The organism is Streptomyces sp. NPDC015125, assembly GCF_043080045.1.
In the GTDB taxonomy this organism is placed as follows: domain Bacteria; phylum Actinomycetota; class Actinomycetes; order Streptomycetales; family Streptomycetaceae; genus Streptomyces.
The window spans coordinates 1-57,671 of record NZ_JBIBVF010000033.1 but is presented as its reverse complement, the minus strand read 5'-3'; the positions used below and the strand labels follow the sequence as shown (position 1 = coordinate 57,671).

At 69.7% G+C, this 57,671-nt stretch carries 47 protein-coding genes and 4 pseudogenes (1 of these 51 running past the window's edge); 30 read left to right on the top strand and 21 right to left on the bottom strand.

Annotated elements, in window-relative coordinates; translation table 11 throughout:
* The 4 genes from ACF088_RS39580 to ACF088_RS39565 form a co-directional block, all read left to right on the top strand.
* Positions 1 to 2,022, top strand: the 3' portion of a protein-coding gene (locus ACF088_RS39580) for an MMPL family transporter (RefSeq protein ID WP_392380833.1). It extends 255 nt beyond the left edge of the window; the window shows 2,022 of its 2,277 coding nt (coding positions 256–2,277); its start codon lies off the left edge, out of view; its stop codon occupies positions 2,020 to 2,022.
* Positions 2,023 to 2,182: 160 nt separating this feature from the next.
* Positions 2,183 to 3,154, top strand: coding sequence for a non-homologous end-joining DNA ligase (gene ligD / locus ACF088_RS39575; protein ID WP_392380832.1), 972 nt, complete (start codon positions 2,183 to 2,185; stop codon positions 3,152 to 3,154).
* Positions 3,155 to 3,230: 76 nt separating this feature from the next.
* Positions 3,231 to 4,412, top strand: a complete 1,182-nt coding sequence (locus ACF088_RS39570) for a glutathione S-transferase family protein (protein WP_392380831.1) — start codon at positions 3,231 to 3,233, stop codon at positions 4,410 to 4,412.
* 258 nt (positions 4,413 to 4,670) lie between these two features.
* On the top strand, positions 4,671 to 4,970 hold the full coding sequence (locus tag ACF088_RS39565; RefSeq protein WP_392380830.1) for a hypothetical protein: 300 nt from the start codon (positions 4,671 to 4,673) through the stop codon (positions 4,968 to 4,970).
* 31 nt (positions 4,971 to 5,001) lie between these two features.
* Here ACF088_RS39565 and ACF088_RS39560 read toward each other — a convergent pair whose 3' ends face one another.
* Positions 5,002 to 6,330, bottom strand: coding sequence for a PLP-dependent aminotransferase family protein (locus ACF088_RS39560; RefSeq protein WP_392380829.1), 1,329 nt, complete (start codon positions 6,328 to 6,330; stop codon positions 5,002 to 5,004).
* Between the two features lie 103 nt (positions 6,331 to 6,433).
* Between ACF088_RS39560 and ACF088_RS39555 the strand changes: the two genes are divergently transcribed.
* From ACF088_RS39555 to ACF088_RS39545, 3 genes are all read left to right on the top strand, one after another.
* Positions 6,434 to 7,261 carry an alpha/beta fold hydrolase gene (locus ACF088_RS39555; RefSeq protein ID WP_392380828.1) on the top strand — a complete coding sequence of 276 codons (828 nt, stop codon included), beginning with the start codon at positions 6,434 to 6,436 and terminating at the stop codon, positions 7,259 to 7,261.
* 294 nt (positions 7,262 to 7,555) lie between these two features.
* Positions 7,556 to 9,157: an alpha/beta fold hydrolase gene (locus ACF088_RS39550; RefSeq protein ID WP_392380827.1), complete on the top strand. Its 1,602-nt coding sequence runs from the start codon at positions 7,556 to 7,558 to the stop codon at positions 9,155 to 9,157.
* A 97-nt stretch (positions 9,158 to 9,254) separates the two neighbouring features.
* Positions 9,255 to 9,725, top strand: a complete 471-nt coding sequence (locus ACF088_RS39545; protein ID WP_392380826.1) for a hypothetical protein — start codon at positions 9,255 to 9,257, stop codon at positions 9,723 to 9,725.
* Between the two features lie 46 nt (positions 9,726 to 9,771).
* On the opposite strand, the gene ACF088_RS39540 is transcribed toward ACF088_RS39545, so the two are convergent.
* From ACF088_RS39540 to ACF088_RS39520, 5 genes are all read right to left on the bottom strand, one after another.
* The gene (locus ACF088_RS39540) at positions 9,772 to 10,635 is read right to left on the bottom strand and encodes an amino acid ABC transporter permease (protein WP_392380825.1); all 864 of its coding nucleotides are present in this window, start codon (positions 10,633 to 10,635) and stop codon (positions 9,772 to 9,774) included.
* The gene (locus ACF088_RS39535; RefSeq protein WP_392380824.1) at positions 10,632 to 11,276 is read right to left on the bottom strand and encodes an amino acid ABC transporter permease; all 645 of its coding nucleotides are present in this window, start codon (positions 11,274 to 11,276) and stop codon (positions 10,632 to 10,634) included. The genes ACF088_RS39540 and ACF088_RS39535 overlap by 4 nt, the downstream gene beginning before the upstream one ends.
* An 18-nt stretch (positions 11,277 to 11,294) precedes the next feature.
* Positions 11,295 to 12,224, bottom strand: a complete 930-nt coding sequence (locus ACF088_RS39530) for a glutamate ABC transporter substrate-binding protein (RefSeq protein WP_392380823.1) — start codon at positions 12,222 to 12,224, stop codon at positions 11,295 to 11,297.
* Between the two features lie 14 nt (positions 12,225 to 12,238).
* The gene (locus ACF088_RS39525) at positions 12,239 to 12,982 is read right to left on the bottom strand and encodes an amino acid ABC transporter ATP-binding protein (RefSeq protein ID WP_392380822.1); all 744 of its coding nucleotides are present in this window, start codon (positions 12,980 to 12,982) and stop codon (positions 12,239 to 12,241) included.
* Positions 12,983 to 13,156: 174 nt separating this feature from the next.
* On the bottom strand, positions 13,157 to 13,597 hold the full coding sequence (locus tag ACF088_RS39520; protein ID WP_392380821.1) for a DUF6278 family protein: 441 nt from the start codon (positions 13,595 to 13,597) through the stop codon (positions 13,157 to 13,159).
* Between the two features lie 215 nt (positions 13,598 to 13,812).
* Here ACF088_RS39520 and ACF088_RS39515 point away from each other — a divergent pair, with 215 nt between their 5' ends.
* A complete protein-coding gene (locus tag ACF088_RS39515) occupies positions 13,813 to 15,624 on the top strand; it encodes an SGNH/GDSL hydrolase family protein (protein WP_392380820.1) in 1,812 nt (603 codons plus the stop codon).
* Positions 15,625 to 15,764: 140 nt separating this feature from the next.
* Here ACF088_RS39515 and ACF088_RS39510 read toward each other — a convergent pair whose 3' ends face one another.
* The 5 genes from ACF088_RS39510 to ACF088_RS39490 form a co-directional block, all read right to left on the bottom strand.
* On the bottom strand, positions 15,765 to 16,547 hold the full coding sequence (locus ACF088_RS39510; RefSeq protein WP_392380819.1) for an exodeoxyribonuclease III: 783 nt from the start codon (positions 16,545 to 16,547) through the stop codon (positions 15,765 to 15,767).
* A 38-nt stretch (positions 16,548 to 16,585) separates the two neighbouring features.
* Entirely contained in the window at positions 16,586 to 17,230 is a 645-nt protein-coding gene (locus ACF088_RS39505) for an MBL fold metallo-hydrolase (protein ID WP_392380818.1), read from the bottom strand.
* A gap of 142 nt (positions 17,231 to 17,372) precedes the next feature.
* A complete protein-coding gene (gene pcaC, locus ACF088_RS39500; RefSeq protein WP_392380817.1) occupies positions 17,373 to 18,656 on the bottom strand; it encodes a 4-carboxymuconolactone decarboxylase in 1,284 nt (427 codons plus the stop codon).
* A 285-nt stretch (positions 18,657 to 18,941) separates the two neighbouring features.
* Entirely contained in the window at positions 18,942 to 19,724 is a 783-nt protein-coding gene (locus ACF088_RS39495) for a site-specific integrase (protein WP_392380816.1), read from the bottom strand.
* 45 nt (positions 19,725 to 19,769) lie between these two features.
* On the bottom strand, positions 19,770 to 20,084 hold the full coding sequence (locus ACF088_RS39490; RefSeq protein ID WP_392380815.1) for an Arm DNA-binding domain-containing protein: 315 nt from the start codon (positions 20,082 to 20,084) through the stop codon (positions 19,770 to 19,772).
* A 148-nt stretch (positions 20,085 to 20,232) separates the two neighbouring features.
* Here ACF088_RS39490 and ACF088_RS39485 point away from each other — a divergent pair.
* Both ACF088_RS39485 and ACF088_RS39480 read left to right on the top strand, forming a co-directional pair.
* Positions 20,233 to 20,408 (top strand): annotated as a pseudogene (locus tag ACF088_RS39485) (IS5/IS1182 family transposase); the annotation flags it as partial.
* Positions 20,405 to 21,058: pseudogene (locus ACF088_RS39480) on the top strand (SDR family NAD(P)-dependent oxidoreductase); the annotation flags it as partial. The pseudogenes ACF088_RS39485 and ACF088_RS39480, both read left to right, overlap by 4 nt.
* Positions 21,059 to 21,062: 4 nt before the next feature.
* Here the strand turns inward: ACF088_RS39480 and ACF088_RS39475 are convergent.
* From ACF088_RS39475 to ACF088_RS39465, 3 genes and pseudogenes are all read right to left on the bottom strand, one after another.
* Positions 21,063 to 21,221 (bottom strand): annotated as a pseudogene (locus ACF088_RS39475) (IS5/IS1182 family transposase); the annotation flags it as partial.
* A gap of 11 nt (positions 21,222 to 21,232) precedes the next feature.
* Positions 21,233 to 21,313: pseudogene (locus ACF088_RS39470) on the bottom strand (IS5/IS1182 family transposase); the annotation flags it as partial.
* 297 nt (positions 21,314 to 21,610) lie between these two features.
* Entirely contained in the window at positions 21,611 to 24,391 is a 2,781-nt protein-coding gene (locus tag ACF088_RS39465) for an AAA family ATPase (protein WP_392380814.1), read from the bottom strand.
* 293 nt (positions 24,392 to 24,684) lie between these two features.
* On the opposite strand from ACF088_RS39465, the gene ACF088_RS39460 reads away from it, so the two are divergent.
* Complete coding sequence (locus ACF088_RS39460; protein ID WP_392380813.1) at positions 24,685 to 25,767, top strand: DJ-1/PfpI family protein; 1,083 nt, start codon at positions 24,685 to 24,687, stop codon at positions 25,765 to 25,767.
* Between the two features lie 63 nt (positions 25,768 to 25,830).
* On the top strand, positions 25,831 to 28,746 hold the full coding sequence (locus ACF088_RS39455) for a BTAD domain-containing putative transcriptional regulator (RefSeq protein ID WP_392380812.1): 2,916 nt from the start codon (positions 25,831 to 25,833) through the stop codon (positions 28,744 to 28,746).
* A gap of 22 nt (positions 28,747 to 28,768) precedes the next feature.
* Here the strand turns inward: ACF088_RS39455 and ACF088_RS39450 are convergent, their stop codons facing one another.
* Entirely contained in the window at positions 28,769 to 28,915 is a 147-nt protein-coding gene (locus tag ACF088_RS39450; RefSeq protein ID WP_392380811.1) for a hypothetical protein, read from the bottom strand.
* 420 nt (positions 28,916 to 29,335) lie between these two features.
* Between ACF088_RS39450 and ACF088_RS39445 the strand changes: the two genes are divergently transcribed.
* The 18 genes from ACF088_RS39445 (at position 29,336) to ACF088_RS39360 (ending at position 49,414) form a co-directional block, all read left to right on the top strand.
* Complete coding sequence (locus tag ACF088_RS39445; protein WP_392380810.1) at positions 29,336 to 30,118, top strand: class I SAM-dependent methyltransferase; 783 nt, start codon at positions 29,336 to 29,338, stop codon at positions 30,116 to 30,118.
* A gap of 13 nt (positions 30,119 to 30,131) precedes the next feature.
* Positions 30,132 to 30,845 (top strand): 7-carboxy-7-deazaguanine synthase QueE, encoded by a 714-nt coding sequence (locus ACF088_RS39440; RefSeq protein WP_392380809.1) that lies wholly within the window; start codon positions 30,132 to 30,134, stop codon positions 30,843 to 30,845.
* A gap of 37 nt (positions 30,846 to 30,882) precedes the next feature.
* Entirely contained in the window at positions 30,883 to 31,245 is a 363-nt protein-coding gene (locus ACF088_RS39435) for a 6-pyruvoyl tetrahydropterin synthase family protein (protein ID WP_392380808.1), read from the top strand.
* A 37-nt stretch (positions 31,246 to 31,282) separates the two neighbouring features.
* A complete protein-coding gene (gene folE / locus ACF088_RS39430) occupies positions 31,283 to 31,873 on the top strand; it encodes a GTP cyclohydrolase I (protein ID WP_392380807.1) in 591 nt (196 codons plus the stop codon).
* 421 nt (positions 31,874 to 32,294) lie between these two features.
* Positions 32,295 to 33,275: an aspartyl/asparaginyl beta-hydroxylase domain-containing protein gene (locus tag ACF088_RS39425; RefSeq protein ID WP_392380806.1), complete on the top strand. Its 981-nt coding sequence runs from the start codon at positions 32,295 to 32,297 to the stop codon at positions 33,273 to 33,275.
* 102 nt (positions 33,276 to 33,377) lie between these two features.
* The gene (queC, locus tag ACF088_RS39420; RefSeq protein ID WP_392380805.1) at positions 33,378 to 34,067 is read left to right on the top strand and encodes a 7-cyano-7-deazaguanine synthase QueC; all 690 of its coding nucleotides are present in this window, start codon (positions 33,378 to 33,380) and stop codon (positions 34,065 to 34,067) included.
* Positions 34,064 to 35,089, top strand: coding sequence for an isopenicillin N synthase family dioxygenase (locus ACF088_RS39415; protein WP_392380804.1), 1,026 nt, complete (start codon positions 34,064 to 34,066; stop codon positions 35,087 to 35,089). Before queC ends, ACF088_RS39415 begins: the two co-directional genes overlap by 4 nt.
* A 111-nt stretch (positions 35,090 to 35,200) precedes the next feature.
* Positions 35,201 to 37,042, top strand: a complete 1,842-nt coding sequence (locus ACF088_RS39410) for a BTAD domain-containing putative transcriptional regulator (protein ID WP_392380803.1) — start codon at positions 35,201 to 35,203, stop codon at positions 37,040 to 37,042.
* A gap of 375 nt (positions 37,043 to 37,417) precedes the next feature.
* Positions 37,418 to 38,689, top strand: coding sequence for an ATP-grasp domain-containing protein (locus ACF088_RS39405; RefSeq protein ID WP_392380802.1), 1,272 nt, complete (start codon positions 37,418 to 37,420; stop codon positions 38,687 to 38,689).
* Between the two features lie 335 nt (positions 38,690 to 39,024).
* Positions 39,025 to 39,258 (top strand): hypothetical protein, encoded by a 234-nt coding sequence (locus tag ACF088_RS39400; protein ID WP_392380801.1) that lies wholly within the window; start codon positions 39,025 to 39,027, stop codon positions 39,256 to 39,258.
* A 42-nt stretch (positions 39,259 to 39,300) separates the two neighbouring features.
* Positions 39,301 to 40,095 carry a transposase domain-containing protein gene (locus ACF088_RS39395; RefSeq protein ID WP_392380800.1) on the top strand — a complete coding sequence of 265 codons (795 nt, stop codon included), beginning with the start codon at positions 39,301 to 39,303 and terminating at the stop codon, positions 40,093 to 40,095.
* 21 nt (positions 40,096 to 40,116) lie between these two features.
* Positions 40,117 to 40,773, top strand: a complete 657-nt coding sequence (locus ACF088_RS39390) for a transposase (RefSeq protein WP_392380799.1) — start codon at positions 40,117 to 40,119, stop codon at positions 40,771 to 40,773.
* Positions 40,774 to 40,804: 31 nt separating this feature from the next.
* Positions 40,805 to 41,185, top strand: a complete 381-nt coding sequence (locus ACF088_RS39385; RefSeq protein WP_392380798.1) for a helix-turn-helix domain-containing protein — start codon at positions 40,805 to 40,807, stop codon at positions 41,183 to 41,185.
* Between the two features lie 326 nt (positions 41,186 to 41,511).
* Positions 41,512 to 42,465 carry a 2,3-diaminopropionate biosynthesis protein SbnA gene (sbnA, locus tag ACF088_RS39380; protein ID WP_392380797.1) on the top strand — a complete coding sequence of 318 codons (954 nt, stop codon included), beginning with the start codon at positions 41,512 to 41,514 and terminating at the stop codon, positions 42,463 to 42,465.
* Positions 42,466 to 42,503: 38 nt separating this feature from the next.
* Positions 42,504 to 43,499, top strand: a complete 996-nt coding sequence (gene sbnB / locus ACF088_RS39375; protein WP_392380876.1) for a 2,3-diaminopropionate biosynthesis protein SbnB — start codon at positions 42,504 to 42,506, stop codon at positions 43,497 to 43,499.
* Between the two features lies 1 nt (position 43,500).
* The gene (locus ACF088_RS39370; protein ID WP_392380796.1) at positions 43,501 to 43,710 is read left to right on the top strand and encodes an MbtH family protein; all 210 of its coding nucleotides are present in this window, start codon (positions 43,501 to 43,503) and stop codon (positions 43,708 to 43,710) included.
* A complete protein-coding gene (locus ACF088_RS39365) occupies positions 43,668 to 44,444 on the top strand; it encodes a thioesterase II family protein (RefSeq protein ID WP_392380795.1) in 777 nt (258 codons plus the stop codon). The genes ACF088_RS39370 and ACF088_RS39365 overlap by 43 nt, the downstream gene beginning before the upstream one ends.
* Positions 44,445 to 44,458: 14 nt before the next feature.
* Positions 44,459 to 49,414: an amino acid adenylation domain-containing protein gene (locus ACF088_RS39360; protein ID WP_392380794.1), complete on the top strand. Its 4,956-nt coding sequence runs from the start codon at positions 44,459 to 44,461 to the stop codon at positions 49,412 to 49,414.
* A gap of 276 nt (positions 49,415 to 49,690) precedes the next feature.
* On the opposite strand, the gene ACF088_RS39355 is transcribed toward ACF088_RS39360, so the two are convergent.
* From ACF088_RS39355 to ACF088_RS39330, 6 genes are all read right to left on the bottom strand, one after another.
* Positions 49,691 to 50,098, bottom strand: a complete 408-nt coding sequence (locus ACF088_RS39355; RefSeq protein ID WP_392380793.1) for a transposase — start codon at positions 50,096 to 50,098, stop codon at positions 49,691 to 49,693.
* A gap of 198 nt (positions 50,099 to 50,296) precedes the next feature.
* Entirely contained in the window at positions 50,297 to 51,412 is a 1,116-nt protein-coding gene (locus tag ACF088_RS39350; protein ID WP_392380792.1) for an alpha-hydroxy acid oxidase, read from the bottom strand.
* A 115-nt stretch (positions 51,413 to 51,527) separates the two neighbouring features.
* Entirely contained in the window at positions 51,528 to 52,604 is a 1,077-nt protein-coding gene (hppD, locus tag ACF088_RS39345; RefSeq protein ID WP_392380791.1) for a 4-hydroxyphenylpyruvate dioxygenase, read from the bottom strand.
* 158 nt (positions 52,605 to 52,762) lie between these two features.
* Entirely contained in the window at positions 52,763 to 54,067 is a 1,305-nt protein-coding gene (locus ACF088_RS39340) for a PLP-dependent aminotransferase family protein (RefSeq protein ID WP_392380790.1), read from the bottom strand.
* A gap of 233 nt (positions 54,068 to 54,300) precedes the next feature.
* Positions 54,301 to 56,772 (bottom strand): ATP-binding protein, encoded by a 2,472-nt coding sequence (locus tag ACF088_RS39335; RefSeq protein ID WP_392380789.1) that lies wholly within the window; start codon positions 56,770 to 56,772, stop codon positions 54,301 to 54,303.
* 67 nt (positions 56,773 to 56,839) lie between these two features.
* Positions 56,840 to 57,671, bottom strand: an 832-nt coding sequence (locus ACF088_RS39330; RefSeq protein ID WP_392380788.1) for an MFS transporter, incomplete at its 5' end; no start/stop codon positions are given.

Below are 57,671 nucleotides of genomic sequence, written 5' to 3'. Positions count from 1 at the left end.
TACAGCAGCCAGGTCGTCCTGCACGACACGGCCCAGCCGCTCACCACGTTCCGCAGCCGGATCGACAACGCCGTCACCGCGCTGGGCAAGCTGCCGGAGGTGCTCTCCGTGCAGAACCCGCTGCCCCCGCCCGGCGCACCACCCGCCGGACCGCCGCCCGGCACGCCGAACGTCGGCCCGCTGTCCACCGACGGGCACACCGCTTACGTCACGGTGCGGTTCGGCGTGCAGCCGTCCACCCTCGCCCCGGACTATCTGAACGGTGTCGACGCGGCGGTGCGGCCGCTGCGCTCCGCGGGCGTGGCGGTGGAGTACGGCGGGCCGCTGGGCGAGCTGGCCCGGCCCGCGCCCCATGACCTGGTCAGCGAGGTGATCGGCTTCGCCGTGGCGATCCTGGTGCTGCTGATCGGCTTCGGCAGCGTGCTGGCGGCCGGGGTGCCGCTGCTGACCGCGCTGGTCGGCGCCCTCTGCGGACTGGCCTGCCTGGGGCTGCTCGCCGCCGTCTTCGTCTTCGCCACCGTCTCCCCCACCCTGGCCACCATGATCGGCCTCGGCGTCGGCATCGACTACGCACTGTTCCTGATCACCCGGCACCGGCAGAACCTCATGGACGGTGCGGACCCGGTCACCGGTGCGGGCAAGGCCGTGGCCACCAGCGGCCGGGCGGTCCTGGTGTCCGGCTGCACGGTCATCATCGCGCTGATGGGGCTCTGGGTCTCGGGCCTGTCCTTCATCGGCAAACTGGGGGTGGCGGCCGCCATCACCGTGGTCTCCGCGGTGCTCGGCGCGCTCACCCTCGTACCGGCGCTGCTCGGGCTGATCGGCCGCCGCATCGACCGGCTCCGCGTCCGCAGACCGGTCGCGGAGACGGACTCCGCACCGGGCGAGGAGGCACGCGGCACCTGGCACCGGTACGCGCAGCGGGTGGCGCGGCGCCCGTGGTGGTACCTGGCGGGCGGGGTGCTCATCGTCGTCGTGCTGGCCCTGCCGGTCTTCTCGATCCAGCCGGGCCATATCGGCGACGGCGCCGACCCGAAGTCCTTCACCGACCGGCGCGCCTACGACCTGATGTCCTCGGCGTTCGGACCGGGCTCCAACGGCCCGCTGACCCTGGTCATCGACGAGTCCGCCGTTCCGCAGGCGGACCGCCCGAGGCTGGCGGCGCAGGCACGGAAGGTGCTCACGAAGGTGCCGGGCGCCTCCTTCGTCACCCCGCTGAAGGCCACCCCGGACGGCGCGGTGCTGACCGGTACCGCGTACTCCGCCCAGGCCCCGCAGAACGCGGGCACCACGGACCTGGTCCACCGCATCGCGCACGACCTCCTGCCGCAGGCCGTGCGGGGAACCGATGCGCACGGCTACGTGACCGGCACGACCGCCGGCCAGGCGGACTTCCTGGACCTCGTCGCCAGCCGGCTCCCGCTGATCATCGCCGTGGTCGTCGCCCTCGCCTTCGTCATCATCCTGATCGTCTTCCGCGGTGTGCTGGTCGCCGTGAAGGCGGCGGTGCTCAACGTCCTGTCGATCGCCGCCTCGTACGGGGTGGTGGTGGCGGTCTTCCAGTGGGGCTGGGGCGGCCCGGCGCTCGGGGTCTCGGGCACGGTGCCGATCGAAAGCTATGTGCCGATGATGATGTTCGCGATCGTCTTCGGGCTGAGCATGGATTACGAGATCTTCCTGCTGTCGCGGGTGCACGAGACATGGCTGCGCACCTCGGATGCGAAGGCGAGCGTGGCGCACGCGCTGGAGATCACCGCCCGGGTGATCACCTGTGCCGCACTGATCATGGTGAGCGTGTTCGCCGCATTCATCGTCAGCGACAACGTCGTGGTGAAGATGCTGGGCCTCGGCCTGGCCGTGAGCGTGCTGATCGATGCCACCGTGGTCCGGCTGCTGCTGGTCCCCGCCGTGATGACGCTGCTGGGCCGGGCGGCCTGGTGGACACCACGGTGGCTGGACCGGATCCTGCCGCATGTGCGGACGGAGGGCGAGGAACAGCTCCCGACGGCCGGACCGGCCTGACCGACCGGGCTGACGGACCGACCGGGCTCACCGGACCGACCGGGCTGACCGGGCTCACCGGGCTCACCGGGCCGCATCCGACCATCGGCGACCGTCCGCATCAGATCTGCGAACGCCCATCCGATCTGCGAGCGCCCCCGGATCCGACGATCATCGACATATGGCCCCGTCCGCCGAGCCCGGCTCGGCTCCGTACCCCGTGATCCGGCCGATGCTGGCCACGGTCGGCCCGTTGCCCGCCGAGCACGAGGAGGCGGCCTGGGCGTTCGAGGCCAAATGGGACGGTGCGCGTTGCATCGTCAACACTCCCGGCGACGGAACGATCCGGCTGATCACCCGGGCGGGCAACGACGCGACCTCGACCTACCCGGAACTGGGGCCGCTGGGCGAACAACTGCGGGGCCGCTCCGCGGTGCTCGACGGTGAGGTGGTGGTACTGGACGCGCGCGGCCGGCCCGATTTCGGGCTGTTGCAGCGCCGGATGGGCGTGGTGAACCCACGCCGCACGGCCCGGCTCGCCATGGAGTACCCCGTGCAGCTCGTCCTCTTCGACCTCATGTACCTGGACGGATCGCTGCTCGGTTCGCCGTACTACGAGCGTCGCCGGCTGCTGTCCGGGCTGCGGCTGCGCGGCCCGAACTGGTCGGCGCCCGAGTATGTGGAGGGCCATGGGCGGCAAGCCTGGGAGGCCTCGCTGCAAGGCGGCCTCGAAGGTGTGGTGGCGAAGCGGCTGACCTCCGCGTATCTGCCGGGCGTCCGGTCACCCGAGTGGCGCAAGACAAAGCACCTGCTGACCCTCGATGTGATCATCGGGGGCTGGACCGAAGGCCATGGCGGGCTGGCCGGCCTGCCCGGCTCCGTCCTGGCGGGCATCGCCGAACCCGCGGGGCTGCGGTACGTCGGTTCCGTCGGCTCGGGGCTGTCCGGCCGGGAGCGCCAGGAGCTGGCGCAATACCTGGGAGTGATCCCGCTCGACCGCTCCCCGTTCATCAACCCCGTGGACACACCGGGCGCTCACTGGGCCGAGCCCCGGCTCGTCGCCGAGATCACGCTGAGCGGCTGGACCTCGGCCGGCCGGCTGCGCCATCCGATCTGGCACCGGCTGCGACCCGATCTCACCCACCTCGGCTGAGTGCGGGGACACCGGCGCCGCGCCGGGAAGGCTCGCCCCGAGGACTCCGCGCAACGGCAGACGGAAGGAGCCCGTGATGAACCGCCCCACCGGCAGCACCACCAACCGCACCACCAACCGCACCACAGGCAGCACCGCAGGCAGCGCCGCAGGCAGCGCCTCGGACGACACCTCGCCCGCCACCACCGAGGGCAACACGGCCTACGGCAGGAAACCCTTCAAGCGCTCCAAGAGCCACTTCGCGGACCGCATCACGGCGGATGGCCGCGACGGCTGGCCGGTCGAGGCCGGCCGCTACCGCCTGGTGGTCAGCCGCGCCTGCCCCTGGGCAAGCCGCGCCGTCATCTCCCGACGGCTGCTCGGCCTGGAAAACGCGATCTCGCTCGCCCTCACCGACCCGGTCCAGGACGACCGCAGCTGGCGCTTCACCCTGGAGCCGGACGGCCGCGACCCCGTCCTCGGCATCCGCTTCCTCAGCGAGGCCTACAACGCCCGCGAGAAGGACTACCCGGGCGGCGTCAGCGTTCCCGCCGTCGTGGACGTACCCAGTGGGCAGCTCGTCACCAACGACTACCAGCAGATCACCCTGGACTTCGCGACGGAGTGGCAGGCGCTGCACCGGCCCGGCGCACCCGATCTCTACCCCGAGCCGCTGCGCGAGGAGATGGATGTGGTCATGGCGGGCGTCTACCGGGACGTCAACAACGGTGTGTACCGGGCCGGTTTCGCCACCGGGCAGAGCGGTTACGAGGCCGCCTTCCACGATCTGTTCCGGCGCCTTGACCTGCTGTCCGAGCGGCTGTCCGACCGGCGCTACCTCGTGGGCGACACCCTCACGGAGGCCGACATCCGGCTGTTCACCACGCTGGTCCGCTTCGACGCCGTCTACCACGGACACTTCAAATGCAACCGGTTCAAGCTGGCCGAGGACCCGGTGCTGTGGGCCTACGCCAAGGACCTCTACCAGACCCCCGGCTTCGGCGACACCGTCGACTTCCACCACATCAAGCAGCACTACTACCGGGTGCACACGGGCATCAACCCGACCGGCATCGTCCCGCTCGGACCGGACCTCTCCGGCTGGCTGACCCCGCACCACCGCGAGGAGTTGGGCGGACGGCCGTTCGGCGACGGCACCCCGCCCGGCCCGGTGCCGCCGGCCGAGGAGGTCCCGCCCAGCGGACGCCCCGATACTGCGCCGTCCGGCTTCCGAGACGGTCCCGACCAGCTTCTGAAACGGTCCCGACCGCCTCACTGACTGCCGGCTGCCGGACCGGGCCCCGGCTCCCGGAGCATGAGACCCTGAGAACAGACACAGACAGGGATAAGGGATAGCTGAGGACGGATGCGGCGAATGGTTCGCACGCCCCCCTGCCGAGTGCGCGAACTCCCGGTACCCGCAGCACCTCGCCGCACCTCGCCGCACTCCCCGCCACTCTCCACCGCCCACGCGATCCACCCACCCCTCCCCCCTCCCCACCCCACGATCCACACACTCCAGCGAGGAGTGAGCCCGATGAGGATGGTCCTGACGGCCCGGATACCTACCCGAACAGGCAATGAACTGATCCAGAGCGGCCAGCTGTCGAAGATCATGGATTCGGCCTTCGCCGCTCTGCAGCCGGAGGCGGCCTACTTCACCCTCGACGACGGTGAACGCACCGCCTTCTTCTACTTCGACATGAGGGAGTCCTCGCAGATGCCGACTCTCCTCGAATCCTTCTTCATGGACCTGAACGCGCAGGTCTCGCTGCGGCCGGTGATGAACGCCGACGAATGGCGGACCGGACTCTCGGAGCTGATGAGCGGCACCTGAACCGCACCGCGGTGCACCGCACTTCCCTCGGTCACTCCGGCACGGTGTCCTCCGGCATCCCCTGCGCCAGTCCGGCCAGGACATCGAGCGCCCCGGCCAGGACGTCGACGGGCGGCGAGGCGAGGGCCAGGCGTACGGCGGATGGCGCATGGCCCGGACCGACGGCGAACGCCCCGGACGGGGTGACCGCGATGCCGCGGCGGGCAGCGGCGGCGACGAAGGTATCGGCCCGCCAGGGGTCCGGCAGTTCCCACCAGCAGTGATACGCCTGCGGATCGGCCCGGACCCGGAAACCGGCGAGCCTTTCGGCAACGATGCGCTGGCGCGCGGCGGCATCGCTGCGCTTCTCCTCCTCGACGGCCGCCGCAGTGCCGTCGGCCATCCAGCGGGTGGCGGCGTCGAGCGCGAAGCGCGAGGCCGCCCAGGTCCCCGACCTGAGGGCCGTCGCGAACTCCTGGGTGGCACCCGTGGGCACCGTGAGGAACCCCAGCGACAGGCCGGGCGCGAGCCGCTTGGACAGACTGTCGACGACCACGGTGCGCTCCGGCGCGAGAGCCGCGAGGGGCGGCAGGTCGTTGCGGAGGAATCCGTAGATGGCGTCCTCGATGACATGGATGCCCAACTCCCGTAGGGCGTCGGCCAGTTCCGTGCGGCGGGGGCCGGGCATGGTGGTGCCGAGCGGGTTGTGCAGGGCCGGCTGGACGTAGACGGCGCGCAGCGGAGCGGCGGCCCGCAGCGCATCGGGGGTCAGGCCGTGCTCGTCCATGGCGAGAGGGACGAGCGTGACACCGAGGCGGGCCGCGATGCCCTTGACGACGGGATAGGTGAGCGCTTCGACGCCGAGCCGCTCACCGGCCGGGACCAGTGCGGCGATCGCCGCGGCCACCGCCTGCCGGCCGTTGCCGGCGAAGAGCAGCTGCCCGGGGTCCGGCGCCCAGTCGGCGCGGGCGAGGTGGGCGGCCGCGGTCCGGCGCGCCACGTCCGTGCCGGCGGCGCCCACCGGACGGAGCGCGGCGGCCAGGGCGTCGGGACGCACCAGCTGCTCCAGGCTCCTGGCCAGGAGCGCGGGGTGGCCCGGCAGAACGGGGAAGTTCATCTCCAGATCGACCCTGGCCTCGCCCGGCTCGGCCAGGGCGGGCTCGGCAGCTGGTGCGGCGGTGCGGACGAAGGTACCGCGGCCGACCTCCCCCACCGTCAGACCACGTCGGCTCAATTCCCGGTACACCCGGGCCGCCGTGGAACTGGCGATGTGCCGGTTCCTGGCGAACCTGCGGAGCGGCAACAGCCGGTCCCCGGCGCGGATCCGGCCGGCAGCGATGTCGGCTGCGAGCTCATCGGCAATCACGCGATAGTCGTCCATCGGCCACCTTCCGACATTGCACCGAGTGCAATATTAACATTGTGCCGAGAGATTGCCCTCTATAGCATCGAGGAGTCAAGCCACAGCAGAGGAGACACCTTCCATGGGATCGGTCTTTCGCCGAGAGATCACTGTCGGGTACGAGGACGAGGGCAGTGGCGCGCCACTGATGCTCGTGCACGGGCACCCCTTCAACCGTTCGATGTGGCGCCCGCAGACCGAGTACTTCAGCCGGACCGGCCGTCGGGTGATCGCCCCGGACCTCCGGGGCTACGGGGACAGCACGGTGGTCCCCGGTACGACGCCCCTGGCGACGTTCGCCCGGGACCTCGTCGACCTGCTCGACCACCTCGGGATCGAGCGCTGCGCCCTCGGCGGCCTCTCCATGGGGGGTCAGATCGTGATGGAGTGCTACCGGCTCTTCCCGGAACGGATCAGCGCCCTGATGTTCGCCGACACCTTCGCCGCGGCGGAGACCACGGACGGCAGGACCGCGCGATACGACATGGCGGAGCGGCTGCTCCGCGAGGGAATGGACGGCTATGCACACGAGGTGCTGGCCAAGATGGTCTCCCCGGACACCATCGCCGCCCGGCCGGACGTCGCCGCGCACGTCCTGGGGATGATGGCCACCACGCCGCCCGAAGGTGCGGCCGCCGCACTCCGCGGCCGCGCCGAGCGCCCCGACTACACCGAGCTGCTGTCGCGCATCACGGTGCCCACCCTGGTGGTGGTCGGCACGGAGGACACGTACACCCCGGTGAGCGACGCCCGCGACCTCCACGAGCGCATCCCGGATTCCCGGCTGACCATCATTGAGCAGGCGGCCCATATGCCGAACCTGGAGCAACCGAACACCTTCAATGCGGCACTGCACGAGTTCCTCAACTCGCTGCCGAACACCACGACGACGACCGCACCACAAGACTGAGCGCCACCGCACCCCCGGCCTCAACCGGCGACGGCACCCTGCCCCCTCCCCGCCCCGCACTCAGCACTCAGCACTCAGCACTCAGCACTCAGCACTCAGCACTCAGCACCACCCTCGCCGGCCCCCGCCCCGACTTCCCCTGAACACAAGGACGTTACCCACCCGTAACCTACCGATGGGTTACCTCAGGTAAGGAGTGGACCTTACTCTCCAGTCAAAATCGGGTCACCGTACGCCCCACCTGTCCCCCTCGGACAGCGTGCGGCCGGCCCGCATCGAGATCTGGAGCAGAAGATGAGGCCCTCCCGTACGACACTGCGCGCCGCGATCAGCACCGTCTCCGCGGCGGTGCTGGCCACCACGGTTCTCGCCGGCGCGCCGGCCACCGCCGAGGCGGCAACGCCGCAATCCGCTCCCACGGCAGCGGAGTCGGGCGCCTCCTCCGTGAGGTTCGTCGACATCCAGGGCGACGGCGGTACCACCCTCAAGGCGAATGTCTTCACTCCGGCCGGTGCCGACGGCACCCGGCGCTACCCCGTCATCGTGCTGCCCACCAGCTGGTCGATGCCGCAGATCGAGTACATGGCGCAGGCCAAGAAGCTGGCCGACGCGGGCTATGTCGTCGTCGGATACAACTCGCGCGGCTTCTGGCAGTCCGGCGGAGAGATCGATACGGCCGGTCCGAAGGACGTCGCCGATGCGTCGAAGGTCATCGACTGGACGCTGGCCCACACACCGGCCGATCCGCAGAAGGTCGGGATGGGCGGGGTCTCCTACGGTGCCGGGATCAGCCTGCTGGCCTCCGCGTTCGACAAGCGGATCAAGGCGGTTGCAGCGCTCAGCGGCTGGGGCGATCTCGTCGGCTCGATCTACAGCGGCCGCACCGAGCACCGGCAGGCCGCGGAGTTCCTGGGCGCCACGGGCGCGCTGACCGGACGCCCCAGCCCCGAATTCCGCACGATCATGAAGGACTTCCTGGCCTCGAACCTGGACAAGGAGAAGGACCTGATCGCGTGGGGGCGCAAGCGCTCCCCCGCCACCTACCTCGACAAGATCAACGCCAATGGCGCCGCCATCATGCTCGGCAACGCCTGGGGCGATTCCATCTTCCCGCCCAACCAGACCGCCGACTTCTACGAGAAGCTGACCGGCCCCAAGCGACTGGAATTCCGCCCCGGTGATCACGCCACAGCCGAAGGGCTCGGGCTGTTCGGGCTGCCCAACGACACCTGGACCGACACCCAGCGGTGGTTCGACCACTACCTCAAGGGCGCGGACAACGGCATCGACCGGGAGTCGCCGGTGCTGCTCAAGTCCCGTTCCACCGGCGCGTACGAGGGCTACAAGAGCTGGCAGGACGTCCCGTCCGCACAGCGCCGGATCGAGCTCGGCGACAGCAAGCAGATCAACACCAACTGGGACTCCGGCGCCGACGGCGGGCTGGTCATCCTCTCCAGCATGCTGGACCAGTTTCTCCGGCTGCCGCCGATGGCCTCGATCCCCCTGCTGCCGCGCTCCCTGGCCGCCGTCTGGCAGTCCGAGCGCTACGACACCGGACAGCGGGTCAGGGGGACCACTCGGCTGCACACCACCCTGACCAGCACCGCGGAGAGCGGCACCGCCGTCGCCTACCTCTACGACGTGGGCCCGCTCGGCATCGGCAAGCTGGTCACCCATGCGCCGTACACCTTCCATGACAAGACGCCGAACCAGCCCTTCGGCGTCGACCTGGATTTGTTCTCCACGGCCTACGACGTCCCGGCCGGCCACCGTCTCGCGGTGGTCGTGGACACCGTCGACCCGCTGTACAACGAGCACAACCCGAGCGGCGCCCGGCTGACGTTCTCCTCGCCGGCGAACGATCCGTCGTATGTGTCGGTGCCGGTGCGCGACTAGCGCGTCGAAGCAACCGGGTGCCGTGCGGGCGGCCGGCTTCCGCCGGGCGAACCTCCCCCCTGCGTACGGCGCGTGCCCCTACGGAATGATCACAGGGATGAGGAACGACCCCCCGCACCCGCACCCGCACCTGCCCACCACCGAGTCCGCCGTCACCGCCCTCCGTGCGATCGCGGCCGAGTACCACCTCGACCTGACCGTCACGGACGACATCGGCGCGGACCGGACCTCCCGCCGTACCTCGGCCGGGCTGTTCACCGTCCTGGACGCGGACGGCTCGCTGCCGCACGAGGCCTTTGTGGAACTGGGCGGATCGCCCGCGGTCACGGTCCAGATCTTCCCCGAGGACGATGCGAGGATCACCGTGGACGGGGTGGAGTTCGCCGATGTCCCACGGGACGCGGTGCCGGCGTTCCTGCGGTCGGTGTACGGCGGTCTTGCCTACGTCAAGACGCGGTTCTTTCCGCCGGGCCAGTGGCTGGTCGTGCCGCTGCCCGGCGATGAGACCTACCGGGAGCCGATCGTCCACGGCGGGCTCAGCCCCTGGCTCGCGCGCAGCGTCCGCTGAGCCGGAGGCGGTGCCCGGTTGTCACCCCGCGGCTCACCCCGGCGGCTCACCCCGGCGGTTGATGGCTCCCCGGCAGCAAGGTGCCCGGTTCCGGGGCGGCCACCTCGACGGCCTCCACCTTGGGATTGCGCCGCTGACGCCGGGAGACCCAGTTGGCCAGCCAGGACAGCAGCATGCACATCCCGATGTAGATCGGCGAGATGATCATGACGACGGGGATGAACGGCAGGTCGTAGTCGAGGTTGGAGGCGATCAGCTTGCCCGCGTGCAGGAACTCCTCGTAGGTGATGAGGTAGCCGAGCGAGGTGTCCTTCAGGGCGACCACCAGCTGGCTGATGATCGCGGGGAGCATCGCCCGGACCGCCTGCGGCACCAGGACATGCGTCATGACCTGCGTCTTGTGCATGCCCAGTGCGTAAGCGGCCTCCCGCTGGCCGCGATCGACGGAGTGGACGCCGGTACGGAAGACCTCGGCGAGCACCGAGCCGTTGTAGAGCGTCAGTCCGGCGACCAGGGCGATCAGCGGCTCCGCCTTCAGCGCCACATAGATGAAGAAGATCATGACCAGTACGGGCATGGCGCGGAAGAACTCCACCAGCAGCGTGCACACCCAGCGCACGATCCGGTGCTCGGAGAGCCGCCCGGTCGCCAGCACCCCGCCCAGCGCCAGCGACAGCACCGCCGCGAGGGCGAAGGCCTTCAGGGTGTTGCCCAGGCCCCGCAGCAGGAGCTCCTGAATTCCCTTGTAGGTGAAGGGAGTCCACTTCGCCGCGGTGAACTGGCCGGTGGTGAAGAGGAGGTAGATGATCCAGCCGATGAGGGCGAGGATCGCCACCGTGGAGAGCAGGCCGTAGAGCCGGTGCCGCTGCCTGGTCCGCGGGCCCGGGACGTCGTAGAGGACGGTGGTCATCGGGCGACTCCGAAGCGCTTCTCCAGCACGTTGAAGAGCGCGCTGATGGTCAAGGTCACGAGCAGATAGCCGACGGCGATCCAGACGAAGGTCCAGATGATGCCGTAACCCATCTCGCTGAGCGGCTTGTAGACCCCCAGCAGTTCGGTGACGCTGAAGGCGCCGGCGATCGCGGAGTTCTTGGCGAGCGCGATCAGGGTGGAGCCGATGGGCGGGATGACGGACCGGAAGGCCTGCGGGAGGACGATCCCGCCCAGCGTCTGCGGGAAGGTCATGCCCAGGCTGCGGGCCGCCTCGCCCTGCCCGGCCGGCACGGTGTTGATGCCCGAGCGCACCGCCTCGCAGATGAAGGCGGAGGTGTAGCAGCCCAGCGCGAGGATGGCGAAGAGGTTGAAGGGCAGCACGAGGCCGAAGCGTGGCAGGCCCAGCACCACCGCGAAGAACAGCAGCGTCAGCGGCGTATTGCGCAGCACCGTCACCCATGCCGTGCCGAAGGCCCGCAGCGAGCCGACCGGCGCCACCCGGAACGCGGCCATCAGGAAACCGAGGACGAGTGCGAGCAGCGAGGCGAAGACGGTGAGTTCGACGGTGCCCAGCAGGCCCTTCCCGTAGAGGGAGAGGTTGTCGAGGAGAACGTTCATCGGTCAGTCCTTGGCGGCTCAGGTCGCCGGGTAGCGGTCGATCGGGGGCGGCTTGGGGGCGGGCACTCCGGACAGGCCGAGGGTCGCGTCGTACGCCTTCTTCCAGTTGCCGTTCTTCTCGTTCGCGGCGAGGGCGTCGTCGAGTGCGAACCGCAGCGCGTTGTCACCGCGGGGCACGCCGATGCCGTACGGCTCCTCGGAGAACGGCTTGCCGACCACCTTCAGCTCGTCGGGCGCCTTGGCGGCGTAGCCCAGCAGGATCGCATCGTCGGTGGTGACCGCGGCGACCTGGTAGGTGAGCAGGTTGTCGACGCACACCGAGTAGGTGTCGTAGGCGACCAGTACGGCCCTGGGGTACTCGGTCTGGATGCGCTGGTACGGGGTCGAGCCGGCCGCCGAGCAGACCCGTTTGCCGGCCAGGTCCTGCGGCCCCTTGATGTCGTTCTCGTCGGTGCGCACCAGCAGCGACTGGCCGGCCATGTAGTACGGGCCGGCGAAGCCCACCAGCTTCTTGCGCTTGTCGTTGATGGTGTAGGTGCCGACGTAGAGGTCGATCTGGCCGTTCTGCAGAGCCGTCTCGCGGTTGGCGGAGGCGATCGTCTTGAACTCGATGGTGTGCGGCGGGAAGCCGAGGGCGGCGGACATCATCTTGGCGATCTCGATGTCGAAGCCGGTGTACTGGCCGGTGGCCGGGTCCTTCTCGCCGAGGTAGGGCTGGTCCTCCTTGACGCCGATGACGAGGTGGCCACGGCGCTTGGCCCGCACCCAGGTCGGGGAGCCGGGCAGCGAGAAGTTCTTGGCGACCGGGTACCGGGGCAGTTCGCTGCCCTTGGGGCCCTTGACCGGCGGGCTCCCTTCCCGGCCGCAGCCGGCGAGGGCCAGCGCGAGCACGGCGAGCACGACGGCCACGAGGGCGCGGCGCAGGGGCGAGGAGTGGCAGTGCGGCATCACGGCGCCCCCGTTCAGTGCTTGAGAATCTTGGAGAGGAAGTCCTTCGCCCGTTCGCTGCGCGGCGCGGTGAAGAAGTCCTCGGGGGTGCGGTCCTCGACGATGCGGCCTTCGTCCATGAACACCACACGGTTGGCGGCGGAGCGGGCGAAGCCCATCTCATGGGTGACCACGACCATCGTCATTCCGTCCCGGGCGAGCTGTCGCATGACCTCCAGCACCTCGTTGATCATCTCCGGGTCGAGGGCCGAGGTCGGTTCGTCGAAGAGCAGCGCCTTGGGGTCCATGGCGAGTGCGCGGGCGATGGCGACGCGCTGCTGCTGGCCGCCGGAGAGCTGCGCCGGATACTTTTCGGCCTGGGAGGCGAGCCCCACCCGGTCCAGGAGTTCACGGGCGCGCCGCGCGGCCTCGTCCTTCTTTTTCTTCCGGACCTTTATCGGCGCCAGCATCACATTGTCCAGCACGGTCTTGTGGGCGAAGAGGTTGAAGGACTGGAAGACCATGCCGACTTCGGCGCGCAACTGGGCCAGTGCGCGGCCCTCTTCGGGCAGCGGTCGGCCGTCCAGCGTGATGGTGCCGGACTCCACGGTTTCCAGACGGTTGATGGCCCGGCACAGGGTGGACTTCCCGGACCCGGAGGGCCCGATGACCACGACCACCTCCCCGCGGCCGACGGTGAGGTCGATGTCCCGCAGGACATGCAGTTTTCCGTAGTGCTTGTTGACCCCGCGCAGCTCAATCAGCGCATCACCGGCCATATGCAGACCTGCCCACTCTCATCCGTACAGCGGAGAGCCCGCAACCTACCGGGGGGAATAGGGCGCTTCTTCACTGACACGCACGTATGCACGGAGATGGGCGGATAAATCAGGGTTACGGATGAACCTTGCGCGGGCCGGTGCGGGCCGTTGCCACGGCTTCGAGGCCGGCGGTCAGCTCTCCGAGACCTCGGCGTAGACCTGCGACAACTCCGGCGCGCCGATATCGGCCCACTCATGTCCCATGGCCACCACGTCGATCTCCCGTCCGGACTCCAGCCGGACCACCGGCTGCCCGTCCGGCCAGACGTGCCACACGGCGCCGGGTACCGTGCGGACCACTACCGTGCCGAGGTAGAGACCGGCGTCGTTGCCGAGCCAGGGCAGCACCTCGGGGTCGTCCCGCCAGACGGGCTGCAGCTGGTCCAGCGCCTCCAACGACCTTGCGGAGTCGTCCAGTTCCACACCCTCCGTGGCGGCCTGGGCCCGCAGCAGCTCGCACTCGGACAGCAGCTCGACGACGCTGCCGGGATCGGCCCGCACCGACTCCGCGAGCGGCACGGACCGGTGTGCATGCTGCCGCTTGCGCCACCTGTCCAGGAAAGACATGTTCATGGTCTGCAGGGTCCCACCCGCCCTGTGGTCGCGGCCACAGGCGCGCGGCACACACGTACCCCGTTCGTCACCTTGACGCTTCGCCTGCACCTCCCTACCTTCATGGCGCTCGGATCGGATCCGACCGGCCCCCGGGAGTCCCCCGCCCCTCGCGGGGCCGGCCTGGAACGCAGCTCATACCTGCTCGCCCGCGCCCACCGGAGGGATACGGACCGATGCGTGTACGACGATGGGGCACCGCCCTGATCCTGCTGCTCACCGCGACCGCAGTGCCGGCCACCGGCACCGGCACCGCGACGGCCGTCGCGGCGCACGGGCCGCCCGGCCCGCTGCCCCTGGCCAGGCTCTTCGACAATCGGGCGGTCAGTGACAACTCCCGGCCCGCCGCGGCCGATTTCGACGGGGCGGGCCGTTCGCTGTCCGCTCAGGACCTGGCGGCGGCCGGCTGGTCGCCCGGGAGCGTCCTGACGCTCGACGGGGCCCGGCTCACGCTGCCGCGCACCGCGCCCGGGATGCCGGACAACGTCATCGCCAACGGCCGGCCGGTGGCGGTACGCGGCCGGGGCGAGGCGCTGACGTTCCTGGTGGCCGGGACGGGCGGGACGGCCGTGGGCACCGGGACCGTGCGCTACCGGGACGGGTCGCACAGCACCTATGAACTCACCGCGCCCGACTGGCGGTCGGGGCCGCCGGCCGGCAAGGCGGTGACGCTGCCGCACCTCAATGCTCCGGGTGGGCAGCTGCCCGGGGCGGTGCGGCTGTATGCGGTGACCGTGGCGCTGCGAGCGGGGCGGGAGGTGAGCTCGGTGGTGCTGCCGAAGGCAGCCGGGCCGTCCGGTGCGCTGCATGTGTTCGCGATGTCCGTACGGGACACCGGGCGTGACAGGACCGGGAGTTGGGCGGCGAGCACGGCGGGCTACCGGGCGGTCGGGCCCTGGACCGACCGTACGCTGCGGCTGGTGGTGCACGGTGGCGCGGGCGGGCCGCGGGCGCGCATACGCATCGCCAACACCTTCGCCGCCGCGCCGGTGGACATCGGGGCGGCCAGCATCGCCGTGCGGGGCGCGGGGGCGGCGGCGGAGCGCCCGCCGGTGCCGCTGGCCTTCGGCAAGGGGCACACCCGCGTCCGCATACCGGCCGGGGCCGAGGCGTTCAGCGATCCCGTCGACTTCACCGTCCCGGCCGGCACCGATCTGCTGGTGAGCCTCCATCTGCCGGGGACGGTGACGGCGGCGCCGGTACACCAGGAGGCGGCCCAGTTGTCGTATCTGAGCGCCGCGGGCAGCGGGGACCGCACCGCGGACACCGGGGGTGCGGCCTACCCCGGGACGATGGCCTTCTGGCCGTTCCTGACGGGCGTCGATGTCGCGGGCGGGCCCGGCTCGGTCGTGGCCCTGGGCGATTCGATCACCGACGGGGTGAAGTCGACGAGCGGCACCAACCGGCGCTGGCCCGATGTGCTGGCCCGCCGTTTCCAGGCGCAGCACGCGCTGCCCCGTTACGGCGTGCTCAACCAGGGCATCTCGGCGAACCGCATCGTCACCGACCGCTATCCGGGCGAGGGGGTCAGCACGGACACCGGCGGGGTGAGCGCCCGGCACCGGCTGGAGCGCGATGTGCTGGCGCAGCCCTCGGCGCGGACGGTGGTGGTGTTCGAGGGCATCAACGATCTGCGCTGGGGGACCTCGGCCGACGAGGTCATCGCCGGTCTGCGGGCCCTCGCGGAGCGGGCGCACGAGCGGGGGCTGCGGGTGGTGGTGGCGACCATCGCGCCCTGTGAGGGCTACCCCGACTGCACCCCTGGGGTGGAGGCCCGCCGCCAGGCCGTCAACGCCTTCGTACGCGACCACGGCGGCACCGCCTTCGAGGCGACGCTGGACTTCGACGCCGTACTCCGCGATCCGCAGCGGCCCGCACGGCTGCTGCCCGCCTACGACAGCGGCGACCACCTCCACCCCGGCGACGCGGGCCTTGCGGCGCTCGGCGACGCGGTGGACCTCCGGGCACTGGTGCCGGGGCGGAGCTGATGCCGTACCGGGCCGGTCCCGCGGGCCCGTTCCCCCGGGCCGGCGGGCGGCGGGCGGCAGTCGGCAGTCGGAGGGCGGCGGGCGGCGGGCGGCAGTCGGAGGGCGGCAGGCCCCACGGATTCGCCCTGGTGGGTCTTGTCTTACTGGACGTCGAGGTCCACCACGACCGGGGCGTGGTCCGAGGCGCCCTTGCCCTTGCGCTCCTCGCGGTCCACATAGGCGTCCGAGACGGCCTCGGCGAACGGCCCGTTGCCGTAGACGAGGTCGATGCGCATCCCGCGGTTCTTGGGGAAGGCGAGCTGGCGGTAGTCCCAGTAGGTGTAGGGCCGGTCGTACTTGAGGGGACGCGGCACGACGTCCGACAGGCCCGTCTCGCGCAGGGCGGTCAGGGCGGCGCGCTCGGCGGGCGTGACATGGGTGGCGCCCTCGAAGACGGCCGGGTCCCAGACGTCCTCGTCGGTCGGTGCGACGTTGTAGTCGCCGAGGACCGCGAACGGGCGGAAGCCCGCCGCGTCCTCGGCGACCGCCGTCTTCAGCGCCTCGAACCAGCCGAGCTTGTAGGTGTAGTGCGCATGACCGACCTCGCGGCCGTTGGGGACGTACACCGACCACACCCGGGCCGGGCCGCAGGTCGCCGAGACGGCCCGCGGCTCCTGCACCCCGTCGTACTCCGGGCCGCCGGGCAGGCCCTTGACCACGTCGTCGAGCCCCACCTTGGACAGCAGGGCCACGCCGTTCCACCTGCCGTCGGCGTTGACCGCGGCCTCATAGCCGAGCTCGCGCAGCGCGTCGTACGGGAACTGTTCGGCGGTGCACTTGGTCTCCTGGATGCACAGCACGTCCGTGCCGGTGCTCTCCAGCCAGGCCAGCAGCCTCGGGAGGCGGGCGGTGATCGAATTGACGTTCCAGGTCGCGATGCGCATGCCGGTAAACCTACCGCGCGGCACTGACAGTCAGGCCCTCAGCCGAGAGCGGTCCGGTGGCCCGGGGCGAGACGGCCGTGATCGGTCCCGCCGCCCAGCTTGTCGATCAGGGAGTCGTAGATCGGGCGGGCGTGGTCCTGGAGCAGGCTGTCGTGGATGTCGATGGCGCGTTGCGGCGCGACCTCGCGTACATAGTCGATGATCTCGGCGACCTTGTTCCAGGGGGCGTGGACGGGCAGCAGCAGGGTGTCGACCGTACGGCCCTCCGGAACGGTCAGGGCATCGCCCGGGTGGAAGACCGTGCCGCCGTCGATGAGGTAGCCGACGTTGGTGACGCGCGGGATGTCGGGGTGGATGACGGCGTGCAACTGGCCGTGCACCTCCACCTCGAAGCCGGCGGCGCTGAAGGTGTCCCCGTCGCCGACCGTGTGCACCCGGCCGGGGAACGCTCCGGCGAGCTGGTCGGCGACGCTGGCCAGCGTCCAGATCTCGGCCGCCGGGTTGTCCTCCATGCCCGCCCGCAGCCGGTCCTCGTGGAAGTGGTCCATGTGCTCATGGGTGACCAGGATCGCGTCCGCGCCGACGGCCGCGTCCTCCTCGCTGAAGACACCGGGGTCGATGACGAGCGTCCGCCCGTCCTTCTCCAGCCGGACACAGGCGTGGGTCTTCTTGGTGAGTTCCATGGGGCCATTTTGCCGTGGCGGGCCGCGGTGCGTGCGCTCCCGCCCCTCGGCTATGGGCACATCCCTCGCGAGCGCGTCACTCTCGGGCACGTCCGTCCCGGGCACGCCCCACCCGGGCACCTCCCACCCGGCCTGTGGGCCCTCAGCCCTCCGGCGTCGTCTCCTCCCGGATCACCCGCTGGGCGACCGCGAAGGCGGAGTTGGCTGCCGGGACACCGCAGTAGACGGCGGTGTGCAGCAGCACTTCCTTGATCTCCGTGGGGGTGAGGCCGTTGCGCAGGGCCGCGCGGGTGTGCAGCGCCAGCTCGTCGTGGTGGCCGCGGGCGACCAGCGCGGTGAGCGTGATGACACTGCGGGTACAGCGGTCCAGGCCCGGCCGGGTCCAGGTCTCGCCCCAGGCGTAGCGGGTGATGAAGTCGTGGAAGTCGCCGGTGAAATCGTCGGCGGCGGCCTCGACCCGGTCGACATGGGCGTCGCCGAGGACCTCACGGCGGACCTTGATGCCTGCTTCGTATGTGGCACCGCGGGCCTGTTCCGGCTGGGCGAGGCCGGACTCTATGGCGGCGGGCGGCGCCATCGGGGGCGGCGGGGGCGCGATCTGCGGCTTGGGGGCCGCGGCGCCGATGGCGGTCTGGCCGCCGGGGCCGGGCTTGTCGTGCCAGGCCGTGGAGAAGTGCCGGATGAGGAGTTCGGTGACGGCCGAGGGCTGCTCGACGGGCGCGAGGTGAGAGGTGCCGGGCACCAGCGCCAGACTCGCGTCGGGTATTCCGGCGACGAGGGTGCGGGCGTCGGTGGTCGGGGTGACCTGGTCCTCGGAGCCGACGACGGCGAGGGTGGGGACACCGATCCGGCCGAGGGAGGACCGAACGTCGAAGGACGCCAGCGCCTCGCAGGCGGCGATGTAGCAACCGGGGTCGGTGGTCCGCACCATCTGGACGGCCCATTCGACGATCGCGGGCTGGGCGCCGGCGAAGTCCTGGGTGAACCAGTGCTCGGGCGCGGTGCGGGCGATCGGTTCCAGCCCGTTCGTGCGGATGACCACGCCGCGCTGGCGCCAGGCGTCGGCGGTGCCGTACCGCGGCGAGGTGGACACCAGGGCGAGCGAGGTGACCTGATGCGGGCGGGTGAGCGCCAGCTGGATGCCGATGGCGCCGCCGATGTTGCAGCCGGCATAGCCGAAGCGGTCCACGCCCAGGGCATCGAGGGTGGCGACCAGCCGGTCGGCCAGCTCGGCGATGGAGGCCGCCGCGTGGGCGGGCGAGCCGCCGTGTCCGGGCAGGTCGAAACGGATGACGCGCCAGTGACGGGTCAGCTCGGGGATTTGCCGATCCCACATGTGCCATGTGGTACCCAGCGCCGCGCCCAGTACGAGTACGGGGGCGTCGTCGGGACCATCAATCCGGTGCTGCAGGGTCTTCTCACTCACCCGGCCACGCTACCGACTCTCTGACAAGATCCTGACACCTGGGTCAGGAAGAGCCGCCGGATTGCGACCGCCGGGCGCGCCCGAGGCAGGGTTTGCGCAGGTCAGGGCCTCGCTGTGGAGATGGTGTGGACGACCGGGTAGCCCGGCTCGTCGTAGCTCACCATGATCCGCCGGTACGGACGCGGGTGCCTTGCTCGTGACCAGGACCGGGGCGTCTACCGGCCCATCAAAGCGGCCTTGCAGGGTGTGTCGATATCTCACTCACCCACTTCACGCTCTCAGATCTCACAATTTCTCACGTGCCGGGTTCGGAACCCCGTGCAAGCCATCCCATGCTGTGGCGGCTTCGCGAAGATCTTCCACGTCCGGCTTGACGTACCACCGCTTGGTGGTCTTCGCGTTCGTGTGTCCAGCCCACCGCGCAAGGATGTGGTCCGGCACGCCCTTGTTCGCCAGGTACGTGAAGCACGACGCACGAGCGTCGTATACCCGAACGCGACGGAGACCAAGGAGATCCATGAGCCGGTACGCGCGTCGACGGAGCTGCTTGATCGTGAACGCCACGCCCGTCTCGTGCACCAGGACGTAGCCGGAGGCTACGTAAGCCTCCCCCAGAGCCAGCTTCTCCTTGGCCTGGAGAGCCTTGAACGACGTGAGGGCAGCCAGCACCGGGGCGGGCAACGGGAGTGCCCGTTCGCCGGCCATCGATTTGGTGTCCTTCTCCACCACGTACCGATTTCCCATCATCGTGCGCGTGTTGGCGATGGTGATACTGGCGGCGTCCAGGTCGACATCTGTCCACCGAAGTCCGCAGACCTCAGCCGGGCGTAGGCCCATGAGAGACGTTAGAAGCGGAGCGTAGAGCCGCTCTTCCAAGATCCCATGAACGAACGTCTGCACCTCCTGAACGTTCCAGGGCATCACCTCCTGCTTGTTCTTACGCTCTTCCTTGCGTGCCTTACGCGGAATGCTCACGTGCTCGGCCGCGTTCACGGACACCAGCCGACGCGTCACTGCCCGACCAAGAGCCTCCTTCAGCCGGGCGAGGCTCATGTCCACGCTGGTCACGCCGAGCGGGGTGCCAGCCTTACCTCCACGTAGGCGCCCATGTTTCTAAGCCCAGTTCATCCACTCTTCCATATCCTCTTCCCGGAGTTCCTGAAGGCGGATATGGCCCAACTTTCCCCGTGTGCGGTCGAGGGTGATCCGGTAGTTGTAGATAGTGGTTTCTTCCAGGTCTTCAGCCCGCATGGCTAGCCACTCGTCAAGCCACTCATTTACGGTGATCTCATTAGGCGGTACGAACGTCCCTTCGTGGCGACGGCTAGTGATGCGTGCGTACTCAGCCCTCGCTTCCTTCATCGTGTCGAACGTACGCGTTAGCTGCTTGCGCTTCCCGGTGGCGGGATCGATCCCTACATCGACCACGAACCGGTACCGGACCTGCCCCTTGGCGTTGGGCGGGAGCTTCTTTATCGGAACGGACAGGATTACTCACTCTCCTTCAGCGCCTACAGACGCCACGTTGGCTAAGGACTGTCCCGTAACTGCTGGTCACAGGTGAGATGATCTTGCGGTGGCTGATGTGATCACGGCGTCGGAGCCTTCCTGGATAGCCCCGTTCACCGGGCTGAGCCCACGTTCCTTCGGCAAGCTCGTGACCGCGCTGCGCCGCGAGGGTGCAGATCCAGTCCGCAAGGTCGCCCGTGGAGCCTCCCGCTGGAGGACCGGGTTCTGCTGGTCGCGGCCTTCTCGCCGCCGAGGGCCTCACCGTGTACGTGGGCTCACGAGACCCCGGGCGCGGGCAGCGGGCCGTCGAGGAGAGCGGCGCCGGGGCCCGCCTGCTGGTCCTCGACGTGACAGATCCCGGTGGCATCGCCCAGGCCGCGGCTCAGGTGGACCGTCTGGACGTGCTGGTCAACAACGCCGGCATCGCACCGTCACTCGCCCCGCCGGCCGACACCGGCGTCGAGGAGTACCGGCGCACGTACGAGACCAACGTGTTCGGGGTGGTGGCGGTGACCCATGCCTTCCTGCCCACCCTGCGCCGGTCCCCGCGCCCGCGCATCGTCAACATCTCCAGTGGCACCGCGTCGCTGACCTGGAGCACCACCCCCAACCCCCAGTTCACTCCGGGAAGCGGCGGGGCCGCCGCCTACCGGTCGTCCAAGGCCGCCCTCAACGCCCTCACCGTCCTCTACGCCCAGACGCTGGCCGAGGACGGCTTCAAGGTCAACGCGCTCGCCCCCGGCCTGCGGGCCACCGGTCTCAACCCCCGGGCCGCCGCTGCCGGAGGCGACCCGGCCGAGGCCGCGCAGGGCGCCCTCCGCCTGGCCCTGCTGCCGGATGACGGCCCCACCGGTGGCTTCTTCTCCTGGGACGGAACGCCCGTGCCCTGGTGATCAGTCATGGGCGGCGTCGGGGACGGGTGTCCCAGCGGTGGGTGGTCCAGGCTCGGCGGATCAGACGACGGATCGTGACGTTCGTGTCGGCGAGATCGAAGAAGGCGTCGGGGACGGTCGCGCGGCGTTCGTAGCAGCGAGCGAGGCGCTGGAAGCCGGAGCGCTTCATACCCTCAGCTTGGCGACGATGCCCAGGTGGATCCACTCGTCGCGACGGCTGCGGATGGTCGTGGCGGAGCAGGTCGAGTCCGCAATCCCCTGCGTCCGCCCGGGCGGACGCACGGGCCGGTGTCGCCGCCTTGGCCCGCCGCGCAGAAACCTGCGCTCGAAGGGCCACCGAGCCCTCGCCGTCCTGTGCCGGGAGGGACTTACTTGGAGGTCGGATGGTGGTGGGGTGAGGCACCGTGTGAATTGCGGAGAGTAACTCCCGTGTCGGGTTGCCTGGAGCGCAACAGTGTCTCCAGGCAACCGACTTGAGGCTCTGGAAAAAGCCAGTTTTCTTTGGGCTGCAGGAACAGAGAATGGTCTTCCTCTGTTGGTGTCGTACTCGCCCTACGTGTCCCGGCCGCTGACCAGGGATCCGCACGCCGCGCCGCCCCCGGTCAGGGCCGTGCTCAGGGCGCTACGCCGTTGGATGCCCAACTTGCGGTAGCTGTGCGTCAGATGGGTCTCCACGGTACGGCGGGCCAGATGCAGCAGGTCCGCGATCTCCGTGTTGGTGCGTCCCTCCGCGGCCAGTTCGGCGATACGGCGCTCGCTGTCGGTGAGAGAGGCGGCACCGCTCCGCGTCGCCGGGCGGCGCGCGCCGCCCGCCCGCAGCGCCTCCTCTGCCAGGTCCCGCAGCCGTATCGCGCCCAGGCGTTCGGCGAGCCCGGCCGCCTCCCGCAGGATGCCGCGGGCGTGGGACGACTCGCCCGACGCGGTCAACTGACGGCCCAGGGCCAGCAGCGCCGCCACGAGCTCCGGTCCTGCCGGGCCGCCACGCAGCAGCCGTACCGACTTTTGAGTCAGGTCCAGACCCCGGCGCCCGCCGGTCGCGGTGCCGAGGACACGCAGTGCCCGGCCCACCGTGCGGGGCGTGTTCCACACCAGGGCCAGGCGCAGCTCCTCCTCGGCCAGGGCGAGCGCCTCCCGTGGGAGGCCCAGGGCCAGCTGGCACTCGGCGGCGGCCGTGCGCCACGGGGTGACGACCGGGCTGAACACCTCCCGGGCCGACTGGCGGCGCCCGCACTCCAGGAAGTCGTGCAGGGCTCCCGCCAGGTCACCGTTCGCGGCGCGCAGCTCCCCGCGCGCGTACAGGAACCGGTTCAGCTCCCAGGACTCCGGCGCCGTCCGCAAGTCGAAAGCCTCGGCCAGGCGTGCGGCCTCGGCGGCGCGGCCCGTCTGCACGAGTGCCGTCAGCGCGTGGGCATGGGCGTTGGTCGGGCTCGCGGCGGCGGGCGGCGGGTCGGCCAGGAGGCGCGTGTAGTCGGCCCGTGCCGCGACGATGTCCATACGGGTGTTGAGCAGCGCCTCGTGCATGGGGTGCAGGACATCGGGGCGCTGCCCGGCCAGACCGCGCTCCACCAGCCGTTTGGCCTCGTCGAGTTCGTCGGCCCACTGAGCGACCGCGGCGGCCGTGCCCAGCAGGTACGGCTCGGACAGCGGGTCGGCCGGTTCCGCCAGCAGACCGCGCAGGCGCAGCATCGCCTCCCTCGCCGAGCTCAGACCTGCCGTGACCGCGTATTTCACCAGGAACGCGTGACCGGCCGTGCTGATCGACTCCGGCGAGCGCTCGGCCACCTCGGCCAGCCGCTTGTACGCCTCCTGCCGCACCAGCTGGTCCTTGTCGGACAGTTGCAAAAACGCCTGCCGCAGGATGCGCACCAGGTCGGGACGGTAGGCGAGTGCGTCGTACAGCGAGCGCAGCACCTCGACCCCCGCGCGGGTCCTGCCACGGCCGGTCAGCGCCGTCCCCAGGGCGACCGCGGCGCGCACCCGTTCCCGCGGCGGCCCCGGCAACCGCAGCGCCTCGGTGAGCCTGAGGATCGCGGCCGAGGGGCCGGGCACCGCGTACTCCAGTGAGCCCAGTTCGGTCAGCAGGCGTTGTCTGCACTCATCGGAGAGGGGTCCGTCCAGAGCGCGGCGCAGGAAAGCCACCGCGTCCTCGATGTGCCCCTCACGCAACGCCAGTGAAGCGGCGTCCTGAAGCACCGGCAGTGCCCAGGGCGCGTCCACCACGTCGGTGAGCAGCAGTTGACGGGCGACAAGCTCGCTGGAGACACCGTGGTACAGCATCGCCTCGGCGGTCGTCCGGTGCGCGGCCCGCCGCCGGGACGCGGGCACGCCGGTGAGCACCGCGTCCCGCAGCAGCGGATGGGCGTAGCGGGCGCGGCCCATGCCGTCGGGGCGCAGCAGTCCGAGGCCGGTCATCGCGGTGATCCAGCCCGCGACCCGGGCCGGGTCGGCGCCGGAGAGTTCGGCGAGGAGTGAGGGGATGTGGAGGGCGGGGAACCCCGCGCTGGGGGCGGGTCCGTCGTCCCAGCCCTCGTCCAGGATCGCCAGCGTCCGCGCCACCTCCGCGGTACCCGGCCCGGCGCAGTCCAGCCACCACTGCACGGCCGCCGGAAAAGCTCCCGGGTACAGCGCGGCCGAGGTGTGCGGCACGACCGGGTGGCTGCCGTCGGAGAGGTCGTCCAGCAGGGCGCGCAGCAGCAGGGGGTTGCCCGCGCCGGCCCGTACGCAGTCCTCGATCCAGGAGTCGTCGGCGTCCGGTAAGGCCGAACGGATCACTTTCCCCGCCGTGTTGTCGGACAACGAGGCCAGAGTGTGGGTGGTGACCAGGGCGGGGGAGAGGCTGTGGGTGAGGCCCTGTGCGGGCGGGTCGACGTCGTACTGGCTGCGCTCGGTGGCCGCCAGGACGATCGGCAGCCGGTCCATGAGCCGGGCGGTCTCCACCAGCCAGCGGTGGGACGCCGGGTCAGCCAGGTGCACATCGTCCACGGTGATCAGCAGCGGCGACTGCTCGGCGTACGAGCGCAGCACCCGTCGCAGCCCGGCGCCGGTCGCCCGTTCATCGCCGTCCCATGCCGGATCGGCGAACTCGGGTACGAGGCAGAAAAGTTGACGGACTGCGGCGAAGGGGATCGCGGAGTCGCCGGCGGAGCAGCGAGCGCGCAGCACCTGCATACCGTGGGCGGCGGCGTCCTCGGCGGCGGCCTCCAGGACCGTGGTGCGGCCCGTGCCGGTGGCACCGCGCAGCAGGACCAGACGACCGGTGCCCGCATGAGCGCGCTCGGTCGCGGTGGCCAGCAGCCGCGCTGCTTCCCGTGGTGCACATGCCGGTCGGGACATCCCTGCCTCCTTCTGTGGACGTGAGCGTCCTCACTCACAAGGACGGAGTGCGCCGGACTTCGGTGGCGTGACCCACCCCGTGAGAAGAAGCACCATGATCGCGCACTTGTGCGACGGAACCGGAATGTCGCTTCCGCCGTCACGTTCCCACTGTCGTGGTTCCGGCCGGCCGATCTCGTGGTCCGTGTCGTGGTGCTCCACGATTGCGCTGGTCACGAGCGTCACATGAGGGTGAAGAGACTCCGCCCGCCTCTGATCCCACAGAGGTGGCGGGGTCTCGGACAGGGGAAAGGGTGCTCAACTCAATCCGGATGACACACGCCGTTACGGCAGACGGCACCGCCGTGCCGCCGACTCGGATTCCCGTGGCGGGGCACGCCAGCGTGGTGAAACGGCGTCAGCCGACGTCCTGGTTAAGTCTGTCGTACCTCGTGACGGCGTGGATTGAGCGCCGCCAGGACGAACGCCGATTCATCTCTGTGGTGTTGGCCAGTCTGATTCCCGGAGAGGTGCTTCCCGCCACCGAACTGCTTGGTCCTCTCGGCGCCGCTCTCCACGACAAGCCCCTCCCCGCCTGCCCCCAAGTGCCGCACCCGTCCCGCCGCCTGCAGCTGTACCCACCGGAAGCGAAACCTGGCACCAAGCCTGTGGCGGAGATCGTCATGTTTGTGTCCTGGCTGCCAGATGGCACGGCGGGCCATGTTGAAAAGGTGACACAACGGCGCGTCGTCTTCCTTGTCTTTCCGCGGTTTCAGGTGCTGGACCTGACGGGACCGCATGAGGTGTTCGCGCAGACGGCGCGGTGGGTGCCCGAGAGCGAGGGCTATGCCGTTGAGATCGTCGCGGGCCGGGCCGGAGCGGTGCGGGCCTGTCACGGGATCGACGTTGTGGCCGGCAGCGGTGTCCAGCAGTGTGAGGGACCGCTGGACACGCTGGTGGTCGTCGGTGGACCGGGCGAGGGAGAGGCGGTGGACGATGAAGAGCTTGTCGGCTGGCTCAGGGCGGCAGCCGGCCGGGCCCGGCGGGTCGCCGCCGTGTGTACGGGCGCGTTCCTGCTCGCGCGGGCCGGGCTGCTCGACGGACGGCGCGCGGTGACGCACTGGGCGGCCTGCGAGCGGCTGGCCCACGAGCACCCGGACGTCACGGTCACCCCGGACCAGATCTTCGTACACGACGGGTCGGTGTGGACCTCCGCCGGAATCACGGCGGGGATGGACCTGGCGCTCGCCATGGTCGAGGAGGACCACGGGCCCGAGGTCTCCCGGGCCGTCGCGCGGATGCTGGTGATGTTCGTCCAGCGACGGTCGGCGACAGCCGAGCTCTTGGAGGTGCTTGGCGACGCAGCCAACGGTTACGACTTAGCGAGGTCGGTATGAGTTCCCTCCCACTTCGCAAGCCGGACCACATCGCCTGGCTGATACCACAGAAGCAGGTCATGCATGGCAGTCTCGTCAGGTTACGACGGTAGCGGCGTAGCAGCAGCACCTTTCCGGGTGCTCGGGCCGCTTGAGGTGAGCGGCGAGCTGGGGGCCGTATCCGTGGCACCGGGGCGACAGGAGATCGTCCTCGGGGCGCTGGTGCTCGAACTGAACCGGGTGGTGGAGACGACCCGTCTGGTGGATGTCATCTGGGCTCACCATCCGCCGAAGACGGCACGCGCCCAAGTGCAGATCTGCATCTCCCGGCTCCGCAAGGCACTTTCGGGCGGGGGAGTTGACGCCACCATCGAGACCCGCGCTCGCGGGTACATCCTGAGGGCGCCGGAGGATGCGACCGACGTCGGCACCTTCCGTCGTCTGGTAACAGAGGCGCATGCGCTGGCCCGTGACGGTCTGAAGATGCCTGCGGTGGACACGCTTCGCTCGGCGATAGGCCTGTGGCGGGGGCGGTGCCTGGCCGGTGTACCCAGCGAAGTCCTGGCCGGTACGGCAGCGCAGTGGGACGAGAGCCGCCTGGAAGCGGTGGAGACCTGCATGCGGCTGTTGCTGGAGCTGGGCCGTCACGAGCATCTGGTCGGCGAACTGATGCAGCTTGTCGCCGGCCATCCGCTGCGTGAGCGGCTGCGGGGGCACCTCATGGTGGCGTTGTACCGTTCGGGCCGGCAGGCGGAGGCGCTGGATGTCTACCACCAGGGCCGCGCGATGCTCACCGAAGAACTGGGCCTGGACCCGGGAAGGGAACTACGCGACCTGGCGCAAGCAATCCTGACCGACGACGCCGACCTGGCACTGGCCGAACCGGACGAACCACGTTCTCTCGTGGCGACGCCGCTCTCTGAGGTGGTGCAAGAGCGTGGTGCCGATCCCGACCCGGTCGTCACCCCAAGGCAACTTCCCGCCGACATCGGCGACCTCGTAGCCGACGGCACGATCGTTTCAGCGGTCTGCGACGCCGTCACCCAGGAACAGGAAAAGGGGCAACTGAACGTGGTCCTGGTGCTTGGCCGGCCTGGTGTCGGCAAAAGCACGTTGGCCAGGCACGTGGCGCACCGACTCGCAACCGAGTACTTCCCGGACGGACAGCTCTACTGCGACCTCCGGGGGCCGGGCGGACAACCGGTGGGCCCCGCCCAGGCGTTGGGGCGGTTCCTCCGAGCGCTGGGCATACCGGGCCAGGCCATACCCGATGCGCTTGATGAGCGCGCGGAGATGTACCGCAGTCTGCTGGCCGGTCGCCGGATCCTGGTGTTGCTGGACGACGCGGTGAGCGAGTCGCAGGTGATGCCCCTGCTGCCCGGAACCGGCAGCAGCGGCGTGCTGGTCACCAGCCGCGGCCAGCTCACGGCGTTGCCGGGCGCCCGCCGGTTCGACTTGGAGCCGCTGAGCCCGGAACAGGCCCTCCAGCTCCTGGGGCGGATCATTGGCGAGCACCGTGTGGAGAGCGAGCGGGAGGCAGCGCGGGTCCTCATACGCTTGGTGAGCGGGCTGCCCCTCGCGCTGCGTATCATCGGCGCGCGCCTGGCCGCGCGCCCGCACTGGTCACTGACCTCCATGTGCCACCGGCTTGAGAACGAGCACCGCCGGTTGGACGAGCTGGCATACGGCGAGCTGTCGATCCGGGCAAGTCTTTCGCTCAGCTACGACGGCCTGGCGGCGGCCGACCGTCGCCTGTTGTGCCTGCTCAGCCTGGCCGAGGGGACGGTGATTCCGAGCTGGCTGGGTGCCGCCCTTCTCGACGACCGCACGCCGCAACCCGCTGACCTGCTGGAACCGCTCATCGACAGGCGGCTCCTCGACATCACCGCCATGGACCAGGGCGGGGAGTTCCGATGCGGACTGTCGCAGATCGTGCGGATGTTCGCGCACGAACGGCTGCCCGCGGAGATTCCCGAGGCAGAACGTGTCGGAGCGGTGCGGCGTATGGTCGGTGGCTGGCTGGCGCTCGCGGAGAGGGCGCACAAAGAGATCTACGGCGGTGCGTACACCATCGTGGCGGGCCGGGGCGAGCGCTGGCATCCGCCGGAGGACCATGTCCAGCGGTGCCTCCGCGACCCGCTTGGGTGGCTGGAGAGCGAGCAGACCAACCTGTTGAACGCGGTCGAGTTGGCGGCCCGGTCCGGGCTGGATGAGTTGTGCTGGGAGCTGGCCACGACTCTGGTGACGCTCTTCGAGGCCCGTGGCTATCCCGAGCTCTGGGAGCGCACACATCAGGTAGCGCTGACCGCGGTACAGGAGGCCGGCAACGAACGGGGCCAGGCGGCGGTACTCGGCTCGTTGGGGACCCTGCACCTGTACCGGGGCGAGCATGAGGCAGCAGGCCCTTACCTCAGCACCGCTTTAAAGATCTTCGAGCGGGTTGGGGAGCCGAGTGGCCAAGCGCTGTGCCTGCGTGACCTGGCGCGCATCGAGCAGCACCATGGTGACGACGATCGGGCGCTGGCCCTCTACGAGAGCGCCGAGCGCAACTTCGTGCGGGCGCAGGACGTGATTGGCCGGGCGTACGTGCTTGGCGAGATGGCACACATCACGATGCGGCGGGCGGACTTCGCGCGAACCCGTTCGTATCTCGACGAGGCTCTCGGGATCTGCCGGTCAGCCGGCTTCGACCGCGGCCAAGCCCTCGCACTGCGGCGGCTGGGCCAAATGCTGATGCACCAGCAGCGGTACGAGGCGGCGGAACGGACCCTGCTTGAGGTCCTCGCCATGGTCGGGGCGAGCGGCGACCTGGTCGGAGAGGGGTATGTGCTGCACGACCTCGGCCGGGTCAACGCCCACCTGCGTCGCGTGGAACAGGCCGTCCAGTACTACTCGCGATCGGCCAGGATCCGGGAGCGGATCCTGGACCACAGCGGGGCCGCTGCCGTACGGGCCGACATCGTTGCCATCCTAGGCAGGTCGATGATGCCGGTCGGCTGATACCAGGAGGCATGCTGGTCCGTCACGTCCACGGCGTGTTGCCGGCGGGTGTTTCGCCGGCCGCCAACACGGCGACCGGGCCCTGCTCCACGCCGTGCTGATTTCCTGCAGCGCGCAGGACCAGCACGACGACGGCCCCCGCGGCAGCCGGCGACTTCTTGATGGCCATCTCAGTTCTCCTCCCTTCGCAACCCGTTTCGCAATCCGTCCGGGCGTTGCTGAAACCAGCGTGCATCAGGTACCCATCGCGGCCGCATGCTCGCGCTATCACCGCCTTATCCCGGCCCCGTCCCGCCGTGGGTGCGTCGTGATGCCGGGCCGATAGGGCGACACCGGAGATTGGGTACTGCCGACCTCGGCGCCCCTTCAGGGGACGGCCCTCAAGGAGTAGTCCAATGACCGTAGTGACCCGGAACGCGGTGACGCCCGCCGCGTTCGGCGTCCCGGAAACCGCATTGCAGCGCAGCACAAAGTCCCCCGCGACAGCAGCGGTAGACCTTGTCAGGGAGTGCCCACGGAAGAGGAAGGAACCGGTGCGTGCGCACCAGGGGCTCTCCTTGACCGTGGCTCAGGGGAAGGTGCACGGCCGATGACGATGGACGCGGAGTTCTACTCCCGGGTGGCCGAGCGGTTCGGCGGCTACTTCAGCGATGCGCGGAGCACCGACGTATTCCCCGACGGCCGCCCGGACACTGTCTTCGATGAACTGGCGACTGCACTGGGAGCGCCGCACGCCCGACTGCTGGATGTCGGCTGCGCCGACGGGCGCAGTTTGTTGCGCATCTCTCGTGCGTACGGCGCCGTAACCGGGATAGATCTGTCGCCGTCGATGCTGGAATGCGCCGAGCGGTATCGAGCGGAGGCAGTGCTGTCGCACGTCACGTTCGAGCTGCGCGACGCCGCCCACACAGAGCTGCCCGATGGGTACGCCGATGTGGTCACTTCCCGCCGCGGTCCGCTGATCACCCGTGAGTTCGAGCGGGTGCTGCGCCCCGGTGGGGTCGTGATGTACATGGGAATCGGGGAGCAGGACGCCCGCGAGCTGAAGGAAACGTTCGGTCGCGGCCAGGACTTCGGCAGCTGGAACGGCAGGCCCTTGTCGGACGGGATTGCTCAAGAACTGTCCGATGCGGGTTTCGTTGTGACAAGAAACCAGGGGTTCCGGTTCGAGGAGTTCTACCACTCGGCGGGCGATCTGGACACCTTTCTGCACCAAGTGCCGATCGTCGACAACTACGATCCGGCGGCGGACAAGGAGGCATTCGATCGATATGTCGCCGCGGTGTCCGTCGATCAGGGCGTCCGGCTCAGTCGGCATTGGTTCATCGTGCAGGCGCAGAAGCCGGCGGCCGTCGAGCCGTCCCACTCATAGGAATCGGTGCGCCATGGAGCAGGATCTCGTAGTTAACGAAATCTTCGGTCCGACCGTCCAGGGCGAAGGTCGGTCCCTGGGACGCAGGTGCGCGTTCCTGCGACTCGGCGGGTGCAACCTGTCGTGCTCGTGGTGCGATACGCCATACACGTGGGACTGGACCGGAGCAGGTGAGAGCGGGGTCGCCCACGATCCGCGTAAGGAGCTGCACCGCCGCCCGGTCGAAGATGTCGTCGCAGAATTGCTCGGATTCGACACCGAGCTGATCGTGATCTCCGGCGGTGAGCCCCTGGGGCAGCAAGAGCGACTGATTCCTCTAGTGGCAGCACTGACCGGACGCGGTAAAGAGATCGAGATCGAGACCAACGGGACGCACGCCGCGCACCCCGAACTCATCGCCGCCGGCGTCAGGTTCAACGTCTCGCCGAAGCTGTCGCACTCGGGCGACCCCCTGCAGCGCAGGATCGTCCCTGCCGCACTCACCAGTCTTTCGGCACTGCCGGGAAGCACGTTCAAGTTCGTCTGCCAGAACACCCGCGATCTCGACGAAGTGGCCCAGCTGGTTGCCACCTTCGACCTGTCCTCGGTATGGATCATGCCGATCGGGCGTACCGCCGACGATGTCACAAAGCATATGAGCGAGTTGGCCGACGCGGTGGTAAAGCGCGGCTGGAACCTGACGACCAGACTGCACACCTTGGTGTGGGACGACAAACGCGGCGTGTGAGCAACGGCACGCGCAAAGGAGAAGGGAATTCGGATCGATGGCATTTCGAATCACGAAGAAATTTGAATTCTCGGCCAGTCATCGGCTTGCCGGCCTTGCTCCTGAGCACCAGTGTGCCCGAATGCACGGGCACAACTATGTGATCGAGTTGGAGCTTGGAGCAGATGATACGGATCTGTTGCCCGTGGGCTTCGTTCGAGACTACGGGGAATTGTCCGCATTCAAGGTCTGGCTGGACAGTCATCTTGATCATCGGCATCTGAACGATGTGATGGACGAAAATCCGACGGCTGAGAATATGGCGGCCTGGGTCTACAAGACATGGTCGATGAAGTTTCCCGAGTTGACCTGCGTGCGTATCTCAGAAACTCCCAAGACTTGGGCCGAGTACCGGCCGTGAGGTCAGTAACTCCGCAGCCCAGACGAAAGGCGACCGCATGTCGGTGACGAAATTGGACCTCGATGGTGACCCGTCAGCGTCGAGGGCGACCGAGGACCCACTGGTCGAGATCGCCCGCCAACTGTTGGTGGAGATCGGCGAGGACCCGAATCGCGACGGACTGCTCGACACACCTGCGCGGTTCGCTCGCTGGTGGCGAGAGTTCATCAACTACGACCCGGGTTCGCTGGGCACGCTTTTCGAATCCATCGGCACGAGCCAGCTCGTAGTCGTCTCAGACATTCAGGTCTGGTCGCTGTGCGAGCACCACCTCCTGCCGTTCAACTGCTCCGTGACGATCGCGTACCGCCCGACGGGGCAACTGCTCGGCCTGTCGAAGTTTGCCAGGGTCGCCCACCAGTACGCGCACAAGCTGCAGGTCCAGGAGCGCCTCGTGGACCAGATCGCGCTCGAGATCAGCACCCTGAGCGGCACCCCGGACGTCGCGGTCATAGCGAAGGGCGAGCACCTTTGCATGTCGATGCGCGGCATCAAGGCTGCCGCGCAGATGACATCGACCGCATATCGCGGGGAGTTCAGCACGGACTCCGGGCTCCGGGGCGAGCTGTTCGACTTGCTCCGGGTGTGACGAGCCATCCGACCCCGAAAGTGAAAGCAGTGAGCGATCGAGGTGGTGCGGCGACGGGATCGCACGGCTCGGGAGCGCTGCAGGGCTAACGCGAACTCATGGCCCTGCCTGGTGCCCCGGGGACCGTCGCGGTCTCACCGGGCCGCTGGTCGCGACACTGCTCGCACCGGGTGTCTTGGAGGTCGCGCTGCCCATCCAAGCGCAGACGCAGAAAAGCTGCTTGGAGCGGCTTCTATCTGGCAGCACTGTCGGCCACCAGTATCGCCAGTATCGCCGGAGCGACGGGCTTCGGAGCTCTGCCGCCGGCGTTCCGCAGGCGGGTCACGACGCCGTGGCCGCATCCGGGGCGGAGAGCAGCGAACAGAAGCCGTTCTCTTCGGCACACATGCGAATCCGGTCCGGTCGGCATGAAAGGACAACGATGAACGCAAATGATTCCTCGACGCCTGCGGAAGCGGCTCGGCTGCTCCCCGTGCTGGACGCCGACCGGCTGCTGGCCGACCTCATGACCGCGCGCGACCATCTGTGGGATGAGCAGAGCTCGCACGAGAACGGGCGAGTGTCCAGGTGGGCCGAACAGGACTGGCGCTGCCTCCCGGTGCGCAGCCCCGCTGGTGACAAGACACGTACCGACCCAGGGGGCCCTGGCAGTGCGGAGTTCGCCGACACCGAGTGGCTGGACCATATGCCGTACGTGCGGGAGGTCCTGCGCTCGATTCCCGGACCCCTCTACGCAGTCCGATTCCTGGATCTTGGACCCGGCGTCGTCGGATACCGCCATTGCGATCCCAAGTTCTCCCCGGACTGGGGTATGGCCCGGCTGCACATCCCGGTCATCACCCACGAGGAAGCCTCGCTGGATCTTGACGGAGGGATTTATCGCTGGCAGCCCGGTGAGTTCTGGTTCGGCGACTTCAGCCGCAAGCACCAGATCCAGAACCTCGGTCCCGAGCATCGGGTGCATCTCGTCGTGGACGTGCTCGTCACACCGGAGCTCGCACAGTTGTTCCCGGCTGACTGGGCCGACTACTTCAACGGCCCGGATGTGCTCTACAACCGTCCGGCCGTGGCCACGACCGACCGAGAGCGGGAAGCTGCGCGGTGTTCGTTCGACGCGCCGGCGCACCTGCTGGAGATAGAGGAGTTCGGGTCGCTCACCGGCCCGCAGCCGCAGGTCATCTTCGGCATCGTCGACACCGGCACGGGCCTTGCCATTCGGTCTCCCCAGGACCACCTCTTCCCGCTGGTGGCCCTCGGCGGACACGAGTACCGCTTGGTCGGGTGGAGCGAGGAGCGAACCGTCACCACGAGGCTGGACGGTCCGCGGCCCGAAGTCGAACTGACCTACCGCAAGGGCCACCGATCGACCCGGCTGCTCGTCCCGGCCACGCCGGCGGCGTGACGGACGCCCGCACGTCCGCCGCTGTTTCGGTGCACAGCACACCGCTGCCCTGATCCTTACGCACTGATCCTCCATCCATTTCCGTCTGCCGGAAGGCGACGCATGCCGAAAACTGTCGCAATCGTGTCCGGCGGCCTGGACTCGGTCACCATGGCCTACCACCTCCAGGCGCAAGGACACACACTCCACCTGCTGTCCGTGAACTACGGCCAGCGTCATCTCGTCGAGCACGAGTTCGCCGCGAAGGCGGCTCGATCGCTCGGGGTGCCGCACAACGTCGTCGATCTCAGCCCCGTCGGCAAGCTCCTGAGCGGCTCCTCGCTCACCGACCCGACCGTCGACGTGCCGGATCACAAGAGTGGGTCGTCCGGCGGGAGCCCGAACGTCGTACCCAACCGCAATGCCCTTCTGCTGTCCGTCGCCTTCGCGGTCGCCGTCGCCGAGAAGGCGGAAGCGGTGGCCGTCGGGGTGGTCGACGACCTGCAGGCCGCGCCCGACAGCAATGCCGAGTTCATCGATTCCTTCCTCGCCATGGAGCGGATCGCGACCCGCGGATATGCGCACCCTGACCTGACCCTGACAGCGCCGCTGGTCAGGCTGCGCAAGAGCGACGTGGTGTCGCTCGGTGAGGAACTCGGCGTCCCCTGGACCGATACCTGGAGCTGCTTTCGCGGCGACGCGCTGCAGTGCGGACGGTGCGCCGCCTGCCGGGAGCGGCAGGAAGCGTTCCGGGACGCCGGCGTGTCCGACCCGACGACCTACCAGACCAGCGATTCGAAGGAGCTGCCATGACCGACACCTTCCCCGTGCTCGACATTCGTGATGCCGCCGGTTCGGAAGAGGACCGGGCAGCGTTCCTGACCCGGTTGCGCAGGGCCGTGCACGAGATCGGCTTCTTCCAGCTCGTCGGCCACGGCATCGAGGACGCCGACGAGATGCTCGACCTCACCCGCCGGTTCTTCGCCCTGCCCGAGGCCGACCGGCTCGCGCTGAACATCCTCGACTCGCCGCTGTTCCGCGGCTACTCCGAACTCGGCCGCGAACACACCAAGGGCATCCCCGACCAGCGCCGGCAGCTGGACATCGGGCCGGAGCAGCCCGCGAGGACGTCCGCGCCCGGCGATCCCGCCTACCGGTGCCTGATCGGCCCGAACGAGTGGCCCGAGGCGATGCCCGAGCTGCGCCCGGCCATCGAGTCATGGATCGCCCGGCTGACCGATCTATCACGTCAACTGCTGCGGCTGATGCTCGAGTCGCTCGATGCCCCCGCCGGGTTCCTGGACGATGTGGTCGATCCGGATCCGCAGATCCACCTCAAACTCCTGCACTACCCCGGTCCCGCGCAGGCGAGCGAGGACGCGGGCGAGGGCCAGGGGACCGGCATTCACAACGACCTCGGGCTGCTCACCCTGCTCGTCCAGGACGACAACGGCGGCCTCCAGGTCGCGGTCGAGGAGGGCAAGTTCGCCGATGTGCCGGTGATCCCGGGGGCGTTCGTGGTCAACCTGGGAGAGCTGCTGGAGGTGGCGACGAGGGGCTACGTGCGTGCCACCCTCCACCGGGTGGTCCGGCCCGCCCCGGGCGTCAACCGCTACTCCATTCCCTTCTTCTACAACCCTCGGCTGGACGCCACGATGCAGCCCCTGCCCAGCCCATATGTCGAGGGCGCCGGCGGAGTCATCGACGTCGCCGGCAACCCGTTGTTCGCCCTCTACGGCGACAACGTCATGAAGGGGCTGATCCGCTCCTTCCCCGACATCGTTGCCCGCCACCACCCGACCCTGGCCGCGGGAGCCGGGCCCAGGAGTTCCTGACACCGGGCGGTCGGGCACATCCTCACCGCCCGGCCCGAGTGGTCGGGCCTGGCGGTGGCGTCGCCGGCCGGTCCGACGGGGACCGAACGAACATGAGACAGGGCGAATTTCATGAGAATCAACCTTCTCGGGCCGCTCCAGGCCTACGGGGACGATCACCGCGTCGACATGGCGCCGGCCGCCCAGAAAGTACGTCAGACACTGGCAATGCTCGTGCTGAACGCGGGCCGGGTGGTGCCCTTCGAGCAACTCATGGACGAGCTGTGGAACGACAACCCGCCGGCCAGCGCGCACACCGCGCTGCAGACGTATGTGTACCAGCTCAGGAAGCGGTTCTCCCTCGGCAATCCGAGGAGCGGCGGCGCGGTACGGGCGGCCGGGCCGCTTCTGGGCACGGTCGACGGCGGCTACCAGCTGTCGCTGCCCGCCGACCACGTGGACGTCTTCCGGTGCGAGCCGTTGCTCGCCCGTGCCCGAGCGGAGTTCCGCGACGCGGACTTCGCCCGGGCCCGTGACACGGCCGCCGCGGCGCTGGAGCTGTGGCGGGACGATGCCCTGGTGGACGTACGCAAGGGGCCCACATTGAAGGCCGAGGCGGTCCGCCTGAAGGAGTTGCGTACCAGCGCACACCACCTGCGGATCGAATCCGACCTGCACCTCGGCCGGCACCACGAGGTGCTCGTCGAACTCACCTCGATGGCCGGGCGGGAACCGACGGACGAGCGGGCCCAGGGCAATCTGATGACGGCTCTCTACCGGATGGACCGGCGGGCGGAAGCGCTCCAGGTCTACCGGCGGGCACACGAGCGGATCGCCACCGAGCTGGGTCTCGACCCTTCGCCCCAACTCCAGGCCCTGCACACGGCCATGCTCACGTCGGACGAGGCGCTGCTGCGTCCCGCCGGGCGGCTCACGGCCGTGACCGCCGCCCCCCGGGCCGCCCGGGCGCCCTGCCATCTGCCCGCCCCGCGCGAGCGTCTGACCGGACGCGCCGGCCAGCTGGCGCGCCTCACCGCGGTGCTGGCCGGCCGGGCGCGGGAGGACCGGCCGCTCGTGATCGTGGGGGGCGCCCCCGGCACGGGGAAGAGCGAGCTGTGCCTGCACGCCGCGCATCAGGTGAGCGGCCACTACCCGGACGGACGGCTCTACGCGCGTCTTCGTGACGGTGCCGGCCGGCGGGTGCGGCCCGCCGAGATCCTTCGCTCGTTCCTGCGTGGACTCGGCGCGGCGGAGGAGCAGTTGCGACTGGGCACGACCGACCTGAGCCTGTTGTTCCGTACCTGGACCGCCGAGCTCCGTGTCCTGGTGGTGCTCGACGACGTGTGCGACGTACGGGACTTGACGCCGCTGCTGCCGTCCGGCGCGGGCTGCGGCGTGGTGATCGGCAGCCGACGGCGGCTGTTCGTGTCCTCGTCTGCGGTCCACGTCGAACTGGCCGGACTGCCCTTCGACGACTGTCTGCACCTGCTGGAGTCCTCCGTGCCGAGACACCGGATCGCCATGGACCCGGAGGGGCTGCGACGGCTGGCCCGGTTGTGCCGGGGGCTGCCGGGCGTGCTCTTCGCGGTCGCTTCGCAGTTGCGCCGCCGCCCGCACTGGACGGCCCGGCAGGCCACTGCCTGGGTCCTCGCGTCCGGGGACGCCGACAGCGACCCGCTGGGCGTGCGGGCCGGAATCGACCGGACGCTCGCGACGCTGCCCGCCGAGTTAGAGCCCCTGGCGTACGCGCTGTTGTCTCCCGGCGTCCCCGATCGGCTCACGCCGGCGCTTGTTGCAGCGGCCCTGGGGATCAGCGAGCAGCAGGCCGAGGACCTGCTGGAGGAGCTGGCGGAGAGTTACCTGCTGCGCGCGCAGCACCCGTGCGTGAACGGCCGGTTCTCCTACGAATGGGAGCCTGGGATACGCCCGTTCGCGGCGCGGCCGAGCAGCGCGCCGGTCATGTGCTCCGCCTGACGGTCACGGCTCCCGTACCACCTTGCGTCGTATCGCGAGCCCTCCAGCGCGTGGTGCGCGGCGGCCGCCTCAGCGAATCGAGGTCGAATGCCAAGTTCAGAAGCGAAGCTTTCAGCAGTGGAGACACCGTAGCGTGAGAATCCTTGTCAGCAGCGTCCGCAAAGGCTGGGAAGAGGAGCGTGACTCTTTCCGCGGGCTGATCAGCGCGCTGGGCCACACTCCGGTGCGGTTCGAGGAATTCACACGAAACGTGGAGACCTACGCCACCGGTGTGTTCCGCGGCTCCGTGATCGCCGGGATGACCCCACGCAGGACTGTACCGGCCGACACGCTTTGTCCGAACCCGACCAAGCAACCTAACCTTGGAGAACCGTCATGCCACAGCGCCCGAAACTCGTCCTCGTCGGTCAGTTGTCCGTGTTCCCCTGGGTGTTCGAAGCAGCCAAGCGCGCCGGTATCGACCTGATCCTCGTCCCCAGGGGGGACGACTCGGCGGAGTCCGCCGGGCGGGCCGACGCGGTGGTCGAACTGCTGCCACTGGACATCGACGAAGACCCGGAAGGCGCGCTGTCCGCGCTCGCCGACCGCTACCGGCGGGAGCCCTTCGACGGAATCATGGCGGGCAACGAGAGGGTCGTGCCGTTCGTGGCACGCGCCGCGCATGAGCTGGGCCTCACCGGCCTGACCGAGGAGGCGGCGGCCGTGGTGCGTGACAAGCGCAGCATGCGCCATCGCCTGCTGGAGGCAGGTCTGGGCTTGCCTGGCTTCGTGGCCATCGAGGATCCGGACGGCTGGACCGACGCGCTGGCCTTGCGGTTCCCCGTCGTGGTCAAACCAGCGAACGGCCACTCCAGCCTCGGTGTGATCCGTGTGGATGACAAGGACTGCCTTGAGCAGGCCGTGGCCAGCACATGGAAGCTCATCGAAACTCACCACCTGGGGGTCGCCGACGGACCGACCCCAGAAACCGGTGTGTTGGTCGAGGAGTACCTGGACGGGCCGGAGGTCTCCGCAGAATCCCTCGTGCACCACGGGCAGGTACGGGTCTGTGGCGTCAGCTGGAAGGGGGAACTGGCGGGGCCCTACTTCGAGGAGACCATGTTTAGGGCCCCCGCCCAACTGCCCACCGAGATACTCACCGCGATCGAGGCGGAGGTGATCGGCGCCCACCACGCCTTCGGCATCACGGAAGGCACCACGCATACCGAACTGCGGCTGGTCGGTGGGGTGCGGCCGGTTCTGCTGGAGATGGGCGCGCGCCTCGGCGGCGGGGGCTTTACGCACCACCTCGTCCACTTCAGCACCGGGATCGACCTGGCCGCCGAGACGCTGCGCATCCACCTCGGCCGGGAACCGCTCTGCTGGCGTGAGGAGCCGGCACTGGTCGGTCACGTCGCGGTCTATGAGGTGCCGGTCGGCAGCGGAGGACGGATGAAGCAGGTACACGGCTTGGACTCGGTGCGTAACGACCCGCAGGTGGACTACGTGGTGCAGACCGTGAGTCCCGGCGAACTGCTGCTCCCCTACCCGGATTTTTCCGGATACCCGGCCATCGTGGTCTCCCGTCACGAGTCGGATGCCGCGGCCGTGGCGTACCGCGCCCACCTCGCCCGGACGCTGCACGTCGAGTACGAAGAGCAGGGTTGAGCATGCGCCACGGCGCGGTACGCCGTGGCGGACAACGCCTCATGGCCTTCCTCCGGACGACCGTGGACGGATTGCCGTCCCTACTGGTGGCTCTGGGGTTGGGCAGGCGGGCATCGTGCTGTTGCGCCGCATCGCCGACCGGGTCGGGCTGACCCGGGCCTTACGGCCGCGCTCCCCAAGGGCACCGGGCCTGGGTGGCGCGACCGAGGCATTGCGCTGGTGCGGCTGGCCTGTGGGATCGCGCTTGGTGCGACGAACGTGCTGGTGGTCGAGCAACTCCGGCATCATTGGCGGAAGTTGTTCCCGCGACCCGTCTCAGACAGCACCCTGCGAGCATGCTGAAGGCGATCGACGGCCCGGTGGTGGCGCGGGACGAGCGCGTCCGCGCCGGGATACGGCGCGTGGTGTGGACACTGCTCGCCCTGCGGCCCGGGGGCTTTCCCTGGATCTCGGTGTGTGGCCGGGAGCTGACCGGCTGGTACGTCCTGGACCTGGACGCCAACGCCGTTGCGTTTGGCCGGTCGGTGGTTCGTCAAGCTGCTGATGAAGGAGAACGGGACCTCTGGTAGATCACTTGTGTCGAGCAAGATGATCAGGAACCAGGGGTCCCGTTGCAAGAGAAGTCTGCCATCGCCCGCACCAGCGAGACCGCCGCGGGTGTCCACGCGCCGGGACATCTCGGCGAGCTGACCCAGATCGTGGATTTCGCGCTGGTGGACGCGGTGCTGGATGAGACCGGGGCGCGCGAGAAGCGGTTGCGGCTGCTGCCGTCCCGGATGGTGGTGTACTTCGTTCTGGCCCTGGCCCTGTTCGAGCACTGTTCCTACCAGGCGGTGTGGGGCAAGCTCACCACGCCCCTGGCCGCGCTCGCCCTGGTACGCCCGGCCGCCTCCTCGCTCACGCGGGCCCGCCGCCGGGTCGGCACGGCCCCGTTGCACCGCCTGTTCGAGATCCTCACAGGTTCCGTCGCAAACCCCGCCCAGGCCGGATCCTTCTACCGCGGGCTGCGCACGGTGGGGTTGGACGGTACCCACCTGCACATACCCGACCACGAGCAGGTCACCTGGCACTACCCCAAGCGCTCCGGGGACACACTGGAGTTCGGCTACCCGCTGCTGCGTTTGCTCGCGGTGGTCGAGTGCGGGACCCGGGCCGTGCTCGCCGCCGCCTTCGGCCCCGAGGACGAAGGCGAACTGTTCTACGCCCAGCGCCTGCTGGGGTGCCTAAACGCCTCGATGCTGCTGCTTGCAGACGCCGGCTTCGACACGGTCGAGTTCCTGCGCGAGGCGGCCGGCACCGGTGCACCGTTCCTGGTGCGCTCCTCCGCCCGGCGCCGCCCGACCATCCAGCGCCGCCTGCTGGACGGCTCCTGCCTGGCCCGCCTGTCCGGCGTCTACCGAGCCTAGAAGGGCTACCGTGCGCTGCCGGTGCGCGTGATCGAGGCGTGGATCACCGTCACCCTCGCCGACGGCACCACCCGGTGCGAACCGAGGCGACACCTCACCAGCCTGCTCGACCACGAGCGCTATCCCTCCGGTGAACTCATGGAGCTCTACCACCGCCGGTGGCAGGTGGAGACCACCTACTTCTCGATCAAGGCGACCATGCTCGACGGCCGGGTCCTGCGCTGGCACAGCGTCCCGGGCCTGGACCAGGAGGCCTACGCCCTACTGGCGACCTACCAGGCGCTCATCCGCGCCGCAGCCGACGCGATGACCGCCCGACCGGGCCTGGTCATGGAGCGGATCAGCTTCACCGTCCTGCTGCAGGCCGCCGCCGACCAGGTCACCACCGCCACCGGCATACACACCGCCGAACCCGACACCCTTGCTCGGACCGATCGTCCGAACCGTCCTGGACAACCTCCTGCACGCCGCGCGACGCCAGCGCGTCAAGGCCCGCAGCCGCAAGAACCCCACGGGCAAGTACGCGCCGAACGCGGGAAAACACCCGCAAACAACCCAGACCTACCCTCACCGCCAAGATCCACATCATGGAAACCGGCCTTGCACCCCGCTCCCGCCGCTCAACGCAACGGCGTTGGAGTACTACTGAGCTCGAACTCGGGTTGTCGCAGTCGCTGACGGAGCTTGATCCTCGCGGTAGGCCGTTGTCATGGGGTATGCGCAGGGCAGCGGTCTGTCGGACGAGCGTCGGCAGTTCCGCGAGGGGATCCGGATGAACGCGGCAGAGGGGTTCGCCCGGGGCGAGCCCAGCTTGGCGATCGCCAAGGAGTTGCGGGTGAGCGCCCGGTCCGTACAGCGGTGGCGGCGGGCCTGGGACAAGAGTGGGCCGCGGGCCCTGCGCTCGGTGGGTTCGGCCTCGCCGCCCAGGCTGAGCGAGGCGCAGTTTGCCCGGCTGGAAGCGGGGTTGGCGAAGGGGCCGGTCGCGCACGGCCGGCCGGATCAGCGGTGCACGCTGTCGCGGATCAAGACTGTGATAGGCCGCCGCTTCCACCACGGAACCGGGTTGACCCTCAGCCCTACGACTTCATGAGTTCAAGCTCAGTAACCATCGAACGTGATTGCTCGGCCTGACCGGGTGGTGTTGCCGACCGGTGAGGGTCTGGCCGCCATGAAGCCTCTTCCAGGCAGGCGTGCAGGCGGTCCGCACGGAGGTCTGCCCTGACGCTGAGGGCTTTTCAACCATCCGTCGTGGACAGTTGAACAGCTCCTCTCTTTTCCCACAGCAAACTCTTCTCGTACCACACTTGAGTCGTGGTTGAGCCGCCTCGACCGATCCCATGCCACACTCGGCTCATGCTAGACAAACGTGCTGATCAATCTCTGATCGGACGGGCAAGGCAAATTCGCGGGGGCCTTATGGGCACCCCACTGATTCCCCTGGCGGACGAGCAGTGCGACATCGTCGCCAAGCTGGAATTCTGCAATCCCGCCGGAAGTACCAAAGACCGTTCGGCACTGTGGATTCTGGAACAGGCAATCGGTCGCGGGGAGATAGCGCACGGCACCACGGTGGTCGAGTCGTCGTCCGGCAATTTCGCGCTGGCCCTGGCTTTCTACTGCCGGATGCTCGGCATCTCGTTCGTCCCGGTCATCGATCCGAACTGCAACGAGGCCACCGAGGCCCAACTCCGGCTGCTGTGCGGGCGGGTGGAGAAGGTCTCCATCCGTGATGGGGCGGGCAGCTACCTGAAGACCCGGCTGTCCCGGGTGCAGGAACTGCTGGTCGAACTCGACTCGGCCTATTGGCCCAACCAGTACGCCAATCCGGATGCCCGCGACGCGCACTACCGCTTCACCGCGGGCGAGTTGATCGCGCAGGCCGGCCCGCTCGACTACCTCTTCGTCGGCGTGGGCACGGGCGGCACGATCGCCGGGCTCTCCCACCGGATCAAGGAAACGTACCCGGACTGCGTGGTCGTCGCTGTCGACACCGAAGGCTCGGTGATCTTCGGAGGCCCGCCGAAGAAACGGCGGATCCCCGGCATCGGCTCCAGCATCGTGCCGCCGCTGTGCGGTCAGGCGCTGATCGACCAGGTCGAGATCGTCTCCGAAGCGCGCGCCGTCGAGGCCTGCGGCGCCCTGGTCGCCAAGTACGGCTTGTACGCCGGAGGTTCGACCGGCAGCACCTTCGCCGCCGTCCAGGACTATTTCGCTCGGCACCGTCCCGGCGCACACCGTCCCCGGGTCGCCTTCATTGCCGCCGACCGCGGCCATTCCTACGCCCAGACCGTCTACGACCCCACGTGGGTCCAGCAGCTGCGCGCGGAGGCGGTACAACCCGCCTGCGTCGAAGCCCTGGCCGTCAACTGAAGGAGAACCACCCGGTGTCCACCCTGGCCCCACCTCCCATGACCGTGATCGGCGCGGGCGACATCGTCGCCGAGACGGACCGTCACCGTCCGGAGCTCATCGAGGTCGTCCGTGCCGCCTACCTCGTGCACGACGCCGGACAGAGCTCGAACCCGCACAGCTCGTTCCTGCGCTTCCCGCACCGGGACCGGTCGCGCATCATCTCCCTGCCCGCCTATCTGGGAGGCGAGTTCGAGGTCGCCGGCAACAAGTGGATCGCCAGTTTTCCGGACAACACGCAGCACGGAATCCCCCGCGCCTCGGCCACGCTGATCCTCAACGACTGCGTCACCGGCTACCCGTTCGCCTGCATGGAGTCCTCGATCGTCTCGGCGACGCGGACCGCGGCCTCCGCGGTGCTCGGCGCGCAGACGCTGCTCGGCGCGCGACGTGCCCGCCGAGTCGGCATCGTGGGCACGGGTCTGATCGCCCAGCACGTATGGCGGTTCCTGCGTGATCTCGACTGGGAGATCGACGGCTTCCGGCTCTTCGACCTCGACCCGGCGGCGGCGGGCCGCTTCGGCGCCGTCATGGCCGAGCACACCGAGGCCGAGATCGTGGTCGCCGACACGGTGGAGGACGCGTTCACCGACTGCGACCTGGTGGTACTGACCACAGTGGCCGGCGAACCGCACCTGCACGATCCCCGGCTGCTGGCCCACAACCCGGTGGTCCTGCACCTGTCCCTGCGCGACCTCGCCCCCGAGATGATCCTCGCCGCCCAGAACTTCACCGACGACGTCGACCACGCCGTACGCGAGCGCACCTCGCTGCACCTGACCGAACAGCGCACCGGCAACCGGGACTTCATCGACGGCACCCTCGGCGACCTGCTGCGCGGGCGGCTGCGCCGGGACCACGGACGCCCGGCGGTCTTCTCGCCGTTCGGACTCGGCGTACTCGACCTCGCCGTCGGCAAGTGGGTGCACGACCGGGTCGTCGCCGCGGGCCGGGGTCACCGCGAGAGCGACTTCTTCACCGGGGTGGGGGTCTGACGTGAGCGCCTCACCCGACCCGCGCCCCGCCAGGGACCGGTACGTCGTCGTGGTCAACCACGAGGAGCAGTACTCGGTCTGGTTCGCCGAACGTGCCCTGCCCGCCGGCTGGACTGCCACCGGCGCGCAGGGCACCCGCCAGGAGTGCCTGGACCACATCGAGCAGGTGTGGACCGACCTGACCCCGCGCTCCGTGCGAGCGTCGCGATGACGGCCGCCGCCCTCGCACAAGCCTGGCTGCGCGGGCTCGGCAGCCGTGAACTCAGCGCGCAGCGGCGCCTGTTCGTCTTCCCGCACGCCGGAGCAGGTGCCTCCGCCTACCGGCTGGCGGCGTATCTGCCGGACACCGTCGAAGTCTGCACGGTCCAGTTGCCCGGCCGGGAGAGCCGGTTCGCCGAACCGGCCCTGACGTCCCTGGACGACGCCGTGGCCGCGCTCGCGCCGCTCATCGGGGACCACACGGACCTGCCGTACGCCTTCTTCGGGCACAGCATGGGCTCCCTGATCGCCTTCGAGGCGGCCCGGCGGCTCCGTGTACTCGGCATGCGCCTACCCGACCGGCTGTTCCTGTCGGGCATGCGCGCCCCCGGCCTGCCGGACCGCGACCCGCGGCACACGCTGCCGGACGACAAGCTGCTCGCCACAGCCGAATTCAACGGCATGGACGCCGAGTTGCAGGCGCTGCTGCTGCCGCTGCTGCGCGCGGACCTGACGCTGTGCGAGACGTACACGCACCGGGCCGAGGCACCCCTGCCCTGTCCCCTGACCGTTCTGGCCGGCTCGGACGACGACAGCGTCGACGGGACGGAGCTCGGCGGCTGGCGCGAGCACACCTCAGCCGACTTCGAACTGCACCTGTTCCCGGGTGCCCCCCACCTGTATGTGCGCGGCGCGGAACGACAGCTGGCTGAGACGATCACGCGCACCTTCCCCGCACGGGGCTGAGAAAGGATCCGTTCATGGCGCCGACCACCCTGGTCGCACTGTGGGAGCAGCAGGCAGCCGCGACACCCGACGCGGTCGCCGTCGTCGCGGGAGCACACCGCGCCACCTACGCCGACGTGGACCGCCGGGCCACGGCACTCGCCGCCGAGCTGCAGGCACGCGGCATCGGAGCGGAGAACCTGGTCGGCGTCTGTCTCGGCCGCTCGGTCGAGATGGTCGTGGCCCTGCTCGGCATCCTGAAGTCGGGCGCCGCGTACCTGCCCCTCGACCCGAGCTACCCGGCCGACCGGCTGCGGCACACGACCACCGACGCGGGGGCCGGGCTGTGGCTGTGCGACGCGGACCACCGCGCGCAGGCCCTGGCGTCCGGCGCGGCCGACGTCCTGCTGGTCGAGGACCTCCCCGCGGAACCTGCCGCACCGGTGGCCGCGGTGGCCCCGGTGGTACACCCGCACCACCTGGCCTACGTCATCTACACCTCCGGTTCGACCGGCCTGCCCAAAGGCGTGGCCGTCGACCACGCGACGATTGCCTCGTTCCTGCGGAGTGCGGCCGAACGCCCCGGCCTCGGGGCGGACGACCGGGTCCTCGCGCTGACCCCGCTGTCGTTCGACATCTCGATACTGGAGCTGTTCCTACCGCTGACCCGGGGAGCGACGGTGGTGATGGCCCCGCGCGCCGCCAACACCGACCCCGAGCTGCTGGCCGCCACCATCGCCGAGGCGGGTGTGAGCGTCGTCCAGGCGACCCCCACCACCTGGCGGATGCTGCTGGCGTCCGGCTGGACGGACGGGCACGGCCGGGTACTGCTGTCGGGCGGTGAGCCGCTCGATCCGCAGCTGGCCCGCGACCTGCTCGCCACCGGCGGCACCCTGTGGAACCTGTACGGGCCGACCGAGGCGACGGTGTGGGCCGCCGCCGCCCGCATCGACGCCGTGGCCGACCGGGTCACGGTCGGCACGGCCCTGTCCAACACCCGGCTGTACGTCGTCGACGAGGGCGGGCGGGAGGCCGGCCCAGGAGTCACCGGCGAGCTGTGGATCGGCGGCGCGGGCGTGGCGCGCGGCTACCTCAACCGGCCCGCGCTGACCGCCGACCGGTTCGTGCCCGACCCGTTCGGGGACGCCTCCGGGCGCCTGTACCGGACCGGCGACCTCGCACGGTGGTCCGCCGACGGCATGCTGGAGGTGCTGGGACGCAACGACCACCAGGTCAAGGTGCGCGGCTTCCGCATCGAGCTCGGCGAGATCGAGGCCTGTGTGCGCAGCCACCCCCTCGTCACGGACGCGGTGGTGGTCGTCGACCGCGAGGCAGCCGGCGGCGAGCAGTTGGTGGCGTACCTCGTGCCCGCGCACGACGCGCGGAACGTATCCGAGGACCTGTCCCGCCAGGTCCGTGACCACCTCGCGCAGCGGCTGCCCGCCCACATGGTGGCCCAGGGCTACGCAGTGCTCGACGCCCTGCCCCGCACCCCCGCGGGCAAGGCCGACCGCGGCGCCGTGCGGCGGATCCCGCACAGCCCGGTCCGGGCGAGCGGGCCGATGCCCGACGACGCCCCGCTGCCGCCGCACACCGCGGCGGTGCGCCGCGTGTGGGCCGAGGTGCTCGGGCTCGACGACGTGTCCCCGTACGACGACTTCTTTGGCCTGGGCGGCCAGTCGCTCACCGCGGTACGGGCCGTGGCCAGGCTGCGTGCGGAGCTCGGCGTACCGGTCGACGCCCAGTCGGTCTTCGCGCATCCGACACCCGCCACGCTCGCCGCCGCCCTGGACGGCGTGGCGCCCTCGGACGACGAGCCGATCCCCGCGGCCGCGACCGCCGAACTCTCCTTCGGCCAGGAGCGGATCTGGTTCTTCGAGCAGCTGAACGACGCAGTGCCCGCCTACCACCTGCCGGTCGCCCTGGGCCTGCCCGGAGGGCGCGTCGACCTCACGCTGCTGCAGGACTGCCTGTCCGCGCTGGTGCACCGGCACCCGGCGCTGCGCACGGCCCTCGTCGCCGTCGACGGGCGGGGCCGCCCCGAACTGCGCGAGCCGGGACCGGTGCCGCTGCGCCGCACCGAGGTCGCCGAGGAGGACCTGGACGCGCTGGTGACCGAGCGGATCCGCGCCCCCTTCGCCCTCGACCGCCCACCGCTGCTGCGCGCGGACGTGCTGCGCACCCCGAGCCGTGACATCACGTTGCTGACGATTCATCACATAGCCTGCGACGGCGCATCGGTCGACCTGATGGTGCGGGAACTGGGCGAGCTCTACACGGAGCTCGCCGCCGGCCGCCGCCCCGCCCCGGCACCGCTGCCCGTGACGTACGCCGACTACGCGGCCTGGCAGCGCGAGCGGCTCACCGGCGCCGAGCTGGAGCGGCTGCTCGACCACTGGCGCACCCGGCTGTCCGGCGTGCCCGCCCTGGAGCTGCCGACCAGCCGACCCCGGCCGGCCGTCGCGAGCCACCGCGGCCGCCGCGAACTGCTGTGCATACCCGCCGACTTGGCGCACCGGCTGCGCACGCTGTGCCGGGCCGAGGGCGTCACCCTGTTCATGGGCCTGCTGGCCCCGTTGCAGGTGCTGCTCGGCCGGTACGCCGACGAGAGCGATGTCGCCGTCGGCACCCTGGCAGGCGGCCGGCCGCGCCCCGAACTGGACGAGGTGGTCGGCTACTTCGTGAACACCCTCGTCCTGCGCACCGACCTGTCCGGCGACCCGACCTGGCGCGAGCTGCTGGGCCGGGTCCGCGAGGTCGCGCGGCAGGCATACGCGCACCAGGAGCTGCCCTTCGAGAAGCTGGTGGCGCAGCTGAGCCCGGAGCGCGACCTGAGCCGCAACCCGCTCTTCCAGGTGCTGTTCGCCCTGCACGAGGAGCCGGGGGCCGGTCACTTCACCGAGCTGTACGACCGCAAGGAGCTGGAGGGGCGGCTGGGCACCGCCCGCTTCGACCTCGCCCTCGACGTGACGGACCACGCCGCCGGGGCCGGTGACCTCAGCATCTCCGTCGAGTACGCCACCGACCTGTTCGACGCGGACTTCGTCCGGGGCTTCGGCCGGCACTTCCTGCGGGTGATCGGGCAGATGGTGTCCGGCGTCGCGGCCCAACTGTCCGAGCTGGAGCTCGTCTCGGCCGGTGAGCTGCGCGCCCGCTCCACCGGCAACCGGGCCGAGCCGCTGCCCGCGCCGACCACCCTGGCCCGCCTGTGGGACCGCCAGGTGCGGACCACCCCGGACGCGATCTGCGTCGTGGGCGACGGCCGGTCGCTGACGTTCGCCGAGACCGACGCGCGGGCCTCGGCCCTGGCCCGGGAGCTGCGGGCCGGGGGCGTGCGCCCCGAAAGCCTGGTCGGCGTCTGCCTGGAACGCTCGGTGGAGCTGGTGGTCGCCCTGCTGGGCGTGCTGAAGGCGGGCGGTGCCTACGTCCCGCTCGACCCCGGCTACCCGACGGACCGGCTGCAGTACCTGCTGGCCGACTCGGGCGTACGCCTGGTCGTCGCGGACCCGGGGCACCCCACCTCGGCCCTGTTCGGCGACGGCGTGCGGCTCGTGGCGGTGAACCAAGAACCCGGGGCGAACCCGGGGGCGGGCCCCGGGCCGGCCGAGGAGGCACAACCGCACCATCTCGCCTACGTGATCTACACGTCCGGCTCGACCGGCAACCCCAAGGGCGTCGCGATCACCCACGCCAACATCACCGGGTTCCTGGAGTGGAACCAGCGGCTGTGCCGGCTCACCGGGCGGGACCGGGCCCTGCTCAACCACTCGGTGGCGTTCGACAACTCGGTCTGGGAGATCTTCCAGTGCCTGGTGTCCGGCGCCGAACTGCACCTGGCGAGTCCCACCGCCGCCTACGACCCCGAGGAGTTCCTGCGAGAGGTCGCCGAGCGCGGCATCACCACGCTCAACGCGACGCCCTCGCAGATGCGCATCCTGCTGGAGTCCGGTACGGATCCCGCTCCCCGACTCGCCTCCGTACGCCTGGTGTTCACCGGCGCCGAGGCCGTGCCGCACGATGTGGCCCGCCGCATCCTGTCCGCCACCGCGCCGGGATGCCAGGTCTTCAACGAGTACGGGCCCACCGAAGCGACCGTCACCTCGGCGTTCTGCCCGATCACCGAGGAGTTGCTCGGCCGGCACAGCCATCTCCCGAGCGTCCCGTTCGGCCGGGCGACCGACAACGCGCACCTCTACGTGCTGGACCCGCGGCTGCGCCCGGTCGCCCCGGGCTGTCGCGGCGAGCTGTACGTCGGCGGCAGCGCGGTCGGCCGCGGCTATCTCGGCAGGCCGGCCCGCACGGCCGCGGCGTACCTGCCCGACCCGTACGCCGCGGAGCCCGGCGCCCGTATGTACGCCTCGGGCGACGTGGTCCGGCTGCTGCCCGACGGAAATCTGGTCTTCCTCGGCCGCAACGACCACCAGGTCAAGGTGCGTGGCTTCCGCATCGAGCTCGGCGAGATCGAGTCCGCATTCCAGAGCCACCCCGCCTTGGCCGACTGCGTGGTGGCCGTACGCCGCACCCGCGCCGGTGTGGACCAGCTGGCGGCCTACCTGATCCCCGAGCACCCCGGCCGACCCGCCCCGGACCCGGCTGAACTGCGCGCCCACCTGGCGGAGCAACTGCCGTCGTACATGCTGCCGCAGAGCTACACCGTGATCGACGAGATCCCCCTCACCCCGAACGGCAAGGTCGACCGGGACGCACTGCCCGACCCACGCCCGGTGCCCGCCCCGGCACCCGCCACCCGCCGGGCCGTCACCAAGCAGCGGCTCCTCGTCGCCGAAGTGTGGCGGGAGTGCCTGGGCGTCGAGCAGGACTTCGGGCCACAGGACGACTTCTTCGACGTCGGCGGCACCTCGTTGACCATCACCACGGTCGCGGGCCGGCTCGGCGAGCGACTCGGGCGCCGGGTCCCGCCGGTCCTGGTCTTCCGAAACCCCACCGTCGCGGGCCTCGCCGAGGCCCTGGAGGCGGACACACCGCGATGAGCAGCACCGACAGCACAAGCGTCGTCCTGGTCGACGCCTATCCGTCGAGTCACGCCCCGGCGTAGGCGTTCATGAACCGCGGCTGCCCCGTCGTCCGCATACAGAGCACGGCGGAGGCAAGGCGGCGGGACTGCGCGGGGCGCGGCAACTGTGGCGCCTGCGGCCGGCCGTGGCTCAAGGACCCGGCATGGCCCGGATCACCGGCTCGCACCTTGGAACAGCTCCGAGACCACCTGCCCGACGAAGTCCACGAGGCAGGTCAACTGTGACAGTTATTCAGATACGGGCCCCCAACGCCCCGGAATACTGCCGGGCCGCGCCGACCGCATCGAGGGACGACTTCTCATCACCCGTCTCGTCCACCACCAACATCACCTTCCTCTTGCCGAGTTGCTCCACCGTCCAGGCCGCGACCGACCGGCGGACTGCTCCGTTGTCGAAGCGGGCCCTCGACAAAGTGCTGCAAACATGCGGACCGTTGTGGCCGATCGCCTCGGCCAACGACCAGCAGTTCGCTGATTCCGTGACCATCAACAGCCCAGAGACCATGTTCCGGTAGGTCAACCGGGTCTCCCGGCGCGGGAAGCAGCTCGCGAACCGACCCATCAACCCCTCGAACCGCCCGTCCCAGCCGGCGTGTACTACCGTGGTCTTCGCGGCCACCGCTTCTCGATTCTTCGTCACACAAGATCACGATGCCAGTGGCCGTACCCGTGCGCGCAGGCACCCCATCCACCACGTCGGCCAGCGGCGATGCCTCACGCCTGACGAACTACAGATGCCGTGTCTGTTCAACTGGCCAGAGCGGGCCTTGTCCGCGGCGACGCCGCACGCCACTGCCCCGGCGAACAGGACCATCCGCCCGAACGGCGTGAGACACCGTTACGCGACGGTGCGCGCCACCGTCAGCTGACGAACGGCGGCGAGGTCGGCGCAGCCGGACAGCAGCAGGGCCTCTTCGGTCTCGGTGCGCAGGAGGCCGAGAACGGTGCGTACACCAGCCCCGCCGTCCGCGGCGAGGCCCCACAGCACCGGACGGCCGTACATCACACCGTCGGCGCCCAGGGCCAGAGCACGCAGGACATCTGCTCCCGTGCGCACGCCGCCGTCCAGCAGGACCTCACAGCGGCCGGCCAGTCTCTCGACCACCGGGGGCAGCGCGGCGCAGCTCGGCACGGCCGCGGGTAGCTGACGGCCGCCGTGGTTAGAGACGACCACCGTGTCGGCCCCACGCTCGGCCGCCCGCACGGCGTCGCGGGGGTCGAGAATCCCCTTGACCACCAACGGCAGTTCGGTCTGGGCGCGCAGCCACTCCAGGTCGGACCAGCAGGCCGCCGGATCGAAGGCGACCGCGGAGTGGGTCGCCACGGCTGAGGCGCCCGGCACCCGGGTGTGGGTGGTTGGGCCGGTGTCGTCGAGGTTGCCGGCGGTGACGTCGGCAGGCAGGGCGAATCCGTTGCGCAGGTCGCGCGGCCGTCGGGCCATGACGGGGACGTCCACCGTGATGACGATGGCCCGGCAGCCGGCCTGTTCGGCCCGGCGCACCAGGTCGAGCAGCACTCCCCGGTCGCGCAGCCAGTAGAGCTGGAACCACAGTGTCGCGCCCACGTCCGCGATCTTCTCCAACGGGTGGCTGGAGAGCATCGGCACAACGTACGGAATGCCTTCCGCGCGCGCAGCCTCGGCCACCGCGAGTTCACCCTGTGGGTGGACGAGTCGTTGGTAGGCCATTGGGGCAATCACCACCGGCATCCGCGTCTCGCTGCGCCCGAGTTGCCGCGCCAGCCGCACACCGCCCGGTTGCCCGTTCAGCACACGCGGTACCACGGTGATTCGGTTCAGCTCGGTCAGATTGCCCGTCAGGACGGACTCGTCCCCGCTGCCTCCCGCGACGAAGTCCCAGATGTCCGCCGGAAGCCGGTCGCGGGCCGCTTGCTCGGCCTCCGCCACGCGGGTCCAGGGTGGAGTGACGCCCGGTCCGGCGCCGGTGCTGCTCATTGGGGGACTCTTTCTCGTACAGCCCTGCTCAGGTGGTGACCTCGCGGCCCGGTGGGGGCGTGGCCGTCGGTGTGCGTTGCGCGCCGTGGCCCAATCGGGTGGCGCGGGCCCGACCTCACCGGCGGTCTTCGTCCGCGGCGCGCTGCCGTTCGACCGCTGTGTACAGTGCCTTGATGTTGGCGCTGCCGAAGGTCCGTGAGCCGAGCCGCTCGACGAGCTCGAAGAACAGGGTGTTGCGCGGGTGGACGGAGCCGGTGAAGATCTGCAGGAGCTGGCCGTCGGGGTCCTCGTCGGCGAGGATGTCGAGAGCCCTCAGCTGCTCGACACCGTGCCGGGTGGGTGTCAGCCGCTCGGGCAGCATGTCGTAGTAACTCCCGGGTGTTTCGAGAAACCGGACGCCGGTGTCGCGCAGCCTTTCCACATCCCGGGTGATGTCGCGGGTACTGAAGGCGATGTGCTGCACCCCGGCGCCGCCATGGTTCTTGATGAACGCGTCGATCTGGCCGGGCTGCCGTGTCAGATCGGGTTCGATGACCGTGAAGGTGACCTCACCGGAGCGGCTCTGTATGGCAATGGAGTCCATCGCCTGCTCGCCGACGATGATGCGTTCGGTGAACACCTCGCGGAAGTCGAGGACTTGCTTGTAGTAGTCCACCGTCGGGCGCAGTTGGCCGGCCTCGACGCAGACCGCGAAGTGGTCAACCGTGTCCAAGTGGTTGTCCGCGCCGGGTTTGACTGGTTCGCCGGACGGAACGAGTCCCGGCAGGATACGTGAGTCCAGGGCGTTCGGACGCTCGACGAAGGTATGCACCACATCACCGAAGCCGGAGATCGTCGCACAGATGATCCCGTCGTGGTCGGCCGGGGGCGACACCGGCTGCGCGCCGCGTCGGACGGCTGTACGAAAGGCCGCTGCCGCGTCGGAGGTGCGGAGTGCGATGTCGGACACTCCGTCGTCGTGCAGTGCCACATACGCCGCGGCCGGGTGGTCCGCTCCGTCGGCGGCAGTGAGCACCAGCCTGATGTCCGCTGTCCCTACCGCCGCGGTGGCCACACCCGCGCTGGACGCCGAGTCGGCGGAGCGGGCGTACACACTCATGCCGTAACGCTTCACCCAGACATCGGTCGCGGTGTCGAGGTCCGCGACGGTGAACCGGACATGGTCAACACTCAGATCTTCCAGCACAGGCATCACGGTGTTCTCTCCTCGTGTCAGCTCAGTACGTCCATGCTGTGCGGACCAGGAGTCGACCGGATCCGCAGAAGCCGCTGTTACGGATGCTGGGCAGTCGTCCGCGAGATCCACCGCCCCGTCCGGGGCCGGCGTCGGCGTCGGCGTCGGCGTCGGCGTCAGGACGCGACCACTGAGCTCTGCTCGGCCACAAGTGCCGCGAGCCGGTCCAGGCCGGGTTCGATGTCCTGGGGCCGCAGCGCGCTGCACGACAGGCGCAGGCTGCGGGCGCCCGCATCGGAGCCGGGGTAGAACTGGCTCATCGGTGTCCAGAGCACCTGGTGACGACTAGCCGAGTGTTCCAGCAGGGCCTCGTCCGCCCGGAACGGAACGTGCAGCATGACGAAGAAGCCGCCGACCGGCCTGGTCCAGTGCACGGCCTGCGCGCCGTCGCCGCCGAACCGTACTCGCAGCCCGCGCAGCAGCCGGTCCAGGTTGTCCCGGTATGTGGCGGTCACCCGCTCATTGGCTCGGACGAGGCTGAAGTCGTGGGCCAGGAGACGACCGGCGACGACCGCTTGGCTCACCGGGGATGTGTTCAGGGTGATCATGCTCTTGATCTTGCCGAGTTCGTCGGCCAGCAGGCCGGTCCTGCGCCCGCCCGAGGTCACCGCCTGATCGGCGACCACGTACCCGACCCTGGCGCCCGGCATCACCGACTTGGCGAAGGAACCGATGTAGACGACCTGGCCGCCCTCGTCGAGGGACTTGAGGGTGGGGAGCCGCTCGCCGTGACCTGCGTAGATGCCGTACGGGTTGTCCTCGACGATCAGCAGCCGGTTGCGTTCGGCGGCCTCGAGCAGCCGACGCCGCTCGGCGATCGGCAGGCACATCCCGGTGGGATTGGCGAAGTCGGGGATGACATAGAGGCAGCGAGGCCGAAGACCGGCCGCGCGGGCCGTGGCGAGAACGGCCTCCAGATCGTCGAGGTCGACTCCGTCGTCACCCGAGGAAACAGGGAGAACGGGCATACCGACCACGCTGGCCGCTCCTGTGAAACCCGCGTACGTCGGCGCAACCGCCAGCGCGACGTCGGCGGCGTCGCGGCACAGCGCGCGCAGGACCAGCACCATCGCCTCCTGCGCGCCGACGGTCACGACGACCGCTTCGGGAACGGTCTCGATGCCCTCGTCGACGTGCAGGTACCGGCAGACGAGGTCGTTGATGATGCCCTTGGCCGGCCCGTACGAGAACAGGGCTCTGATGACGTCATGCTCGGGCCGGGTCGAGTGCGCCGTCAGGTAGGTGCGGAACGCACGCAGGTCGTTCGCGGTGTCGTCGGCGGTGACGAATCGCTCGTTCGGCCGTCCCGCCGCGAAGGAGATGGCGTCGGGGAACCGCTCGGCGACCTCGTTGAGGAAGTTCATCGCGTCGAGCAGGGGGTCTTGTAGCGCGCGGGTCAATTCCGCCATCGCGAGTTCCATGCCGTCACTCTCGACGCTGCTCGCTCCCGGGGGACCGGTGATCGCCCCCGTTACGAGAGCGGGCGGTGGCCCCGGCCGTGTCGTAACGCGGGGAGCACGCTGTTCCGGGAGGGGCGGTCAATGGCCAGGAGACGATCCCTGGCGGCGCGGCTCGCGCTGCGGTCGGAAGCACTCGCAGCTGTCCAGCGCTGCCAGATCCCGACGCGCGGACCGTCTCGGAGACTCCACTCGCGTCATACTGCGATCCCAGGTGGGCGGTCTTGTTGACGTCGTCGAACGAGTTCGGGGTGGTGGCGGGCGGCCCAGGCGGCCATGTGCGCGCGGGAGCGCAGTTGCAGGACGGACCGGATGTTGCGGATGTGCGTTTCCACCGTCCGCACGGAGAGGTGCATCCGATGGGCTATCTCCGAGTTGGCGAGTCCTTCCATCACCAACTGAAGCACCTCCCACTCACGCGCCGTCAGCAGGTCGTCGTCCCCGGTCGGCGGGGAGGGAACGGCGTCGGCGCGGGTCAGCACGACACTCTGCCGGAGGCCGAGACCGCGGGCCGACGCCAGTGCCGCGACGACCCGCCCCTTCGACAAGATGCGCGTGGCGGCACCGTAGGCCTCGACGAGCTCCTTACGCCAGGCCGGGAAGAAGCGCAGCACCGTGGAGGGCCTGCCCTCAGTGGTGGTCATGAGCTGGAGCACGCGCTCGAAGTCATGGCTCCGCGCCGCGCAGAGGGCAAGCCCGAGAATCCCGTCGTAGGCACCGGGTCGGAACGCGGAGTCCAGGGCCTCCTGGAAGAACCCCTCGGCCTTGGGCAGGTCGTCGTTCTCCAGCGCGAGGGCACCAGCAGTGATCAGGGCGGCGCTGAGGTGTTCCGGCGGTGCCGACGCCCGCAACACGGGAAGGGTCTTCTCCAGCAGCACAGCGGCCAGGCCGCAGCGGCCGCGGTGCAGCAGGTGCCGGGCCAGATGCGCCCGGCAGACGGCGAGCGGGACCTCCTCCGCACCACGTCTCGCGACGCCCAGAGCCACATCGAGGTCGCGATACGCGGCCTCACGGTCGCCGTACATCTCGTTGGCAAGGCTCGACAGCAGCGCGGCCCGGGCCAGTTGTACGTCGTCACCGGAGCGGCGCGCGACGGCCACGGTCTTCCCGACGAGATTCATGGCCTGCCGGCCGTGCCCATACCAGCAGGCAAGCGTGAGCGCTCCCGCCAGCGCGTGGTGGCGGCGTGCGGAGGAGGTCTCGGTGACCGCCAGCGTGTGCTGGATTCTCTCCAGGACATCGCCCACGTTCTCACCGGACGCCAGCTCTGCGGCGGCGAGCGCCCAGGACAAGGAGAGCTGCCTCTCGTCGTCGGTGGTAGCCAGCCACGACAATAGACGGCGGATGATGTCGCGCTCGTCGGACAACTGGTACACCGCCCCAGGGGACAGCACCAGTTCGTCGTTCAGCGTTCTCGCGCGGGCCGCCGTCCAGTCCGCCAGCCGGTTCAGCACTCCCTCCTCCTCTCCGGAGGCGGTCAGGTGGTGCCGGCCGAGGCTGCCGACGGAGTTCGGCACCTGGTAACCGGAGGGCCGGTGCGGTCCGCGCGTGCGGACGACAACCAGCGACTTCGCCTCTAGGCTGATCAGCAGGTCGGGGACCGTCTCGGCGTCGGCGGGATCGCCGCCGTACGCCACCGTCGCCGCCTCGACACTGTTGATGCCGGGCAGCAGCGACAGACGGCGGAACAGTCGCTGTTCATCGGCGCTGAGGTGGTCGTAGCTCCACCGTAACGCCGCACGCCAGCTGCGGTGTCGGGGGTCGGCGGTCCGCCAGCCTTGATTCAGCAGGGACAGCGGTTCCTTGAGGCGCTCCCTGATCTCGGCCACGGGGAGCGCGCGGGCGAGCTGGGCTGCGAGTTCGAGAGCCAGCGGGATGCCGTCCAGTGCGGTGCAGACAGCTCTGACGTCCTCCGAGTTCTCCTCGTTCAGCCGGAACTCGTGGTTGACCGCGCTGCTCCGCTCGACGAAAAGCCGTACAGCGTCCGCCCGTAGGTAGCTCTCCGGCGACTCGACGGAGGCGGCGCCGGGCAGGGAGAGTCCGGGGAGTCGGTAGACGGCCTCACCGGAGATGCGCCACGGCTCCCGGCTGGTGGCGATCACGCGTAGTCCCGGGAATCGGAACAGCAGGTCGACAATCGCCGCGCCGCTTGTCTCCAGTACGTGCTCGCAGTTGTCGAGCAGGACGAGCTGTTCATCGGCGCGACAGGCCGTGCGCCGGATCGTCGGCGCGATCTGGTCCTCAATGGCCGCCTCAAGGGCCGCGACGGCCCGCCGGGGATCGGAACCGGCCATTTCCGGAGTGCGGAGATCGATGAACACGGTGTTGCGGTGGCCGACGCGCTGTTCCTTCTTCGCGAGTTCCGTCGCGAGCCGGGACTTACCGACGCCGGGCGGTCCGGTCACGGTGAGGAGCCTGGTGGTACGGAGAATGCGACGCAATTCGACGAGGTCGTGCTCGCGGCCGATGAAACTGCTCAGTTGAGTCGCGTCGTTGGCGCCGGCCAGAGGTGTGCCGTCCTTGACGCGGCGCCGGTAAGCGCGTTGCCGGCAGGCATTCGAGCAATAGCGGTTGTGTGTCGACTTCTTGCCCTCGACGCGTTGTATGCGCTCCCCACACGTCTCGCATGCAGACGCCTTCTTGTTCGCCTTCTCGTTGGATTTCTGCATCTGTGAGCACCCACGCAACTCTGATCAAGCAATTCGGCAGTCAGGCGGTCGACGACAGGGACATCGATCAATGGGCTTGTCCGCCCTGCCCGGGTGGTGACGTCGTCGGACGAGACGAAGTCGACGAGGCCGACACCGTGTCGGCCTCGCTCGTGGGCGTGGGCCGCCGGTCGAGTCCGAGCACGAGTGGTACGGCCAGCACGCTGATCGCGGTGAGGAACACCCAGGGCAGCGCCGCACCGCCCTCCAACAGCGCGGTGAGCAGCGCCGGGGCGGCGGCGCCGCCGACCGACCAGGACAGCTGGTAGACGCCCAGATAGCGGCCCCGCAGATGCTCGGGCGCCATCACCACGCTCAGTTCGCTGGTCGGCGGCGAGCTGAGCATCTCGCCCACGGTGTAGAGCACCATCGCGATCAGCAGCCCGGCGATCATCGCCCAGCCGGGCAGCACGAGCAGCGTGCCGAAGACGACGAATGCGGCCGCGTTGCACAGCAGGGCCAGCACCAGCACCGTCACCGGCCTGCGGGACTCGATCCAGCGGCTGGCGAGCGTCTGGAGCAGCGCGACCATGACCGCGTTCAGCACGACGATCACGCCGACGATCCAGGCTCCGACATCGAGGTTGTCCACCGCGTAGACGGCGAGCAGCACCGAGATCACCATGGAGGCGAAGACGAAGGAGATGTTCGTCGCGACCAGCCGCAGATACCGCCTGTCCTTCAGCACGGCGCGATAGCCGCCCGAGGGTGGTCTGGTGGTGTCGCCCGCCGCCTGCTCCGGCTCGGCGGGCTCCGGCTCGGCGAGCTCCGGCTCCGCGGGCCCGGCGCCGGCCGTCTCGCTCGTGTCCGCGCCACGCAAGGTGATCACGAGCCAGCCTGCGACGGCGAAGGTGACCACG

Excerpts from the sequence above, each read along its gene's own strand:
- ligD (WP_392380832.1), top strand. The coding sequence starts at position 2,183 with ATGGCCCCGTCCGCCGAGCCCGGCTCGGCTCCGTACCCCGTGATCCGG.
- ACF088_RS39570 (WP_392380831.1), top strand. The coding sequence starts at position 3,231 with ATGAACCGCCCCACCGGCAGCACCACCAACCGCACCACCAACCGCACC.
- ACF088_RS39565 (WP_392380830.1), top strand. The coding sequence starts at position 4,671 with ATGAGGATGGTCCTGACGGCCCGGATACCTACCCGAACAGGCAATGAA.
- ACF088_RS39560 (WP_392380829.1), bottom strand. The coding sequence starts at position 6,330 with ATGGACGACTATCGCGTGATTGCCGATGAGCTCGCAGCCGACATCGCT.
- ACF088_RS39555 (WP_392380828.1), top strand. The coding sequence starts at position 6,434 with ATGGGATCGGTCTTTCGCCGAGAGATCACTGTCGGGTACGAGGACGAG.
- ACF088_RS39550 (WP_392380827.1), top strand. The coding sequence starts at position 7,556 with ATGAGGCCCTCCCGTACGACACTGCGCGCCGCGATCAGCACCGTCTCC.
- ACF088_RS39545 (WP_392380826.1), top strand. The coding sequence starts at position 9,255 with ATGAGGAACGACCCCCCGCACCCGCACCCGCACCTGCCCACCACCGAG.
- ACF088_RS39540 (WP_392380825.1), bottom strand. The coding sequence starts at position 10,635 with ATGACCACCGTCCTCTACGACGTCCCGGGCCCGCGGACCAGGCAGCGG.
- ACF088_RS39535 (WP_392380824.1), bottom strand. The coding sequence starts at position 11,276 with ATGAACGTTCTCCTCGACAACCTCTCCCTCTACGGGAAGGGCCTGCTG.
- ACF088_RS39530 (WP_392380823.1), bottom strand. The coding sequence starts at position 12,224 with ATGCCGCACTGCCACTCCTCGCCCCTGCGCCGCGCCCTCGTGGCCGTC.
- ACF088_RS39525 (WP_392380822.1), bottom strand. The coding sequence starts at position 12,982 with ATGGCCGGTGATGCGCTGATTGAGCTGCGCGGGGTCAACAAGCACTAC.
- ACF088_RS39520 (WP_392380821.1), bottom strand. The coding sequence starts at position 13,597 with ATGAACATGTCTTTCCTGGACAGGTGGCGCAAGCGGCAGCATGCACAC.
- ACF088_RS39515 (WP_392380820.1), top strand. The coding sequence starts at position 13,813 with ATGCGTGTACGACGATGGGGCACCGCCCTGATCCTGCTGCTCACCGCG.
- ACF088_RS39510 (WP_392380819.1), bottom strand. The coding sequence starts at position 16,547 with ATGCGCATCGCGACCTGGAACGTCAATTCGATCACCGCCCGCCTCCCG.
- ACF088_RS39505 (WP_392380818.1), bottom strand. The coding sequence starts at position 17,230 with ATGGAACTCACCAAGAAGACCCACGCCTGTGTCCGGCTGGAGAAGGAC.
- ACF088_RS39465 (WP_392380814.1), bottom strand. The coding sequence starts at position 24,391 with ATGTCCCGACCGGCATGTGCACCACGGGAAGCAGCGCGGCTGCTGGCC.
- ACF088_RS39455 (WP_392380812.1), top strand. The coding sequence starts at position 25,831 with ATGGCAGTCTCGTCAGGTTACGACGGTAGCGGCGTAGCAGCAGCACCT.
- ACF088_RS39450 (WP_392380811.1), bottom strand. The coding sequence starts at position 28,915 with ATGGCCATCAAGAAGTCGCCGGCTGCCGCGGGGGCCGTCGTCGTGCTG.
- ACF088_RS39445 (WP_392380810.1), top strand. The coding sequence starts at position 29,336 with ATGACGATGGACGCGGAGTTCTACTCCCGGGTGGCCGAGCGGTTCGGC.
- ACF088_RS39440 (WP_392380809.1), top strand. The coding sequence starts at position 30,132 with ATGGAGCAGGATCTCGTAGTTAACGAAATCTTCGGTCCGACCGTCCAG.
- ACF088_RS39435 (WP_392380808.1), top strand. The coding sequence starts at position 30,883 with ATGGCATTTCGAATCACGAAGAAATTTGAATTCTCGGCCAGTCATCGG.
- folE (WP_392380807.1), top strand. The coding sequence starts at position 31,283 with ATGTCGGTGACGAAATTGGACCTCGATGGTGACCCGTCAGCGTCGAGG.
- ACF088_RS39425 (WP_392380806.1), top strand. The coding sequence starts at position 32,295 with ATGAACGCAAATGATTCCTCGACGCCTGCGGAAGCGGCTCGGCTGCTC.
- queC (WP_392380805.1), top strand. The coding sequence starts at position 33,378 with ATGCCGAAAACTGTCGCAATCGTGTCCGGCGGCCTGGACTCGGTCACC.
- ACF088_RS39415 (WP_392380804.1), top strand. The coding sequence starts at position 34,064 with ATGACCGACACCTTCCCCGTGCTCGACATTCGTGATGCCGCCGGTTCG.
- ACF088_RS39410 (WP_392380803.1), top strand. The coding sequence starts at position 35,201 with ATGAGAATCAACCTTCTCGGGCCGCTCCAGGCCTACGGGGACGATCAC.
- ACF088_RS39405 (WP_392380802.1), top strand. The coding sequence starts at position 37,418 with ATGCCACAGCGCCCGAAACTCGTCCTCGTCGGTCAGTTGTCCGTGTTC.
- ACF088_RS39400 (WP_392380801.1), top strand. The coding sequence starts at position 39,025 with ATGCTGAAGGCGATCGACGGCCCGGTGGTGGCGCGGGACGAGCGCGTC.
- ACF088_RS39385 (WP_392380798.1), top strand. The coding sequence starts at position 40,805 with ATGGGGTATGCGCAGGGCAGCGGTCTGTCGGACGAGCGTCGGCAGTTC.
- sbnA (WP_392380797.1), top strand. The coding sequence starts at position 41,512 with ATGGGCACCCCACTGATTCCCCTGGCGGACGAGCAGTGCGACATCGTC.
- sbnB (WP_392380876.1), top strand. The coding sequence starts at position 42,504 with ATGACCGTGATCGGCGCGGGCGACATCGTCGCCGAGACGGACCGTCAC.
- ACF088_RS39360 (WP_392380794.1), top strand. The coding sequence starts at position 44,459 with ATGGCGCCGACCACCCTGGTCGCACTGTGGGAGCAGCAGGCAGCCGCG.
- ACF088_RS39350 (WP_392380792.1), bottom strand. The coding sequence starts at position 51,412 with ATGAGCAGCACCGGCGCCGGACCGGGCGTCACTCCACCCTGGACCCGC.
- hppD (WP_392380791.1), bottom strand. The coding sequence starts at position 52,604 with ATGCCTGTGCTGGAAGATCTGAGTGTTGACCATGTCCGGTTCACCGTC.
- ACF088_RS39340 (WP_392380790.1), bottom strand. The coding sequence starts at position 54,067 with ATGGAACTCGCGATGGCGGAATTGACCCGCGCGCTACAAGACCCCCTG.
- ACF088_RS39335 (WP_392380789.1), bottom strand. The coding sequence starts at position 56,772 with ATGCAGAAATCCAACGAGAAGGCGAACAAGAAGGCGTCTGCATGCGAG.